We start from the raw sequence: 57263 nt of genomic DNA on the forward strand, positions 1-57263 counted from the left end.
TGTTCCGTAAACAGACTGTACCTTTCGAGCGTTTTCTCGTCGGCCTGTTCCGCCATTTTATTTTCCAGGGATCTGAGATTGTCCCGCAGATCAAGAATATCCTGACGTTCCGCCAGCATTTGTTCAAATACTGTACCGTGTTCTGCTGAGGATGCAGTCGTCTGCGGCAGATAACCGACAGTACCCTGCCAGTTGATATCTCCGCTTTCATGAGCAATCTCTCCCATGACAGCCCTTATCAGTGTTGTCTTACCTGCCCCATTGGCTCCGACCAGGCCGGCTTTTTGACCCTTTTCCAAACGCAGCGTTATATGATCCAGCAGAGTGCTCCCTGCTACTTCAATTTCAAGTCCATTGCAATAAAGTATGCTCATCCTTCTGTGAAATACTCCTCCTGGATTCTTTCTTCCTGCATTAAAAGTTATTCCTTCTTCAAAACAAATTTCATCTATTTCTGGCAGTTCGGACAGTACACCGTTGTCCTTCCGGCTACTTTGATTTTAGCCAATTGACCTCCGCAATATTTACACTCCTGACCGCTGCGTCCGTAAACCATCAGATTTTCCTGAAATGCACCCTTCTTGCCGTCTGCATCACGATAATCACGAAATGATGTTCCGCCAGCCGTGATTCCTTCCTGCAGAACCTCACAGATCGCATCGTAAAGCAGAATAATCTCCGACACCTTTAACGAAGCCGTATTTCTATCCGGCAAAATGCCCGCGCGGAACAGAGCCTCGTCCGCATAAATATTTCCGATACCGGCTACGACGGTCTGATCCAGCAGCGCAGCCTTGATCGTACTCTTTTTCCTGGCGAGACGCATCCCGAGCTGGTCAAATGTAAATGACTCGTCCAGCGGTTCCGGACCAAGTTTAGCCAAGCAGGCAGCCTTAAAGGCCATTTGAAAAGACACCAGTTGTATTCTGCCGAATTTACGGATATCGGAGTAATGAAGCTCCCCCTGATCGAGCCTAAACACAACATGCGTATGTTTATTTGGCTCGTGCTGCTCAGGATAATAGATCAAACGTCCGGTCATCCTGAAATGAATGATCATCGTAAGGCCGTGACTCAGGTTCATGAGCAGATACTTGCCGCGTCTGTCAAGGCTTTCAATCGTCCGGTTCCTGGCCAAAGCGCTGAAATCCTCATCCGCCAGAGAAACTGCTGCCGGAGGCCATCGGACTTCGACATCTTCAATTGTCTTTCCCAGAATCCTTGCAGCCAGGGACAGCCGGATACTTTCTACTTCGGGCAGTTCAGGCATCGGATCGACCTCCTAAAACAACAGCGCATCCACCTGATAAGGGACCATATCATACCAGTTGCTTCCGACTTTGCAGTCTACCAGCAATGGAACAGAAATCGGGAAAGCCTGCTCCATCTCTTTCTTGACAATTGCTGCGACCTTGGGAAGCGCTGACGGTTCGACCTGGACTACCAGTTCGTCGTGAACCTGAAGCAAAATTTCTGCCTGCAGGCCCTCAATCGCTTCCGCTACTTTGATCATCGCAATTTTCATAATATCAGCCGCGGTTCCCTGAATCGGGGTATTCTTGGCAATCCGTTCGCCAAACTGCCGCGTCATTCTGTTTGGATGAGACAATTCGGGGATTTTCCGCAGCCGGTTCAGCAGCGTACGAACCTCTCCCTTTTCTTTAGCTTCAGTGACAGCCTCCTCGAGATACCGGTGAACACCGTTGTATCTTTCAAAATACTGGCTGATATAGTATTTTGCTTCTTTTCTCGAAATGGTCAGATCGCGGGCCAGTCCAAAGTCCGTCAGACCATACATTAAACCAAAGTTAACCGCTTTGGCCTTGCGCCGCATATCTGAATTGACTTCGTTCAGCGCTACGCCAAACACCTCGGCAGCTGTACGCCTGTGCACGTCTTCCCCGACCAGGAAGGACTCACAAAGTATTGGATCTTTCGAATAATGCGCCAGAATTCTTAATTCGATCTGAGAATAATCCGCGGATAACAAAAGCCAGTCTTCCTGAGTTGCCTGGAAAACCTTCCTAAGTCTCCGGCCTTCTTCCAGACGGATTGGAATGTTTTGCAGATTCGGTTCGGTACTGGAAAGTCTGCCGGTAGCTGTAACCGTCTGCTGAAACGTGGTATGAATTTTGCCGTCACAGCACTGGGCCAGCAGGCCCTTGACATAGGTGGAATTCAGTTTGACCAGCTGCCGGTATTCCAGTAGTTTTTCCACGACAGCGTGCTCTGTCCGCAATTCTTCCAGCGTTTCTGCATCTGTTGAATAACCCGTTTTGGTTTTTTTGAGTGGCGGGAGCCCTAAACTCTCAAATAGAATCCTGCCAAGCTGCTGCGGCGAATTGATATTAAAGTTTTCACCGGCCAGATTGTAAATCTCACTTTCCAATCGGCCGATCTTAACCTCAAGTTCCTGACCATATTCCTGGAGTTTCGCCTTGTCCAGGGCAATTCCGGTCTTTTCCATCCTAGCCAATATGAGGCTTAAAGGCTCTTCAACCTCATGCAAGAGCTTTTCAAGATCGTCTTCCGCCAGTTTTTCCATATAGGAAGCGGCAAGTTTCCGCAGCAACGCAGCCTCACGGGCCGGCGTATTTGAAAACAGATCCGTCACATAATCCCCCAGCAATTCGGAAGCGCTATAATTGGACCGGTTCGGGTTTAACAGATAAGCGGCCAGGCTTAAATCCAAATCAACGCCGGCGAATGTCTTATTCTCATTCAGAAGCAGTGAATATACCCCCTTGCTGTCTGCCACCACTTTGCGGACACCGTCGTCAGCCAGGATTTCTTCCCAGAGACGCAGTACACTTGGAGCAGCAGCATACCGGTTTAGCGAATACGTATAATGTTCATCGCAGATCCCCATTTCAGTCCAGAGCCCCTGATGAATATTCCTGCCCTCAAAACGATAACTGAGTGCGAGGACCGGTTTCTGCTCAAGCCAGGTATTCAGCAGCTCCAGCCAGCCTTCTCCGTCCATGTTCTTTTCTTGCTGGATAGTATCAATGATCTCTGCCCCTGATGCTTTTTGCTTCTTGCCTTTTTCGATGATTTGCTCAGGACCCGTTACCGCAGCGAGGCTCTGTTCAAACAGCGACGCGACTTTATATAAGCTGTAGCCATGAAGGATCTTTTTGCAGGCATCTTTGTCCGGCTCCGCCCATCTTAAGTCGTCAAGAGAAAACGCAACCGGCACATCGTGAATCATTGCTGCGAGCTTTTTGCTTAAGAGTGCCTGATCAGCGTATTGATTCAGCAGTTCCTTTAATTTATTGCCTTTGACTTCATCCTTATTCTGCAGCACATTTTCGACGGACCCATATTCGTGAAGCAGTTTCAGTGCTGTCTTTTCCCCCACACCGGGAATCCCGGGGATGTTGTCCGAAACGTCCCCCATCAGGCCTTTCAGATCGATAATCTGAGCAGGCTTCAGCAGATATCTTTCTTCCAGCCGTTGTTCGTTGTAACATTCAACTTCCGAAATCCCTTTCATTGTCAGCAGCACAGAGCTATGCGGTGAAATCAGCTGAAGAGCGTCCCTGTCTCCGGTAAAGATTAAAACTTCTATTTGCTGGGCAATCGCCAGATCATTTACTGTCGCTATGATATCATCCGCTTCGTAACCTTCCAGTTCCAGGATCGGAACGGCCATCACCCGCAAAATTTCTTTAAGATAATTAAACTGCGGCCGCAAAGTCTCCGGTGTCTCTTTCCGGTGAGCTTTGTAGCCTGCAAACTGCTCGATGCGGACCGTTGCTTTCGTCTTGTCAAAAGCTACGACCCAATAATCTGGCTTCTGCTCTTTCTGTAGCCTGAACAGCATGGTTAAAAAACCGTGTACAGCATTCGTCGGAAGCCCTTCGTTGGAAGTAAGCGGCGGAAGCGCATAGAAAGCTCTATTTATAAGACTGTTACCGTCTAAGATCAGCATCCGGGGCATTGTAATACTCCTTTCAAGAACCGTTTCTTCAGAATCTCCCTCGGAATCATTCGTCAAAACAATTCCTTTGAATATACCTTTCTATATCATAACCTTTTCTAGAATCAAGTACAACAAGTACACAGCACAGAAAAATAAACGGCTGCATTACTGCAAGCCGTTTAATATCCGCTGATTTCAGTCATTCATACTTCTTTGTCCGCTGCATCATTGATTTCGATCCTTCATCTGCTTTTCTCTGAAAAGTATCGGAGATCTCCCGGATATTGGCATTGACCTCCGAGGGCAGACAGTTCCCGCCTCTCTAAGGCATCCTGTTATAGACAATAGGCTTAAAGGAAAGTTTTGACTTTTTCTTTTTTCTTCTATGGATTTAAGATCGTCAGAAGGCTCGCTCACATATTCAGTCTCAGGGTTGGATTCCAGTACAGTTATGCCATCTGCTTGGTCATGGTTCTGACTCTTCCCTATGAACCTTGCACCCTGTTCAATCTGAAGCCCTTTTGTTTTTATATCGCCATAGACTACGGCAGTTGAAGCTATTACCAATAAGTTCTCAGCTGTAATATTCCCATGTACTTCTCCCTGTATCCGGGCGTTTACAGCAAAAATTTCCGCTTCTACTTTTCCATGCGGACCCACAAGCAGATCTGCTTTTGTTTCAATTGTTCCTTCAAGCTCCCCATCAATTATCACATTGGTTCTGGAGTTTATTTTTCCTGTTATTTTGCATTCTTTGGCAACGTACACGTCATTATCTGTTTTTTTACCAAATTCGACAGCTTCCATCTTCTTTTCCTTTCACTCTTCCATTATTAAACATTATATTTAAATTTAGGATATGACAACGGACCCAAATATTATATAGGCCATTAGTCCTATTTTTATACAATAACTGCAAACAGTGATATATAAGTCCACAATAACTTAGAGTAATCAGCCGAAATATATAGGATCAGGCACATAGTGGAAATAGAAAGAGGACACAGCAAAAACTGCATCCTCTTTCTTATGTCAATTATCCTGTACGTTTATTCGGACCGCGAATCCTTTTCCCTGATTTCAACCCTGCGGATTTTGCCGCTGATGGTTTTGGGAAGCTCGGTCACAAACTCAATTACCCTCGGATATTTATAGGGTGCGGTTACCTTTTTGACATGATCCTGCAATTCCTTAATCATGTCTTCCGAAGGTTCGTAACCTTTGTTCAGTACGATCGTCGCCTTGACATTAAATCCTCTGATAGGATCCGGAACACCCGTTACCGCTGATTCCAGAACAGCAGGATGCTCTGCGAGCGCCGACTCGACTTCAAAAGGCCCGATGCGGTAACCGGATGATTTAATAATGTCGTCATTCCTGCCGATATACCACAAGAAACCAAGCTCATCACGGTAGGCCAGATCACCGGTATGATACAGGCCGTCATGCCAGGAACGCTGCGTATTCACTTCGTCCCGGTAATAGCCCATGAAAAGACCTTTCGTCTTGGTCGCGTAATCCGGAGCTTTGATGCAGATTTCCCCGGTCACACCAGGGTCAACCTCTTTGCCGTCTTCATCCGCAACAACCATCTGATAACCGGGTGTAGGCATCCCCATCGAACCGGGTCGCGGCTGCACCCATGGGTACAGGATTGAGCAGCAGACGGTTGTCTCCGACTGCCCAAAGCCTTCAAAGATACGCAATCCGGTAGCCTGCCGCCATTGATTGAACACTTCCGGATTTAAGGCCTCTCCTGCGGTGCAGCAGTGTTTCAGCGCCAACAAATTGTAGCTCTTGACATCTTCCCGCAGCATAAAGCGGTACATGGTCGGCGGTGCACAGAAAGTGGTTATCTGGTATTTCTCCAGTTTCTGCAAAATATCCGCACCGTTGAATGTATCAAAGTCATAAGTAAAAACCGCTGATTCACCTAACCACTGGCCATACATTTTGCCCCAGAGGGATTTCAGCCAGCCAGTGTCGGAAATTGTGAAATGAAGGCCGCCAGGCTCTACTCTGTGCCAAAAAATGCCCGTCATAATATGTCCTAAGGGATAAGCATGATCATGCGAGACCATCTTGGGATAGCCGGTCGTTCCGGAGGAAAAGGCCATAATCAGCATATCCGTGACTTTGGTCGCTTCTTCGCCGGTAGGGCGTTCCCATTTGTCAGACGCAGCTTCAATCCCGGCTTCAAAATCGAGCCAGCCCTCTCCTGCATCCTTATGTTTGGTCACCGCTTTCATCTGAACCGTTTTACATTCTGGAGCAGCCTCGTCAAAATGCCGGGTACAATCACCGTCTGCGGTAATCACGGCCATCTTGATACCTGCCGCCTGGCAGCGATAGATATAATCTTTAGCCGTCAGCAGGTTCGTTGCTTGAACGGCCACTGCGCCAATTTTATGCAGGGCCATCATCGCATACCAGAACAAATAGCTTCTTTTTAAAACCAGTAGGACAAGATCTCCTTTTTTAATGCCAAGTGACTTAAAATAATTCGCCGTCTTATCAGACCAGCGTTTCATTTCAGCAAACGTAATTCTTTTTTCTTCACCATTATTGCTTACCCAGAGCATCGCCAGCTGATCGGGTTTCTCCTCAGCCAGTTTATCAAGGACATCGTAGGCAAAGTTAAAATCATCCGGACAGGTCACCTTAAAATTCTTATATAAATCTTCCAGCGTGACATAGTCGTCCCGGTGTCTGCCAATATACTTCTCATACATGATCATGTGCGCGTCCTCCTTTATTTCATGACGATGGCCAGGAATTTTGCCGGAGCATCGCCATGGGCCTTCATCGCGTGGGGAACGGACGAATCGAAGTAAACGCTGTCACCCTCACCGAGTTCGTAAACCATCTCACCGATAAAAAAGTCCATGGATCCTGAAACCAGGTAATTGAATTCTTGCCCGTCATGGGAATGACGTTCCGGTATTGCATTGTTCGGTTCTACTGTCACCATAAACGGTTCAGCTTTCTTATTGCGGAAGGTGAAGGCCAGGTGCTTGTAATCGTAAGCTTTTCGGCGGTTGATCTCATACCCGCCGCCGGCTCTGACCACGCAACAGGTGGATAGCTTCGGTGACTCACCGCTGATGATATCCAGTACGTCAACCCCTAAAATACCTGCAACATTGTACAGAAAACTAAACGAAAAATCTTTTTCCCCTGTTTCATATTGAAGATAATCCGCAACCGGAACATCGAGTATCTCAGCAATCCTTTCCGGCGTGAAGCCCGTTGACTCGCGCAGCATCAATAAACGTGCGCCCATATCCTTTAGTTGATCAGTCAAGTTAATGGCACCTCCTTATAATTTTCCTGTTTTAAGTAAACTTGGCTGAAGCCAAGCCTTGGCTAAGGCTACAGCCTTAGCTGCACTTATGTATAGCAGAAAGCGTTTAGAACCTTCCTGCTATACTAAAATAATTGCCGAATCATACTACTATACTATAACACTATGTTTCAATAGTATTATAATACTATGCTGTAATACAATACGGCAATACTTTTACAAGACTTTTTTAAAATACTTAAGTCAAAACGCTACTACTTAAGTTAAGACGCTACGACTTTAGTTAAATTTATACCCGATTTCTATCGCTTTGATATTGGATGCCAGAAGATCTTTCTTCCTCTCCGGAATCGACTTGGATACTGCTTTATTCAGCATCTCCAAATCAAAAATGCCGGCTTCTTTGGCAATTTTCCCAACCATGACCATATTCGCGAGTCCTTTCAGACCAGCGTCTTCAGCCAGCTTCGTGGCCGGTATATAAAAGGTCTGAACATCGGGACGCTGTACCTGAATCGGGATCAGGGAGGAATCAATGATGATTGTCCCGTTTTTCTGGACATCACTTTCAAATTTTTCGAGGGACGGCTGGTTCATCGCAACCAACATCCCGGGATAGGTAATAATCGGTGATCCGATCGGTGTATCGCTAACAATCACGTTGATATTAGCTGTGCCGCCGCGCATTTCCGGCCCATAGGACGGAAGCCAGCTGACTTCCTTGCCCGTGAGCAGCCCGGCATAGACGAGAATTTTGCCGGCAAACAGCACACCCTGTCCGCCAAACCCTGCAATCATAAGTTCAAGTGTCGTGCTCATTAGAAAACCTCCTTATCCTTATAGACACCCAGCGGGTAGTAAGGAATCAGGTTCTCGCGCAGCCAGGTGAGCGCCTCAACAGGCTCAAGCCCCCAGTTGGTCGAGCAGGTCGACAGAACCTCGACAATCGTAAAGCCTTTCCCGGCGATTTGATATTCGAAAGCCTTTTTGATCGCCTTCTTGGCGTTGATCACATTTTTAACACTATCGACAGATACGCGCTCGGCGTAGGCCGTCCCGTCAATCGTGGAAAGCGTTTCGCAGACTTTCAGGGGGAAGCCTGCATACTTTGGATCTCTTCCGTAAGGAGAGGTCTGGGTGATCTGGCCAGGGATGGTCGTAGGGGCCATTTGTCCGCCGGTCATGCCGTAAATAGCATTGTTGACAAAGATAATGGTGATATTCTCACCTCGGGCCGCTGCATGAATGGTCTCAGCCGTCCCAATGGCCGCAAGGTCTCCATCACCCTGGTACGTAAAGACGATATTGGCCGGATTGGCGCGCTTAAGGCCTGTCGCAACTGCCGGAGCCCGGCCGTGCGCTGCCTGCGCCATATCACATTCAAAATAGTTATAAGCAAGTACAGCGCAGCCAACAGGGGCGACACCGACTGTTTTTCCGGTAAGATCAAGTTCGTCCAGAACTTCTGCAACCAGCCTGTGAATAATCCCATGGGTACAGCCGGGGCAATAGTGACTGGATACATCTGAAAGTGCTTTCGGTCTTTGAAAAACGATTTCCATAATTAACTCCTTTCCGCCTGCGCAGCGTTTTCTATGGCTTCCAAGACAGCTTCTGGAGTCGGAACCATCCCACCGGTACGGCTGCAGAGATGCACCGGGCGGCTGCAGCGGATGCTCAGCTCCACATCCTGAATCATTTGACCCATACTCATTTCGACCACCACAAAAGCCTTTGCTTTTTCCGCTGCGGTTTTCAGCTGGTTTTTCGGGAACGGCCATAAAGTAACCGGACGAATCAACCCTGCTTTTATGCCTTTTTTACGGGCTTCGTTAATCGCATTTCGGGCTATTCTGGCGCAGATACCATAAGCGACGATAATTACTTCCGCATCCTCGGTCAGGTAATTGTCCGTTCTGGCAATTTTCTCAACATCCGCGTATTTTTCAAAACGTTTCAAGTTAAGCATCTCGAGCTCTTCGGCTTCGAGATAAAGCGAATTAATGACATTTCTTTTTCTCTGACCTTTTGTTCCAGTCAGCGCCCAATCCTTGGTAACGTTTGACGCCGCTTCGCCACGGCTGATGTCCACAGGCTCCATCACCTGTCCGAGCATCCCGTCGCCTAAAATCATCGCGGTCATCCGGTACTGGTCAGCCAGTTCAAAAGCTTCTACCGTCAGGTCGAACATTTCCTGAACGTTATTCGGTGCGAGTACAATCATATGAAAGTCTCCGTGACCGGAAGACCGTGTTGCCTGGAAATAGTCGGACTGGGACGGACGGATTCCGCCAAGTCCAGGACCGCCACGCTGAATGTTGACCAGCACTGCAGGCAGATCGCTTCCTGCCATATAGGATAAGCCTTCGCTTTTCAGGGAAATTCCCGGGCTTGATGAAGATGTCATCGCACGGACTCCCGCTGAGGATGCTCCGTAAACCATGTTAATGGCTGCGATTTCACTTTCCGCCTGCAAATAGGTTCCCCCCATTTTCGGCATACGTTTGGCCATATACGCTGCAACCTCGGTCTGAGGCGTTATCGGATAACCGAAGAAATGACGGCATCCGGCCATAATCGCTGCTTCGGCAATTGCTTCGTTTCCCTTCATTAATACTTTTTCCGCCATTTGCTTTAATTCACCTCTTTTTCAATCTGAATACAAACATCGGGACACATAATCGCACAGAACCCACAGGCAGTGCACGCTTGCTGATCGGTCATTTCCGCAGAATGAAATCCTTTGCTGTTAAGGGTTTCGGGCGAAAGTCTAAGCAACTTCTTAGGACAAGCGTTTACACAAAGAGAGCAGCCTTTGCATCTGTCTGCCTCGATTGTTAGTTTCGTCACTTTTGCCATTCATACTCCTCCAAATCTATTGGAAATATATTTTGAATATTACTTGCCAGTTCCGCTGCCAGACTTCTCTGCACGGTTGTCATCACAACCGGCAGTCCCGTCCTTTCAGAGATTTGCTCTGCGTAAGGAAGCGAATTCATGACATCGGAGGCGGTAGTAGCATTACCCAGGTTGGAATTATTAATAATTCCGGAAAATTTGATTCGCGCTGCCGCTTCAATTTCGTATTTAATGCTAATCGTCGCTTCGGCATCGCGGCTCAAAGGCCGGTACATATTTACAACAATGTAAGCAGCAGCATCTGTACGGTGGAGCTGTTCGTAATAGCGGCCGAGAGCATAGGCGCCTCTGTCGTCTCCGCCAACGTCAATCACCGCATAGGCATCGCGTTCGTCAAATATCGCATTGATTTCTCCCGGAACAGCAGGAATATCAACATTCGAATTCGCATAATCCGAGGAGATCAGCTTAATCCCTGACCTTTTCAGCATCTGCGCGCTATCTTTCGTTCTGAAATAAGGGTTAACAATATCCAGATCGGCAATGGTGACTTTCTGATGACTTTTTTTCAGCCACAAGGCGTAGTTTACAGCAATACTCGTCTTGCCGCTGCCATAGTGACCGGCAAAAATGGTAACCCTTGCACTCTGCACACGAGACCTCCTAAAGTAAGAATTATAAGACAATTAAAATTAATAATACCACAAATTCACGTTTGATATCAACTTCAATACATATTTAATACTCAATTTCCAGCTTATTTAATGCTTGCATCGTTGTTTTTTTATAATCCGAATAACTCCTTTAATTTCAAAGCGATATCGGTGTCCATATAGGTCAGCATCGCAAGCTTTAGATCACTTTTTTTTCTTCCGCGGTAAGCTTGTTGTATTCTGCGATGACCCTGCCGGCTTGATCGCGATAAGGCGAGGAAGGATTTTGGATCAGATTATTGACAACCGTCATCATGGATCCGACAATTTGCTTTTCCTGCACTGTTTTTACATTTGCATAGACGGTCCCTAATTGGCTGTAAACAGTACGCAGCAGCACTTTTGTCGCTTCAGAATTAATTTGAGAACTGCTTCCGCTTTGACCGGCTGAATTCCCACCTCCGGCAGTACTTTCGCTGCTCGAAACCTTTTCGTCTTTCTTCACTACCTTATACCGACATCTATGTTAAGAATACCATAAGAACCATTTGATTACATCCATCGTCCCTCAATCCATCATTGTCCGATGAACAGCAAATACGGGTGTTTAGACTCAGATCCGAATCATAAACACCCGTATTCGTAAATTGTCGATTGCAAATTTGTTCTACCTTTTAGTATGTAACCGTTTTACACTGAAACAATGTAAAACCTGCCAATTTACTTGCAGTTTTCTAAATTCTTTATGGCAATAGAACTCAAAAAACTTAAAGTAATTGTGAGGGTTACGGAAAGGCACGTAATTACTTCTTTGGACCAAATAAATAAATGGAAAAGTATTCTTCTCCATCTTTTTCAATCCTATACATTACTTTTTTTTGTTTGGAAGGCATTTTCACAATATTAAAATTATTGGTGATAAAATACCCGAAACCGAGTTCGTTCATTGGGAAGTATAATATCCCGTTATCATCTTTAATCGGTTTAAACGTATCATAAGAGATTTGCTGGATTTTTACGCCATCCGGAGCCTGTTCTGAAAAGATAAGCTGGCAGTGTTGATACATCTCAAAGTCATGATACAGTTCAGCAAATTGATTTTCCATTTCAATCCCCCCTTTCCGGTTTTATTACTTCGCTATGAAGATTTCATTTCCTGCCCCAAAACTCAAAATTTGGCTAAAATCCTTGATTTTATACAGGTATATACAATTCATTATATATACGACTTGCAAAAAATAATAAGCTTCTTTCGACAATCCCCCTCATGGGATGCAGCCAAAACAAAACAACAGACCGAGAACAATCCTTGAACACTCCCTGGTCTAAATGTTAAAAATTTACTGAATTAAAATAAACTACCTGTGTATTTTATTCCTATATGCAGATACTACAGATAAATAAACAAAAAGGAGGAATATCTAATGGCTAAGTATAAATTGCCGGTTAACAAACAAAGCGTTGCCAGCGAGCTTAATGTTAACTTAGGTCCAGACACCTCCGCAAGACAAAATGGCTCTGTTGGAGGTAGCATGGTTAAGAAAACCTTTGAATACATTAACGGTCGTATCTAAATCATCCAGTCTTGGCAGCGAAAGCCCCGAAGGATCTTACTCCCTCGGGGCTTTGATGTTATATCTTTCGCCGTTCATAGGCCTTCTATATTTTAAGCGTTTACTTGGTGCCGAAGGCCGGGGTCGAACCGGCACATCCTCACAGATATCGGTTTTTGAGTGTGTTCAAGGCATTTTTACCAAGTTGTACAATGTTGTTTTGCCCTTGATAACGCTGTATTTCTTTAAAAGTCATTTGGCTGTTTATGGCTCTCTTTTTTTGCTTTTCTATAGAAATCTGTCCAAGAAATTTATTATTTTATCCATATCATTAACTATTTTTTAGCAATTTTCTTTCGTTTTGCTTTTTCATATACCTGTTCTCGCTTGCCAATAAAAAGCACTAATACTCTTACTTTTTCTTCCTGAATATCATAAATCGCCCGATACTGAACCCCATTATAAAAAAGTTTCATCCGGTATAATCCATGAAATTCACCAACCAGCATGTCACCATGAGTTCTTGGAGATTCCTCTAAAGTAGAAAGTTGCCTCAAAAAACGCTCTCGCATTTTACTGGGGCAACTTTTCAGGTACTTTTCTACATCCTTAACAAGTACGACTTCGTACATTTATTTTATCAAACTACGCAGAGAAACCATATTCCCCTCTTTTTGCGCATCTTTCTTTGCCTTGTGTATAGCTCTTGCAGTTTTTCTATCAAGGGACAAAGATAGTGATTCGCGTAGAATATCAAATCTTCCAGATTTTTTTGTCGTATTAAGAACTGCTGTTTTTGCACTCGCCACCTCTCTTCCCCTCCGTTCTAATCGATATTTCTTGTACATTTATTTTAACCTACTTTCCATATATATACAAGCAAATTAATTAAACTTTTCTTTAATACATTATTCTATTATGTATGATATATGTTAATTTATACAAATAGTAAAGGCTCATGAAATAAAATCTGAGCCTTTTAAATGTGTTTACTTTATTCTGACAAGAATATTCTTTCGTATGCTTAAATAAAACAAAAACGAACCCCATTAATTTTTAATCATGGGGTTCGTCAGTAATCTGAGCATGATTGATCATGCTCTTCCTATATATACTCTTACGATAGGTATCTTTTTACTGATTCTATCAGCTGTGTTTGATAGTTATAGATATCATCAACGTCCGATATTTGAATTCGAATCGGGTGTTTATTCTCATCAGGAATGTATAAATATTTCTGCTGTGCATTTAAGCCTAATCTACATATCCACTTTAGTTTATTATCATCCAATAGAATACCAAAATATGATTCGGTATCTCTAAAGAATATCCTTGATGAATTAACTGCCGGATTCAAAACACTTTTTACTGCATAATAATATTCTAACTCTTCTTGTGTTGTCTCTATTTTATTTTTTAATTCCTGATCCTTCTGTACAGTAGTTGCTGCCTCCTGTGGTTCTTGTTCAACCTTTTCTGAATCACCCATCGCAGCTTTTAGCCGATCATTAACTATCTCATTTAGAAATTGGTTGTATGATTTTTTTACTATTTCCTTAAATTTATCAACAGTTGCCTTTGTTCGTTTCCCCTCATATCAATTCATCAATAAAATCCATGATTTTCCTCCTATATACCTTGTTTTATACATTAACAAGAATCTTTTGCTAATTTAGCATATATTTTACAGTCATATACTAAAATCCTTCTTTTACACTGATTTTCCATCTAAATAGGGATGATCAAAAGTCCAAATAATAATGCAAAGAAGAGGATGAAATAATATCGCCCTCTTCTTGTGTTATCTGCCTAAAAAAATCTGTACAAATATAAATTTCAATACATTTGGGCAAAAAATAAAAAGGCCCAAAAGCCTTTAAATTTCATGGTGCCGAAGGCCGGGGTCGAACCGGCACATCCTCACAGATATCGGTTTTTGAGACCGACGCGTCTGCCAATTCCGCCACTTCGGCACGCCTTACTTTTGCTATTTTATAATATCAGCGTCAAAAACGCAAGTACATTGCCACTTTTTTTACGGCCATTTTCATATTATTTTTTACTCCGATAAAGACAACTTGGATTATGAACGCATAATACCGGTCAGGATCTCGTTGGCTTCCTCAGCCTCCGACTCCGGCACGAGTATTTCGACGCTTACGTCGACGGATTCTTGGGAACCTACTGCTTTTAGCTGGACTAAAATACCTTCGTCTGCAAATGCTTTTTGATATTTTTCAGCGACTGCTTTATTTGGTGCTATATAAATGACTGTCCACATATTCTATCCTCCAATAAGCATTTAGACCATCTTATTATACTTTTGAATCATTGCTTTCTCCACATTTGGCGGAACTAATCCTGAAACATCTCCTTTCAGACTTGCCGCCGATTTGATCGAGCTGGAACTGATGAACGAATACTCGCTTTTTGTCATTAAAAAGACGGTCTCGATGTCGGGAGCCAGCTTTTTATTCATCAAAGCCAGCTGAAATTCGTATTCGAAATCCGTCATGGCCCGCAAGCCTCTGATCAGCGCAACAGCTCCGCATTCACGCGCAAAATCCACAGTCAGACCGCCAAAAGACTTGACTTCAACATTTTTCATATCGCTGGTTTCGCATCTCAACAGTTCCTGCCTTTCTTCCAATGAAAAAAGCGTCTGTTTGTTACTTTCGGAAGCTACCGCCACAATGACACGGTCAAAAAGGTAAATAGCTCTATGCAGGATATCAAGGTGCCCATTGGTTACTGGATCGAATGTCCCCGGGTATATCGCAGTTCGCACAAAAAATCTCCTTCAGTTCAGAAAATATCTCAGCGTCATAAAATCTATTTATGGGATTCGCCCCAAAGTAACAATATCCTGCCTCTTCCAACAAATTTTTATTGCCATCTTACCTGATCATTTCCCAAAAGCGCAATAAGCGCCCTGTCAAGCTCTTCAGATGGCCTGACAAAATAATTTGGACTTATCTCAAAGGTCTTCTTATTATCCTGGCAAAAGAAATAGACAGGATGCGTTCCGCGAAATGCCCCAAGGATTGCCAGGATCTTATCGGTCAGTTCCGTATCCTGATTGCTTGGAATCTTCAGAAACAATTTATCCGGTTTGACGCTGCATTCCTCGATCGGCAGAACTTTTTCAGCAAATATTTTCTTTTCATCTTCATTCACATAATAACGACCGTGAACAACCACAATATGGTCGTTGTCCATCCTGACAACTTCCGGAAACAATCTGGGGAATACCAGAACCTCAATCGTTCCGGTCAGATCCTCCAGTAAGAAGGTAGCCATCATTTCCCCTTTTTTCGTTATTGTTTGCCGATAAGAATTTATTATCCCACCCAGAATGACCTTTTTTTCTTCCGCACTTTCGAGACAGGCCGCAATTTCTGAACTCGTGATTTTCCTTAATAGGTCATTCACGGAATAAAGCGGATGGGCTGTGAGATAAATACCGATATACTCCCTCTCCATCTTTAGGATCTCGCTCTCGCTGAATTCCGGTATTTCAGGCATACGCAACCCTTCATCGAGGTCCTGGTCGAGATCAAACAAAGACATCTGGCCGGATTCGTTGTCCTTTTGCCGGTTCTGGGCCAGCTCCAGGGCCTGATCCAGGACTTTCATAGCCTGAGCGCGGCTGCACAGTGACTGAAACGCGCCGGCCTTAATCAGACTTTCAAGGGTTCGTTTGTTTAGAACTTTAGCATCCATGCGTACAATAAAGTCATAAAACGACGCAAACGGGCCGTTAGCTCTTTCGGCGATGATCCTGTCAACCACCTGTGTCCCGACATTGCGGATCGCCTCGAGCCCGAAACGTATCGCTCCGTGTTCTATGGTAAAATCCCGGTAACTGTACTGGACATCGGGCGGCAGAATCTCAATGCCGCTGCTCCTGGCTTCCTGAATGTAAAAAGTGACTTTATCTGATGCGCCGATTACGGAACTCAGCAGCGCTGCAGTGTATTCGAGCGGATAATTCGCCTTCAGATACGCTGTCTGATATGAGATCATCGCATAAGCCGTGGCATGCCCCTTATTGAATCCGTACTCGGCAAATTTGGCCATCAGATCAAAAATCTCTTCAGCTTCCTTTTCACCTATACCCAGACGGAGCGCTCCCGGCACAATCCATTCACCGCCGCTGTCCTGCAGGCCGTAGATAAAATTCTGCTTTTCTTCGGCCATGATCTTCTTGTCTTTTTTTCCCATGGCCCTGCGCAGAAGATCTGCTCGTCCAAGAGAGTATCCGCCAAGATTCTGAGCTATCTGCATGACCTGTTCCTGGTAGACGATAATCCCGTAGGTCGGTCTTAAAATCTCTTCTATTTTTGAATGCAGGACTTTGATCAGCCCGCCATGCTTCCGGCGCACGAACTCCGGAATCTGTTCCATCGGACCGGGCCGGTACAGCGCGTTTACCGCAATAATATCTTCAAAACAATTGGGCTTCAAATCTTTTAAGATGGCCCGCATGCCACCGCTTTCCAGCTGAAATACACCTGTACTGTTCCCTTCGGAAAGCAGCTGATACGTCGCTTGGTCGTCGAGCGGCAAATGGTTCAGGTCAAGCCGGATATCGCGGGCCTGTTCAATATTTGCAAGCGCTTTGGTCAGGATCGTCAGGTTCCGCAGACCCAGGAAATCCATCTTCAGCAGTCCGATCTCCTCAACCGTTTTCATCGGAAACTGCGTCATCAAGAGCCCGTCGGAGGTTTTCTGAAGTGGAAGGTAACTGGTCAATTCGTCCCTGGCAATCACGACGCCGGCAGCATGCGTGGAAGCATGCCGCGGCATCCCCTCCAGGGACTTGGAAATCTCATACAACTTTTTGATTTCCTCTTCTTCCCTAACCATTTTCTGCAATTCAGGAGAAACGGCCAGCGCTCTTTCCAGCGTCATGCCCAATTCATACGGTACCGCTTTGGCGACTTTATCGACTTTGCTGAGCGGTATATTCAGGACTCTTCCGACATCCCTCAGCACGCCCTTGGCACCCATGGTACCAAACGTAATGATCTGGCAAACCTTCTCTTCCCCATACTTTTCTGTTACATATTTGATGACTTTTTCCCGGCCTTCCGGGTCAAAGTCGATATCAATATCCGGCATGGATATCCTTTCCGGATTTAAAAAACGTTCAAAAAGAAGATCATGGCGCAGTGGCTCCACGGAGGTGATGCCAAGCAAGTACGCAACCATACTCGCAGCTGCTGAACCACGCCCCGGACCGACTGCAACATCATGCTCCCGGGCATACCGGCAGAAATCGGACACAATCAAAAAATACCCGGAAAAACCAGTCTGGGTAATAATCCCAAGCTCATATTCCAGCCGCTCGCGCTGTTCCGGCGTTTCCTCCGGGTAGAATACCGGGAACGCCTTCCAGCATAATTCCCGCAGGTACTCGTCCAGGGTGCAGCCTTCCGGAACCTCGTAGACCGGCAGATAATGCTGGCCAAACGAAAAGCTGACGTTGCAGCGCTCCGCAATCTCATTCGTCTGGCGTAAAACCTCGGGCGTCTCCCCAAAAAGCAAATTCATCTCCTGCTTGCTTTTCAGATAATACTCCCTGCCCTCAAAGCTCATCCTGGAGCTGTCAGCCAGCGTCTTTCCGGTCTGGATGCACAGCAGGATATCCTGAACCGACGCATCTTCTTTCCGAATATAATGGACATCGTTGGTCGCAAGCAGCGGAATCCGCGTCTCCCGGTGCAGGTCCCAGAGGCCGGCGTTGACCTTTCTCTGATCGGTGATGCCATGATCCTGCAACTCCAGATAAAAGTGTTCCGGACCGAAAATATCAAGATACTCCATCGCGGCCGCTCTGGCTCTGGCCGGATTGTCCTGCATCAGGTACTCCGGGATCTCCCCGCCCAGACAGGCGCTCAATGCAATCAAACCTTTACTGTGCTGCTGTAAAAGCTCCTTGTCGGCCCTAGGTTTGTAATAAAAACCGTCCACGTTGGCCTGCGAAACAATTTTCACCAGGTTCTGATAGCCCTCGTTCGTTTCGGCAAGAAGAACCAGATGATAGTTCTTGTCATCTTTGCCGAGGACCCGTTCCGTTCTTTTTCCGGGAGCCATATAGATCTCACAGCCGATGATAGGCTTGATTCCCTGTTTGCCACAGGCTTTATAAAAATCCAGCACGCCGTACATCACGCCGTGATCAGTGATCGCAAGCGCCGGCATTTCCAGCTCAGCAGCAGAATGTACAAGGTCATTGATTCTGGCCGCGCCGTCCAGAAGACTGTATTCGGTATGAACATGAAGATGTGTGAACATAGCCTATCTTTTATCCCCCATCCGGGCTGTCATCATCCCTTTAGCCAGGACTCCGTTATCATTGAAAACTTCAATCTCAATATTGCAGTTCTTTTTTGTTACTAGCAACAGTCTGGCCGAAATGCTGACGACTGTTCCGGCCGGAACCGGATGGAATTGATAAAAGCTGAAATTTTCCGTGATCGCATCCAAGCGGTATTTTTTTCGGAGCGCAATGTAACCCGCCGTATTCATCAGGGTTACCAGAACACCGCAGCTGGCTGAACCAAATTCATTTACCATAAACTGCGTGATTTCGCCCCGAATGGTCAGGTATTCAGACTCTTCCACATAACCAAAGCCGCTTAAAACCAGATTATCCACGGTCTCGCCGAACTGAGGCTGCTTTTGGATCTGCTGAAAAGCCTCGAGTACATCCTGCAAGCTTATGATTCCGATCAACTTGCCGTTTTCAAGTACGGGCGCAATCTCCCAGCCCTCCCAGACCATTTTGCGGGAGATATGGGTAACCGGATCGTCTCTTCCGACGGTCAGCGGATTCCTGTTCATGACTTTGGTGATCTTGACCTCGACGCCTTCGCCGGCGACATCGACCGCGGTCACAGTGCCGAGCAGGTTGTGCTGGTTATCGATGACCGGGAAGCGGCTGTGTCCGGTCTTTTGCGAAAGCTTATACCAGTCTCCGATCGTAGCACTGTCTTCCAGAACCTTCGCATCCTTGACCATGATATCTTCAATGAGCAATAGTTCCTTGCCGATGAGCCTGTCAAAAAGCGCCCGGTTGATCATCGTCGTAACTACGAAGGTGTCATACGGGGAAATGATAATCACCGAATTCAGGCTCTTGGCCAGCGCCACGACCTCTTCCGTAGGTCCCGGGCCTCCGGAAATAAGCAAAGGAACATTATTTTTCAAGGCAAGGAGCTGGGCATCTGTCCTGTTGCCGACGATACAAAGCGCGCCTTCTTCCAGATAACGCGCTAAATCTTTCAGTTCCATCGCCGCAATAATAAACTTATTCGGACATTCCGTCAGCCTGTTCTCTCCGCAGATAACAAGCCCTTCCACGATTTGGGCTACTTCCTGAAGCGTAAGATCTTCAATCTGTTTTTCTTTGACCCCTTCAATCCGCAGCGTCCCAACCTTCGGGATCGAACGGACAAACCCTTTGTTCTCCGCTTCTTTAATTGCGCGGTAAGCAGTCCCTTCGCTGACATCAAGCTCTTTGGCAATAAACCGGACTGATACCTTGCTCCCTATGTCGAGATCCTCAATAAAATTAAGAATCTGCTGATGCTTTGTCTTTGTCAAATAAAAACGCCTCACCTGTTTTTTTCATTAATTATATCACATGGTGAGGCTTTGAACTAATTGTTGTTATATAGTAGTTTTTATTTATTAATCCGTTTTAATCTCTGAGACAACTTTCCGCCTATTTTCCCGGAAATTCTCGGAGACAGGGAATCCCAGCCCTCGTTTTGGACCTGCTGGATGATGCCAAGTTCCGAAGCAATCTCCATTTTCATTTCCTCAATGAAGTCTGGTCTCTTCTTCCTGTTATCCTTTTTTTCGTATTGCCTGTGTTTTTCTTGGTGATGTTTTCTCTCATGCTTTAACACTCCTGTTCAGAGTATGGAGACTGCGGCCAGTGAACCGTCCCGGTTAGGGCATTCGGGGGTTTTCAGCCCATGGTTGTTTTCCAGACGGCAGACGCCGTCCACAGCATAAATGCATTCTTTCGCGCAATCTTTGGTTCTCATTCTGTTTTCATCTCCTTACAGTCTATTTTTGCCCTGAAAAGCAAAAAATATCCTGTAAGGGTTACAGGATTTTCTATAAAACACATCTATTTGTCTAATCTTATGATCAATATCGGTTTTTATATCATAAATTTTCTTTGTCTTCCAGCTTTCTTGATATGATTTAGCACTGCATTAATGTCCTTTTGATTCTATAACTTCATATACTGTCCCGGCTCAAGAATCATTCCCTTGCTCTCCGGTGCTTTTCTGCTTAGCAGCGCGAGAAAGGCCTTGGCATCCTGCTGTTCTTCCTCAAATGTATTGTAATGCATCGGAACCACGACTTTGGCCTGGAGCATCTGAGCTGCTTCGGCCGCATCTTCCGGCCCCATCACAAAATTATCCCCGATTGGCAGCATAGCCAGATCGATTTCTGTCAGGCTGCCAATAAGCTTCATATCCCCGAACAAACCGGTATCCCCGGCATGGTAAAGCCGCTTGCCTTCGAGCTGAAGCAGAAAACCGCAGGCCAAACCACCATACAGACAGGTTCCGTCAGCCTGCTCGATCCCGGAACCATGAATGGCCTGAGTCAGCTTTACAGTTCCAAATGGAAAGACGTGCTTGCCTCCGATATGCATCGGATGAATCCTCACCCCAAAGGTCTCCGCATACCGGCATAGTTCAAAATTAGAGATCAGGACTGCCCCGGTCAGCCTGGCCAGTTCGACTGCGTCTCCCAAATGATCGCTATGACCATGCGTGACCAGAATTGCATCGAGCGCTTTAAAATCAGCCGGTTTGACCTTTGCTTTCGGATTCTTCCGCAAATATGGATCTATCATCAGCCGACCTGCGTCAGACTGGATTTCAAAACAGGCATGTCCGTGAAAGATAATATTCATACTTTATTCCTCATTTTGATCTTTTCTTCTTGATTCTGCTCTTCTGGATTCTGCGTTTCTGCCTGACTCTGCTCTTCCGTTTTTTGCTGCATTCCCGCGTCATCCTTCTCCACGTCCTTCTTATCTTCCATGTCTGCAGAAACCGGTCTTGTCACCGTGTACCAGTTATGCAGGCGGAACTTTCTGAACATAATCCGCAAAATAATGCCGAGGTCAATGACCACCAGAATCGCCGCGATGTACCAGTGTCCATAGGCGGAGAAAATTGCCGCCAGCCCGAAACAAAGGCTGATTCCATATAGAACAAACACTGCCTGGCGCTGGTTCAGGCCAGTATCGAGCAACCGGTGATGAAGGTGTCCCCTATCTGCCCGGACGATCGAATGTCCTTTCCACTTCCTCCGGATGATCGCAAACAGCATGTCCATCAAAGGCATGCCGAGCACCAGCAACGGGAAAACCAAACCGAGTACTGTAGCGGTTTTCAGCAAACCCCAAATGGAGACTGATCCGATCATATAGCCGAGAAACATGCTCCCGGAATCACCCATAATGATTTTAGCAGGATTAAAGTTATAGAACAAAAAGCCCAGCGTTACGCCGCTCAGGGCCAGCATCAGAAGATCGGCCCCCGGATAGGCTGAACGGATGGTTGCGGACCAGAATAATGTGATCGCCGCAATAAAGCAAATACCCGAAGCGAGGCCATCCATACCGTCGGATATATTCACAGCATTGACCAAACCGACAATCCATAGCACGGCAAAGATATTGCCGATCAAGCCTAGTTGGACGACTCCATATAGAGGCAGTGTAATATGCGGGACTGCCATACCAAAAAAGATCAGAATCACCGCGGCTAGGATCTGCCAGAGCAGTTTGACCAGAGGCCTCATTCCTTTTACATCATCATAGATGCCGACCACAAAAATAATTGTGCTGCCGAGGAAAAGTCCGATCAGCATTTTATTCACGGCTACCATCAGAAAAACAGCCAGCCAAAAAGCCAGATAAATCGCAGCACCGCCGAGACGCGGAATCGGGGTCTTATGTATTCTCCGCTCGCCCGGATAATCCATCACACCCCATTCTCTGGCCAGGATAATGGAGATGGGTGTTAAAATCAAAGCAAATAGGACTGCCAGTAAAAATGTTGATAAATAAGAAAGCATACTACCTCCGGATATGGTGAGTTAAATGGCATCGCGACATTAGGCCATCCGTAACCTTGTCGCTCCTTGCCATCCATGGCAACGCGACATTAGGCCATCCGTGGCCGTCACACCTGGCCTGGGAAGCCCCATTGACGCAGAACCTCATACGCAATCACCGCGACTGAATTGGACAGATTTAAGGACCTCGCATCCTTTCTCATCGGCAGGCGGATCTGCCGGTCCGGATAGCGCTGTAGAATTTCCGGTGCCAGCCCCTTCGTTTCCCGTCCAAAAAGCAGATAGCAGCGGTCTGGAAACTCCACATCTGTATAAAACTTAGACGCTTTGGTCGTGGCCAGAAAAAACTGACCTTCAGCGTTCTGGGTTTCGAAATCGTTAAAATTTTCATAAACATGTACCTTTAAGAGATGCCAGTAATCGAGTCCTGCCCTTTTTAAATGCTTATCGTCAATACTGAAGCCGAGCGGCTTCACTAAATGCAAGTCAGCCTGAACCGCTGCGCACAATCTGGCAATATTTCCAGTATTGGGAGGTATCTCGGGTTCAACTAGTACAATGTTTAACCTGCTGTCCGTCATCATCATTTTCTCCAAAAACTGCTCTTAAATCCAATTAAATAAACACAACAGCTATATTATAACCCGAAAACAACGAAAAATGAACGTTGAAATATTCACACCGCAAAAAATCTACCCATATCCTTAAAAAAATCTGCTATATTATGTATACTTTTTTGTTATACTGGATGAATCAGGCTCATTCTGTTATATTATAAAGTTGGATCATAAATTAAATAAAGGGGTAAGAAATATGAAACAAAATTTAACACAAAAAATATTATCCGCCCATCTCATCTCCGGTGAACTTGGGGCCGGAGGAGAAATCGGCATCAAGATAGATCAGACTTTAACTCAGGATGCCACAGGAACCATGGCTTATCTTCAGTTTGAAGCCGTTGGCATTCCAAGAGTCAAAACAGAATTATCCGTCAGCTACATCGATCACAACACCCTGCAGACCGGTTTTGAAAATGCTGACGACCACGCCTTTCTCCAAAGCTGCGCTTCCCGCTTTGGTGTTTATTTTTCGCGTCCCGGCAACGGGATCTGCCACCAGGTCCATCTGGAGCGTTTCGGAAAACCTGGTAAAACCCTGTTAGGTTCGGACAGTCACACCCCTACCGGCGGCGGAATCGGCATGCTGGCCATGGGTGCCGGCGGCCTCGATGTTGCTGTAGCCATGGGCGGCGGCGAATTCTATCTGCCTGACCCGAAAGTCGTCAAAATCAATCTAACCGGGAAATTAGCTCCTTGGGTGTCCGCCAAAGATGTCATTCTGGAAGTCCTGCGCCGCCTGTCCGTCAAAGGCGGTGTCGGCAAGATCTTTGAATATGCCGGTTCTGGCGTCTCTACGTTAAGTGTCCCCGAAAGAGCTACCATCACCAACATGGGTGCCGAGCTCGGTGCAACGACCTCCGTCTTCCCGAGCGATGAACAGACCCGGATCTTTCTGAAAGCCCAGGGCCGCGAAAACGACTGGATTCCGCTTGAAGCTGACGCCGATGCGGTATACGATGAGGAAATCTGCATCGACCTTTCTGCCTTGGAACCGCTTGCAGCTCAGCCGCATATGCCTGACAACGTCGTCGCTGTAAGCTCGTTAAAGAATATCAAAGTCAACCAGGTAGCGATCGGCAGCTGTACGAATTCTTCCTACCGCGATCTGATGACCGCCGCCGCCATCTTAAAAGGCAAAGTGGTCGATCCGAGCGTCAGCCTGGTGATCGCTCCGGGCTCCCGTCAAGTTCTGACTATGCTGGCCAATAACGGCGCGCTGACCGCTCTTCTTGATTCCGGAGCCAGAATATTGGAATCCGCCTGCGGGCCCTGCATCGGCATGGGACAGTCCCCTTCTTCCGGCGCCGTCTCCTTAAGGACCTTTAACCGCAACTTTGAAGGACGCAGCGGAACTGCGGACGCTGGCGTGTATCTGGTCAGCCCGGAAGTCGCTGCTGCCAGTGCGCTGACAGGTTACTTTACCGATCCCCGCACGCTGGGCCCCACTGTTGAAATCCCGATGCCGGAAAATTTCCGGGTCGATGATTCACTGATTATTCCTCCCGGTTCTCCGGACACCGCCATCGTGCGCGGCCCAAATATTAAAGCACTGCCGATTGCTCCGAAGCTTACGCCGGATCTGGAACTTCCCGTCGTAATCAAGCTGAATGACAATATTACCACAGACGATATCATGCCTGCAGGCGCCAAAATACTGCCGCTCAGATCCAATATTCCTGCTCTTTCCGAATATGTTTATAGCAAGATTGATGCCGGATTCTCTGCTAGAGCCAGACAGCTTGGTCAAAGCATTATTGTGGCCGGACAGAACTACGGTCAGGGCTCCAGCCGCGAACATGCCGCATTGGTTCCGATGTACCTCGGCGTCAGAGTTGTCCTGGCCAAGAGCTTTGCCCGGATTCATAAAGCTAATTTAATTAATTTTGGCATCCTGCCGCTTACTTTTGTCAATGAGAGTGACTATGACCTGATTAAGGACGACAGCAAGCTTATCTTTACAAATCTGACTGAAGCCCTATCAAACTCCGTAGAATTTGATATCTTGTTAAGCGGAAGAAATGCTTCCATCAGGGTCAGCCATAACCTGACTGAACGCCAGATTGGAATCATCCTAGCCGGAGGCTTACTGAACTATACCAAAGAAGCCGGCAAATAAGTTTTTGAAAAGCTGTCCTGCTTGTGGAGCTCTGAATCCTTGAATGGCCAAAAGATGCTGCTCAGGAAGAGAAAGCAGGGGGAAAATTAGCCATGACACTGTGATCTTATTACTTATTACATGCGATAGAAAGCCCGAAGGCCAAGGAATCATAACTCCTTGAACTTCGGGTTTTTATCTGGATCCAATACTCTTTCTTGATACTCTTCTTGTTTAAATACTAATCTTGTTCAAATAAAAGATATATTGTCCGGTTTGGGATCGAAAAGATCGCTGACGGCTTTAGCAAATGTAAGATAAAGCTTCTTAAAATCATCATCCACCGGAGGATGCATAAAGCTTTGCACGAGATTACGGTAATACCATTCCTGCTTCTCTCTGCCCCGGTTAAACCGCGTCCAAAGCTTCTCGCCTTCTTTTTGATAGTCTTCCAGCATCGTCAGAACATTATGCAGCTTGTCGGCGCAGGCTACGGCCTTGATCACCGGTATCGCCGTTTTCAGGTATTCAATGGTATGTTCTTTGCGTTCTTCCCACGGCAGCGATTTATCCGGTTCTGAACACCCTTCTACGATCAGGGCAACCTTGTTGCCAAATTTATTGCGGAGATATTCCAGATTAATGATGGTATCCTCAACGGTATCATGCAGGATGCCAGCAACAACAATGTCTTCCGCACATCCTTCTTTCTGCAGGATCATCCCAACTGCATACGGGTGTGTAATATAGGGCGTATTGGTCCCTTTCCTGAACTGACTCTTATGGGCATTTGCTGCGATGTCTATTGCGGCGAATACTTTGTTCATTCTTCCTCCTAAAGGTTAACCCCAAAATAATCAACTATCAATTTAACGCTTTTTCGAAATCCTGTCCAGTCAAGAATGTAGGATTTCCTGTTTTTTTACCATTATCCCAACAACGATTAGACAACGATCAGACAACTACTCAAACACATCACGGGCCAGTATATCAATTTCCGCTTTCAGTCTGGCTGTTTGATTCTGATCAAGCTGCCATTTACCATCATTAAATACGACGACATCGCCTTCCTTAATCTCCGCAGGAAGATCAGTGAGGTTAATATTCTTTCTGTTGTTGCCGTCAAACTCCACCACGGCGACGCTGCCTTCGAAACGATCAATAACACCGTTCATTTTGATGCCACCTTTTTGGATAATCAAACCCATTAGTCTCATTATTTTGATGTAATCGCCAGCGTATGAAATGTCACTTCTGATCCGTCGGATACCGCAACAATCGTCCCATCCAGGTCTGTCCTGAATACCTTGACGCCCCTATTCTTCAGCTTATCCAGTGTTTCCTGTGCAGGATGATCATAATCATTTTCTTTCCCGACGCAAATCATTGCATATTCGGGGTCTACCAGATCCAGAAAGGGCTCGGATGTCGCATCGCCGCTGCCATGATGCCCAACTTTTAGGACTGTCGACTTCAGAGCATACATGCTCACATTCCGCAGCATTTCTGACTCTGACACTTCTCCGGCATCACCGGTGAATAAAAAAGAAGTGCTGCCGAATGCTATCCTGATCACAGCGCTGTAATTGTTCAGATCTTCATAATCTGAACCGTTCGGAGCGAGTACAACGGCAGTCATACCGTCCCCTAAGTCCAGATTAGCACCTGTTTTCGCCGATGTTATTTTGAGGCCTTTATTTTTCACCGCGCTAAGTACATCCTTGAACGTTTTAGTCGTATGGGTTTTGCCCGGCATGATAACTTGCCCGATTTTAAAGGTATCGATTACGGCATCAAGACCCCCGATATGGTCCTCATGAGGATGGGTGCCAACGACAATATCCAGTTTACTTATTTTTTGTTTTTCTATGTACGAGGTAACCGTTTCTGCATCTTCATTATTCCCTGCATCGATCAGCATGGTTTTTCCCGAAGGGGTTTTGATTAGAATACAATCCGCCTGCCCGACATCAATGAAATGGACTTGAAGGGTGCCTGAGACTGAAGCAATATCCGCACCTGAGCCGGTATTGGAGGAATCCGGATTTGACGGCAGCGTACCTTTTTGATCTTCGACCACAGTCGCTGTCTGCCGCAACTGATCCGTAAAAGCCGGTGAGCTGCCGTTCAGTGAGCTGTAACCAAGTAAAACTAGCACGGTTAGACAAAGAATCGTTAGAAGTAATCTTTTTTGCTTTTTCATTGAGCTCCCTTTTCATACAATGATGATCGTTTCACATTTCTTTTTCATATTTTGATCTGTAATAGATACCTGAGAATATTACAAATAAATATGAAATAACCAATATGATAATCGCCATCAAATCAATCTGCATTAAACCAAATGCCAGGATTATCGCGCCATATACATAGATCATTTTATCATAAGCCTTAGCTTTGGCCTTATTGGTAATTGTTAGATTTCTTTCATCATTTTGCTCAATTTCTATTTTCCTAACCTCATCCGGATAATTTTTCAGCGCCATACTGCTAATGATTTTTCCTAAATGGTGACCAAATAGTCCGCATCCAATACCAACACAGACGTATGGCAAGACTTGCATACTTCTTTGTGGTTCATGAATGGCCTTTATCAAAACGAACCCTATTACAATTAATAATATTCCTAAAATGGAAAAGCCAATTGCTTTCATATTCTTTGTCATATTTATTCTTCCCCCTCATAAATAAATATTTCTTCAACATTCATCCCAAAGAAGCGTGCAATTTTGAATGCTAAGATGATGGATGGATTATACCGTCCATTTTCAAGTGAACCTATGGTTTGTCGAGATACTTCCAAAGCCGCGGCAAGCTCTTCCTGCTTTATTCCTCGCTGCCTGCGTATTTCTTCTAATCTGTTATTCATAGACTCACTCCTAACGCTTATGGAAAGTTTACTTTCCATATATATAACATATTCTAGATAGAATGTAAAGTTAACTTTCCATAAAAATAACAGGTGCTCTAAACCTGTTAAAAATTAATACATGGGATAATATAGTCAATTTGACCCCGGGTAATGACCTAATGCCCTTCCGCTAACACCTTTTGGGCTTTACCCTTATGGCAATTAGGCTCTTTACATCATCAAGGACTAACTTGTCATCTACTTTGATCATTAACCAACGTCCGCCACAGGAAAAAGCTGTTTTGAGATACAGGCCTTGCACGAATGGCGTAAATGTACCCAACGCCATTTCTGTCTCTTCTTCCTCTTTGGCTCCAACTACGACTAGCGTAATAAAATACCCCTCCATCGGATAAAGCGTACATAACGATTTACTGCCCTTTTGATATTTAACATTCCAGCCTGGCTGGGCGGAACATTTGCTATAAGTCGTTTTTGGCTTCACCTGGTAGGCTTTTTCAATATAGGAAAGCAGCTCCGACCAAAGCGGTTCACCTTTACCAATAAATTGCTTAATATCTTCAAAAGATGGTTCGTGATTTACATTAAACAGATCACACCACTGCATTGGCAGTCCCTCCTGTAACTCTGACAGAAATCAGATATGGACAAATTTCCCCTCTTGGTCTGCTTCCATAACTTCGTGTATTGTCCGAAGTGCAACTTCTATGATTTGTCTCGTGGAATACAGCTATATTTTAACATATCTTACAAAAAAGAGGTAAGAAAATTAGAAAAATCATTAGGATGAGGTTGTTATCTGCTGTCTTCTTATGCTATTATAATCTAATAATATCAATTCAGAAGCGCAGAAAGGAGTTTTCGAGAATGTTGTCCGAAGATGATCGGCGCCTCCTTCATATCCTGTCCCAGGACTGTCGTCTGACTGCGGAAGACTTAGCGGTTCAGACTGGCCTGACAGCGGATTATATTAAAAAGAAGATCAAGCAGTGGGAAGATGATAAGGTCATTGCCAAATACGGTGTACTGATCAATTACGACCAGCTGGAAGAAGACAGGGTTACTGCATTAATCGATGTCAAAGTCCTGCCCCAGCGCGGCAATGGCTACGATAAAATTGCCCAGCGGTTCCAAAAATTCAGTGAGATCAAATCAGTCTATCTGATGTCGGGAGATTTTGACCTGTGTTTAATTATCGAAGGCCATAATATGCATGAAATCGCCCAGTTTGTTTCCGATAAACTATCCCCGCTGGATGTGATTCAGTCAACTTCGACTCGCTTTATTCTGCGCAGGTATAAGCAGGATGGCATAGAATTTCACGGAGAGGAAGAGAGACCGCAGCGTCTCATGATAACGCCATGAAGCAATACTTATCACCACTGGCTTTAAATCTGAAGCCATCAGGAATACGAAAGTTTTTTGACCTGGCCGCCACCGTGGAAGGCGTAATCTCCCTCGGTGTCGGAGAGCCGGATTTTGCGACTCCCTGGGTCATGACAGAAGCCGCTATTTTTTCTCTTGAACAGGGTCAGACTATGTATACCAGCAACGCGGGTCTGGTCGAGCTTCGCAGAGAATTATCCAAATATATGGCCAAACATCAAGGCTTAAATTATAATGCTGATCAGGAAATCCTTATCACCGTCGGCGCCAGCGAGGCGATTGATCTGGCGATGCGCGCTTTGATCGTGCCGGGCGACGGTGTGCTGATTCCGGATCCTTCCTTTGTGGCTTATGCCGCCTGTGCGGAAATCAGCGGCGCAGAGGTTCATTATGTTACAACAAGCGCAGAACACGATTTTCGTCTGCAGGTTGAAGACCTTCAGATGGCTTATACACCAAACTGCAAGATTTTGGTTCTGTCTTATCCAAATAACCCCACCGGCGCAGTCATGACCAGAGAAGAGCTGCTGCCGATTGCCCGGTTTGCGTCTGAAAACGATCTGATCATCATTTCCGATGAGATTTATTCGGACCTTAACTACGGCGGAGAACATACACCCTTTGCAACTTTACCGTACATGTGGAACCGCACGCTTCATGTCAGCGGCTTCTCGAAGGCCTATGCGATGACAGGCTGGCGGATCGGCTATGTTGCCGGCCATCCTGACCTGATCCAGGCCATGCTGAAAATCCATCAGTACACAATTATGTGCGCCCCGATTATGGCGCAGATTGCTGCTCTGGAAGGACTGAAATCCGGAGAAACGGCCAAACAGGAAATGGTGATGGAATATGACCGCCGCCGCCGAATTATGGTCCACGGTCTCAGAGAAATGGGCCTTACCTGCTTTGAACCCTTAGGCGCTTTCTATGTCTTCCCCGACATCACAGCTACCGGATTAAACTCCGAAGAATTTGCTGAACAGCTGCTGAAGGAAGAAAAAGTCGCCGTCGTTCCGGGTACGGCTTTCGGCCCGGCCGGCGAAGGACATGTCCGCTGTTCCTATGCGTATTCAACGCAGCAGCTGCAGGAAGCCTTAACAAGAATGGCCCGGTTTGTTAAGAAAAGAATAAGTTGAACCAGAGTGACATTACCTATTTGATTCGCTGATCGAAGAAACCTTACACGTGTAAGGTTTCTTTTCAATCTCAGCCTCTGTTTAAAAATTCGGCTGTTTTAAGATTAATTACACTAGTGTAGTCAAATCCCAAAAACGGCAATTTTTAATCGTATCCTCAGACACGGCCTTAATGATATCCTTTTGGTGACACTCAGACTATTCTGCCAATTCTCTGACAATCCGCCTCCATGGTTTACGTTAACCTCCCCTTGTTGTGCACTGGTACCCCATTTGTTAGACAGCATGGTATACTGAAAACAAATGGGGTGCAGTCCACTTACACCATTACGGAGGCTTACAAAATCTGATATAGTCTTGTCTCACTGTATATCATTTAAAGTAATTATTTGATATTTATTTTATTTACAAAAACAGCCACCCCTAAAGGAGTATTATTTCCCTGCAAAAAGAAACCTTACACGTGTAAGGTTTCTTAGAATCCGGGAATTATCTCATACCGAAGAATCACAGCGGAAGGCTTGACGGCACCCTTACTTCGTCTTTCTGAAATAAGCATATGTCATCGGCTCACCGCTGCCACGGACTTCGGCTGCTGTGACTCTGCCCAAAAACAAGGTATGCGTGCCGGTATCCATCGAATTCGCGACTTCTGCCTCCACGGTGGTCAGCACTTCATCAAGCAGCAAAATGCCGGACGATCCGCGGTGCGCTTTGATTCCGTCAAATTTATCGAACTCCCTGCCTGACCTGTAGCCAAATCTTCTAACGAGGTCATGTCCGTTCTGGTCCAGAACGGATATGCCGAACTTGCCGCTTTGCATGATCAGTTCATGCGTGAAGTTTTTCTTATTAATACCAATCGCAATCTGCACGGGATCGGAAGTAATCTGGAAACAGGTATTGGCTGCCTGCCCGTTGTCTTTGCCGTTAGCGGCCGCCGTAATAATAAACAAACCGTAGGAAATGGACTGTACCGCTTTAACAATCTTCTCCTCGGGACTTAATCCGGTCTGAGCAGGACTCGTCATGGCAGCTTCGGCATTCTTGACGGAATCGTCCTTGCTGTTTTCGTCCTGCTTCGGTTCCTCCTCCACCCTGACAAAGTTGCTGGAATCGACACCGCAGACCGGACAGGCTTCCGGAGGATTATCTCCTTCATGTATGTAGCCGCAAACAACACAGCGCCATTTCATATCTCCACGCTCCCTTTTGTAACAATAATTTATTTATAATCATTATAACTTGCTTTTACAGATTTTTAAACTCCCAATATACTTTTTTTAGAAAAGCATGATTTAATTCCGGCTTCATCTCTTCCATGGCTCTTTTGCGGACAAGATCCTTAAAGGTTCCGAGACTCGAGCCGCTTAATCCCTGCTGCATCGCATACTGCCGGAATAGTTTCCAGTCAAGCTGCATCAGGTTTTCTTTCTGCCACAAAGCCACCGCAATCAATTCGGCAAAAATTCTTTCAAAAATATTGTTCTGAGTAGTGGTATGAAGTTTTCCGGCCTGATAATCTGCTTTCCATAAAATCAAGAAATCATGGATGTTCTTTAATTCAAAGTTTCTGCCGTCCCAACAGACTTTCCAAACGAGCTCCGCCACTCTGTTCTTGAAAGGCCGCTTGGCAATTTCTCCTCTGAACTCCGGCATGAATACGAGTGTTGCCTGCATATGATTCTCAACAAGTTTTATAAGGTTCTGTTCCTGTTTTTTGCCGATCCCGTCAAAAAACATTGAAAATGTATAGCGTTTAAGGACATCGGCCAGAAGCCTGGCGCTTGCCGCTTCATGTGTCAGGAAATGTCGTTTGCCGTTTTCGACGTAGATAAGACCAAAATTAGCCGGTTCACCGTCTATGACCTTTTTAAACTGCACAATTTCCGGGTATTGGTCCAGTCTTGCTCCAAGGATCCGAATCTTTTTTCCAATTAAAGACTTCAGCTTATATTCCAGTTCCCGGGGTCCTCTTGTCCCAACGATTTTAAATCCCTCAAGCAAGTAGTTCTGGTCGGCAAACTTTAGCGTCCCGGATACATGGCATTCCCGGCTAGCTACTTCCCACTTGCCGGAATCATGAAACAGGCCTGCCAGACGCAGATAAAGATCTTCAGGGGTATTCCGAAATACGGCCATGGTATGTTCCCAGACATCCAGGGAATGGTACTGATTCTGTTCAAGACCCTTCAGCCTGGCCAACTCAGGTAAATACATATCCCAGTAGCCGATTCTGTCCAACATCCGCACGGCCTTTTCAGCCTCGGCCAAAACAAGAATCCCGGCAAGTTCCGCCGTAATTCTTTCCCGGGATGTGCTGCTCAGAAAAGAAAGATGGTCCGTTGCCTGCTCCCAGGTATCGGGATCGATTTCCAACGAGAACTTCACCGCGAATTTGACCATCCTTAAAATACGGACAGGATCTTCCCGGAACCGTTCATCAGGCTTACCGCAGGCTCTAAGAATTTTGGCTTCCAGATCCTTTCTGCCTTCCATCGGGTCATAAAGTTCCCCCGACACCGGATCCTGATAAATCGCATTAATGGTAAAGTCCCGGCGCTGGGCATCTTTCTCTAGTTCTTCGGCCTGCACGACATCCACTTTGGAACCTTCCGTAAAAATGCTGGCTGTCGAGAAATGCCTGCCAATGATCTGAACGGAGAAGCCTTGCTCACGGAGGATATCTTGGACTTCTTCAGGGCTCAGCCCGCACACCAAATCCATGTCCGGAGACTCCAGTCCCAGGACTTGGTTACGTACCGCTCCTCCTACGATCCAGATGCGGGTATGGCGGGACAATCGTTCGATAACATTTTTCTGGAAGTCATTCATAGGACTCCTCCGGATCTCTTTTATGCCCGTTTCTCGCGCTTCAATATTCTAAGCTCCTACTTAGTTAAGCGTTCTATATTCAAGCACGTGTTTTTTTAATACCCTGCCCTATAGTCTACAATATTGATCATTTGACCGGAGTCAGGATATTTGGCCAGATTTGTCTGAAACACTTCCCACATGCGTTCAGAGGTTTGAACCGTCCTACCGCCGATATGCGGCGTAAGGAAGACATTATCCAGTTCCCAGAATGGGCTGTCTTCCGGCAGCGGCTCTTTCCTGAATACGTCAAGCGCCGCCGCGGCTATCTTTTTACTTTTAAGTGCTTCGATCAGGGCATCCTCGTCAACGACTTGTCCTCTGGCCACATTGATGAATAATGCTCTGTCCTTCATCTGATGGATAAAGTCTGCATTGACAAGTTCCTTCGTTTCCGGTGTCAGCGGCAGGACGACAACGACAACATCACTGACCGCCAGAATCCCGGGCATTTCCTCCAGAGGCACGATCTTTTCAAAAGCCTGGTCCTGACCGCCATGAAGTGATACGCCATAAACCGTCATCCCAAAAGCCCCGCACCGCTTGGCAATCTCTTTGCCAATGGTACCTGCCCCCACGATGCAGACCGATTTGCCGTACATTTCGGAAATCTTCGGTTTTGCGCTGAATATCTTCTGTTCCTGCTGTGATACAAATGTATTGCCCTGTCTTAAGAGCATCAGGATACTCCAGATGACGTGCTCGGCCATCTGGATCTTATGGGCGCCTTTGACATTCGTCAGCATGACGCCCCTCGAAACAAGCCTGTTCAGAGGCAGCATATCGACCCCTGCGCTTAAGGTTTGAATCCATTTGAGATTCGGATACAGATTAATGGTATCCTCTTTGATATCCCAGCCATACGTAAGCAGTACATCCGCTTCCGGGTCTGGCTCTGTAAAGTCCCTCACCTGAACGATCTGAGCACCCGGTCGAATTGCCAGCAATCTTTCCAAAAGATCATCCGATATTTTTATACTGCTCAGGATCTTCATTACTTTTCTCTCCTCTTGCTCCTGTTGTATGGTTGGTTCGTATTTTGTAATGGGAGTCTGGGGGCCACAATTCCGCTTTCGGCAAATAGCACCCTCCATGGCGAGTCGCTCTTTGCCATCCATGGCATCGCGACATTAGGCCATCCGTGGCCGTCAAACTGCCGCGCTCCGCATCCATGCTCCGCTTGACGCCGGAACTTGTGGCACCCAGACTTAATATGGGGTCAGGATTGTATGAAATTACTTGAGTAAAGAATTTAAGAATGTTGTACTCGATACGTTATCTGAGGTTTTCAGGATTCAGGACCTGCAGCTCCGCTGGCATAAACCTGCCGTCTTTCCTGATCAGTTCCCCGTCAAAATAGACCTCTCCGCCGCCGTATTCCGGTCTCTGGATGCATACCAGATCCCAATGGACTGCGGACTGGTTGCCATTGTCGCATTCGTCATAGGCCGAACCTGGGGTGAAATGAAAACTTCCGTCGATCTTCTCATCAAACAATGTATCTTTCATCGCCTTCTGAATGTACGGGTTAAAGCCGAACGAAAACTCACCGATATACCTCGCACCTTCATCGGTATCGAGAATTTTATTAATTCTTTCGGTATCGTTGGCTGAAGCCTTGATAATTTTGCCGTCTTTGAATTCCAGTACGATGGATTCATACGTAAATCCCTGATAAACAGCCGGGGTGTTATAGGTGATGATGCCGTTGACCGAATCTCGGACCGGCGCTGTGAAAAGCTCACCGTCAGGAATATTCATCTTGCCGTCGCACTTGATCGCTGGCAGCCCCTTGATTGAAAAAGAAAGATCCGTTCCAGGCCCTGCGATCCTTACCATGTTGGTCTTTTCCATCCGTTCTTTCAGCGGATCCATCGCTCTGGACATTTTGGAATAATCCAGATTGCAGACTTTAAAGTAAAAATCTTCAAAAGCTTCCGTGCTCATCTCAGCAAGCTGCGCCATCGACGGATTCGGATAGCGAAGTACACACCAGCGGGTATGCTTGACTCTTTGCTCGGAATGGAGTGGTTTCGAGTAATGGCTCATGTAGATTTGCATTTTATCCGCAGGGACATCGGCCAGCTCGTTAATATTTTCTCCCGAGCGTATTCCGATATAAGCCTGCATGTCCTTCATTCTGGCGACTTCCCACTTTGCTTGGCTTTGAGCCTGTTCGACTGAAAGCCCTTTTAATATTTCACGCTGCAGGGTATGATGCGTAATATTAAGAAAAGGCTGCGCGCCGGCTTCATAAGCCTCTCTGACCAGCGCCCGGGCTAAAGGAATTTCCAGCCCCGATAGCTCAATCAGGATATGTTCGCCTTCCTTTAACTCAATGGAATAATGGATTAAATTTTTGGCCAATACGTCTATTCTCTGATCATTCATGCTGTAGTTACCTCTTTTCTGCTTGTTCGTTTTGCCTGACCCATATTGGTTAATTTTTACTATAGTTATTATAATATATTTTTTATTTCTTTACGCAACATCTTGCTAAACTATTCTATTAAATCATAATATATGTCTATCAGATAATGCTTATTCTATTAGGAGAAGAACATGAATGCAAATAAATTATTCACATACACTTTAACGCCCGAAGATGACGGCAGGAAATACCAGGACATACTTCTAAGGCGCTTCCATTTTTCCCGTAAGGTGCTGCAAAAGCTGAAAGTCGGCGAAAATGTCTGGATTGACGGCAAATTCACCTATCTGACTGCCCGCGGCAAAACAGGACAGACCCTTGTCGTGAATATCCTGGAAGAAGAGCCGGCAACGGTCTCCGGAGAAACGCTGCCTATTGAGATTCTCTTTGAAGACGAAATCTTCCTCGCGGTCAACAAGCCGCCCGGCCAGGTCATCCACCCCAACTCGAGGTATCGGACCGGAACGCTCGCCAATGCGGTGGTCGGTTACTGGGAAAGCAAAGGTGAAACCAGGCCTTTCCGGCCAGTCTCGCGGATCGATCGCAATACGTCCGGCGTTGTGCTGATCGCCAAATCCCGCTATGCCCACCAGCAGTTGGCCGCCCTTTCTATCAGAAACAAAGTTGAAAAGAAATATCTCGGTATTGTGGAAGGGAATTTCCCTTTGGAACAGGGTGAATGGCCCCTCCCGATACGGCTTAAGTCGGGCAGCAAGATTGTCCGGGAAGTTCATCCGGACGGACAGTCGGCGCTGACGCTGTTTCGAACGCTGCAGCATTACCCGGGCTATACCCTGATGGAATTCACCCTGGTCACCGGTCGGACGCACCAGATCAGAGTGCATGCCCAGGCCGCCGGCCATCCCCTTTTGGGAGATGATTTGTATAGCGGCAGTATGAAATATATGCAAAGGCAAGCCCTGCACTGTTATAGCTATGGTTTCACGCATCCCTTAAATATGCAGCCTCTTCAAATCCAGGCTCCGGTGCCAGCGGATATCGCTATGCTTATCCAAAGTAAAAAATAATACCGCTCCTTGCCATTTGGCAGCGCGGTATTCGTTCCCGAATCAAAAGAACAGCTAAATCTGATGATTTATTTCGTACAATTTTCAGAATTTTTTTGTGTGATTTCCGACTTCCGCTGTAACGTCTGAAGTATGTCTTCCTGTCTTTTTTCAATTACATCTAAACGTTTCAGTACTTCCTCAATCAGGATCTCCGATTTCAGGTTAACCTCATAATCATGCTCTGCTCTTAGTCGGTCCCTATTCTCCTGCCTGTTTTGACTCATCATAATAACCGGCGCTTGCATTGCAGCGATACAGGATAGCACAAGATTTAACAGAATAAAAGGGTACTGGTCAAATGCATGACCGAATAGAAGTATGGTATTTAGCACGATCCAGGATAAAAGGACGGAAATAAAGATAATGATAAAGGTCCAGCTGCCTGCGAAGTCTGCAAGCTTATCCGCCAGCCTTTCACCAAAAGAAAGACCTCCCTCATGTACTTCAAAGGTATTTTTTGAATGACGGGCTTCGGCAAGTTCCTCAATGGTTTTATTTTCAATGTTTTCCACGAATTCACCCTCTTCAAGTTCACTGTAAATCTTCTTTTCCTATCATAATCAATTTCTAAAGCCAAAACAAGTTTTTATGATCGAAGCCATTGCTAAAAAAGTCATTGCTAAAATTCACACTCAAATTATAATGATAATATTAAGTGAGAAAGGAACTGGATACCATGAATGCAGATGAAATCAAGCAAGGATTACGCCAACACGGCTACATAGCCGATGACAGTACCGCCATGATCCTGCAATATTCCTTGCTGCTAAATAAACCCTTGTTAATTGAAGGTCCGGCCGGAGCCGGAAAAACTGAGCTTGCCAAGGCCTGGTGCCAGTACCTCAATCGAGAATTGATCCGCCTCCAGTGCTATGAAGGCATCGATGAAGGCAAAGCTCTTTATGAATGGGACTACCAGAAACAGCTTCTCTATATTCAGACCAAAGGACCGGGAACCAACGCGTGGTCTGATACGAGTGAGAATATTTATACAAATGAGTTTTTGCTGAAAAGGCCTCTGTTGAAGGCCATAACAGGCGAAACCCCTTCCGTTTTGTTGATCGATGAAATCGATAAAAGCGACGAGGAATTTGAAAGCTTTCTGCTGGAGATTCTGTCGGACTGGCAAATTTCAATACCGGAGATTGGAACGATTTCCGCTGTGAGCATCCCTTCCGTCCTGCTGACCAGCAACAGCACGCGAAACTTAAGCCAGGCGCTAAGAAGAAGATGTCTGTACCTTCATCTTGATTACCCGAACGAGCAGAGAGAACTTGAGATTCTTCAGATCCACTTCCCGAATCTAAAGGAGAGCCTTGGCAAACAGGCGGTTACTTTCATCCGCAAATTGCGGCTCGAGAAGCTCAAAAAACACCCCAGCATCAGCGAAGTGATCGATTGGGTCAACATCCTGGAACAGCTGCAGGTCGAAGAACTAACGGCGGAAGTCGCTTCCAGCGCGCTGAACATCCTTTTCAAATACCAGGATGACTGCCAGCATGTCCTGGAAAAAGTGAACCAAAAGGATTGGTTTGATGGAATACTTCATTCTTAAAATTGCCGGACTGCTCAGAAAATCCGGCATTAACGTAAATTCACGCGAAATATCTGACTGCATCCGGCTGCTGAAAATGCTCGATCTTGATAAAATGGATAAATATACTTTTTATCACCTCATTAATACGACGCTGATCAAATCTCCTTGGGGCCCTGATTATGCTTTATGGCTGATCGAGTTATATTTTGGCCCTGATTTGGAAATGTCGTCGGACCATCTGGGCATTCTAAAAAGCCGGGGCCGCTTTTCCCAGGAAGAAGGCCACGGAGGAAGTGCCGGCAAAACTGTCCCGCTAGAGCTCTTGATTGAGGCCGTGCTGAACAATGAAATCGATCTGATTTATGCTGTCCTGCAGGGCTTGAACCTGAATCTTGAACTCAGCATCGAGGATCGCGAAAAAGGCCTGGCTGCTTTCCGGACCCAGAGCGGTTGGAATGAAGCAGCCAGCCATATTGAAAAGGCTTACCAACAGAATGAACTATCTGAAGCGGAATACCTGGCGGCACGGGCAGCCCTTGAAGAATGGAACCATTTACTCAAAGATGAAATTGAACGCCAGCTGGCTAGAAATATGAGTTCGGAGCATTTGATCCAGGAAATGAAAAAACGAAATCCACGAACGGTTTCGTTTCTGGACTGCGACGACGCGCAGATCACTCAAATGTCGCAGGAAATCCAGAAGATAGGCCGAAAACTGGCCGTCCGCAAAGGAAGGCGCCGCAAAGTAGGTCCAAGCGGCACTATCAATCTGAACCGTAGCATCAAACATTCCCTGAAAACCTGCGGAATCCCGCTGAACCTGATAAAAATGCAGCGAAAACAATCGAAACCCGACCTCTGGCTGCTCTGTGACATGTCCAATTCCGTTAGCAAATTTATTTACTTCATGCTGATGTTTGTCTTCGCGACGCAGCAGCGCTATGCCAACGTCCGTTCATTTCTGTTCGTTGATCAGCTCGTGGAAGCGACAGATTATTTCCAGGAGCAGGACTGGACAGGCTCACTTAGCAATTTGCGCAAAGTTAGCGGCTATAACCGCACAGGCTACTCCCATTATGGTAATGTGCTGCTGCAGTTTGCCGACCGCTATCTGCCTTTCCTGCCGAAGAAAACCACGGTGCTGATTTTAGGAGATGGCAAAAACAACCGGAACAGGCTGGACGGCAGCGACGTCCTGGCCCAGATCAAAGAAAAAGCCGCAGCCTTGTACTGGCTGAATCCCCTAAGCAAGGACCAGTGGGACAAGGGCGACTGTCTGATGGGGAAATACCAGGAGTATTGTACCGGTGCATTTTCTGTAGCGAATATTGAAGAGCTGGAACAATTTCTGAACTCTCTTTAGGTTAAGACAACCGCGAAATGAAAGGGACGAATCTTTATCCCCATTATTTAATTGAGGGAATAAAAAATTCGTCCCTTTGTATTAGCTTATCCTCTCGCTATACCGCAAAGTCTACGTGCTGGACCGCCCCTGCTTCTCCGTTCTCTTTTAGAAATATGCCAGTTTCCTTGATCTGAGCGTCTAAATGATTATCCGTATCTTTCAGTGAAAATAGCGAATCGACATTGCCTAAATAGATTGCGCCAATTCCAACCTGACTTAAGGCCAGTAGCTGGTCGTTGCCGGTGGCATCCTTAATCCAAAGGCTAAGTTCTTTGTAGATGGAATCGTTTTCATCGATCCAGCCGTTTTGATCGTTATCATATTCGGCTAACTCCCCGAAACCATCTCCGCTTGTCGGTCCAAAGAGCTCGCTGCCGTCATTGATGACTCCATCGCTGTTCTCATCCAAAGCAAGGAACCCACTGCCTTCAGCCAGGAAAGACATTGTATCCTGCGTTCCGTCGGCATTAAGGTCAAAATCCGTTTTAAATCCTGACAGGCTTGCGCCGCCTGCACCGTAATTAATCACTAACGGATCGATCAAAGCATCTCCAGCTTTGATATCGATACGCTGATAGGCTGTATACTCGCGGCTTGTAGCGATATTCAGCTTAAATTTTATTTCACTGCCATCTTCGGTAAGAATTGTGCCCTGGGCTGAAAAGTTCATGGATTCTTTTTCTGTATAGGACTCTTCATAGTGATAATTAACGCCCCAGCCAACCTTCTGACTGCCGTTCCCATTATTGTTGCCGTCATTCTTTGCTGCCATTAGGTGACCAAAATCACTGTTACCCGGACCTGAAAGAGTTAGTTTGTCCGGTACGTCAATCGTTACCTTTTTCCCGGACAGTTTGGAAAGGAATTTTTCTAACAGGGAGATAATTTCTTTCTCCCTAGGGCTGAGTTCAAAAAATTCATCTTCCGACTCAGCAGTTGTTTCTGAGCTGCTCACTGCGGGATTCTCCTGTAATTTAGCCAAAGCGTCACCCGAAAGTGTCAGCGAATCCGCAGTTGGCTCTGTTTCATCGTTTGCATCCGTGCCCTGTCCGTCAACCCAGGCTTTCAGCCTTTCATTGACGGTCTTTTGCTGTTCCAGCTTGTAGTCCGAATAAAGATCAACAGCTGAACTTAAAACCTTCATCTTCATCCCTCCATGGATATTAGACTTCCTTATTATTATCGTAAAGATTTTTAGTTTTCTTAAGACCCATGAAGACATTTCTTTGCTTGGAATCAAAAAAAGATGCAATCATACATCTTTTTAAAATCACGTAGCATTCGACTGGGAAGTCCGGCATTCAGACTTTCCTAAAATATTAATTATCTCCTGCCGCAATCTCCCGAAGCCCGGTCTCGAGGATCTCCATCTCACCGATCTCATTATCTCCGGCAACCCCGAGCTCTTTGAATTTCCTGGCGGTCACGAGTACCCGGTTTTCATAGGAGCCAACGGCCCGATTGTAAGCCTGAGTGGCCTGAGCGAGTCCTTTGCGGATGTCCAACAAATGCTCGGTCAAAACGCTGATCCTGTCATAGAGCTGTTTACCGAGCTCGCTGATATGGCGGGCATTTTCGTTGATCTGTTCCTGGCTCCAGCCGTAAGCCACGGCTTTAAGCAGCGCAATCAGCGTTGTCGGGGTCGCCAGGATGACCCTTTGCCCGGCGCCGTATTCGATGAGTTCCGGATCTGACTGCAGCGCGGCACTGAAAAAGGTTTCACCCGGCAGAAACATGACAACAAATTCCGGCGTAAAATCGAACTGGTTCCAGTAAGACTTCGCGGCAAGTTTGGTAATATGATTTTTGACCTGCCGGGCATGGCCCGACAACTTTGTTCTCTTCTGGTCTTCATCGAGTGCTTCCACAGCTTCGAGATAATCCGCGAGCGGAGCCTTGGAATCGACGACGATCGTTTTATTCCCCGGAAGCCTAATAATCATATCCGGGCGCTGCCTACCGGACTCCCCGCTGACTTCCTCCTGCTGGTAAAAATCACAGTACTCCACCATGCCGGCCAGTTCTACAACCCGCTGCAGCTGGATTTCTCCCCAGCGTCCTCTGACAGTCGGCGATTTCAAAGCAGAAGTCAGCTTCAAGGTCTCCCGCTGTAGCTTTTCCTGCCCGAACGCCATATTTTCGACTTGCTTAAGCAGCCCTTCATAAGCCCCTGCTCTTTTTTGTTCCAGTTCGTTAATCTTCAGATCAACTTTGTCGAGCGACTCCCGCAAAGGCTTTACGAGTTCATCGATAGAAGTCTGCCTTTTTTCCAGATCAGCCGAAGCCTGGACCTGGGTCTTCTCAAGCACAACTTTTGCCAATTCGAGAAAGGACTGATTGTTATTCTTAAGCGCTTCAGCGGATAAGGCCTTGAAGCCGTTACTGAGCTCCTCCCTTGCATGACTGAGAAGCGTTAATTTCTCTTCATACGCTGTCTGCTCCATCTCAAGCCGGGTACGCAGTTCAGAAATGACAGCGGAATTTTGCATTCTTCTTTCATATTCCTGATTCAGTTCCGCATGCAGCCTTTCATTCTCCTGTTCAAGCGTCCGGGCTTTTTCCAGTAGTCCTCTGGCTTGGCCTCCACGGATACTGAATCCTGTCCCAAATCCGAGAATGATCCCGACCATGACTGCGCTGATGACATAAAGGAAGACTGGATCCATCGGGCATCCCTCGCATATCCATATTATTGGCGTTATCGTTTTTGCGGTTTGATCCTACTTCAAATAATCTTCAGGCAATTTGGTCAGGGGTCCCATACTGTCTAAAGGCCAGTACCTGATCCAGACCCTTCCCAATATCTTCTCCTTGGGCAAGGCGCCCCAACGATGGCTATCGTAACTGGCAGGACGGTTATCCCCCATCATGAAATAGGAATCCTCCGGCACGTTTTCAGGCCCATATTCATAATCAGCGGGATATTCGACATAAGGCTCATCTAGAACCTTGTCATTAATATAGACTTTTCCATTTTTGACTTCAAGCTTTTCTCCGGGCAAGCCGATGACTCTTTTGACGAGGTCCTCATCCTTCATCATAGACTCGGGAGCTTCAAAAACAATAACATCTCCGCGCTTGATATCACCGCATTTATAAAAGAACCGATCCACGATTAAACGATCCTGAAGCTGAATCGTAGGCAGCATCGAGCCGGTCGGGACGATTCGGGTATCAATCAAATAATTTCGGATCACCAAAGAGAGAACAAAAGCAATTGCAACGATGACGACCCATTCAAACAACGATTTCATAAAACCCTTCAACACAAATCACCTTCCACATTTCTTCAATATCTCCAATTTCAAAGGTTAGCCCAAACCTAAGTTACTTTCTCTATTAATCTATATATTCCTGCCTATTACTAACTGAAAAAAACAAAATGCCCCCAATGGAAAAGGATAACAAAAACCATAATGAAAAGCAAGACTCGAACAAAAGCTTTATCCCATCACGCTATACACATGTTTTCTAGGATCAAAAATTCATTTTTTTATTGATAAAGAAACTAATACCAGTTACTCAGCCTATTTAAGTTCCTTAATAAAATCCTAGTAAAACTCCAAACGTATATGCCCCTAACATTTTAGCAGTTATTATCCTTTTTTCCATATAGTACCATTTCTCAGTCGTGTCTCATATAGTGTAAGGACACTAGAGAATAACTTATTTAACTTACACGTTAATGGCTCTAAATAAAATTAGATCAGTTGGCCTATAAAGTTCTTATGATATTCTTATGAGCTATATTCTCTAGCTGTTTATTCTTTATGAGGAAAGGGGGCATTCAAAAAATGGCTTATGATGGAGTAGTTGGGGGCGCAGCAGGAGGTCTCGGTGGTTGTGGTTGTGGTATTGCAATCGTTGTTGTAATTATTCTTCTGTTAATCGCTTTGGGTATTGTTTTCTAATTTAAATCAATTTTGAAAGGAGGAGAATATTATGTTTAGATACGGCGGTGGATGTTGTTGCAGACCTATGGCACCTGTAGCTCCGGTTGCTCCCGTAGCTCCTATTTATGGTGGAGCTGGAGTCGGGATCATTGCCATTGCAATATTAATTTTAATTGCTTTAGGAGTTATCTTCTAAATTCTAAAAAATTTTAATAAAATAAGAAAAGTGGGGTTTGAATGAGGCCACTGAAAAACACTTTGTTTTTCGCTTAAACCACACAACCAAAAAACCAGAAGATGAGATATATTGACTCATTCTCCTGGTTTTTCAATTCTTATATGTAATGGCTTAGTTTATCACTCTCTTTTTAACCCATTAAAGTTATAATTCTTTTTAAATTAACAGCAAATATTGTGGTCGCCGCTTGTAGCTGCATACCAAATATGCCTGAAGCAGATGCAACACCATACCCATGTCTATGTTTTAGCTCGCTGTTTTTTGCCTCAATTTTGTAACGTTCCTTTGACTTTTCTTTGAAATATTCGCTATCCTGAAATATGGCCTGTTCTTCATGCGTGTGGTGTTTTATCGTTACAGAATATGTTTTGGTTTTTGCCCCGTCTTTATAGCAGCCTGCTTTATAGGGGCAGATTTTGCATTTTTCCACGTCGAATAAGTAGGATTCTACCGTTCCTGTACCGTCTTTAGCATGTTTTTTAGGCCGGGTGCTTGTCTTTTTAAAGCTCATATGTCCAGCCTGACAAACATACATCTGACAATCTTTATTAAATTCAAATATATTGGGATTTATTCGGTTCGATTGTTGATGTGTCACTGTTTTACTCAGCTTAGAAACCAGATTGATGTTATTTTCTTTCGTATATACGATGTTATCTTTTTCGGAATAGGCTGCATCACCAATGATATCTGTAACTTCAATTCCTGCTTGTTCACTTTTTTCTACCAGGGCCTGAAGTTGTTTCCCGTCATGTTTTTCTCCTGATGTAACAACTGCGGCAGTTATGATCCGTTCTTCCGTCATGGCTAGATGAGTTTTATATCCGAAAAAGGCTGTATCCGCTGTTTTATGACCCATTTTGGCATCGGCATCCTTTGACATTAAGGCTAATTGTTCATGGTCATCCTCAACCACTTCTTTTAGCATATTTAGTTTTTCTCTTACAGCAGGGTAACCGGAAATGTGTTCTGCGTTTTCAATGACCGTTATTAGTTTTTGGCAATACGCTAGTTCATCTTCCAGTAAGCCATTATTAACTTTTGCCGGGAATTGCTCTTTCATCTTATCATCTATGGCATAGACGGCTTTGCGTAGCCTCTTAGAACATTCTATTAAATGCTCCCGAGGTGATTTTTGATTGTATCTTGCCTGGGTATGGGTAGAATCTACTATGATGGCTTTGCTTTTTATAATACCTTTTTCCAAAGCGATTCCAACTGTTTTTTGGATCAATAGATCCAGCAGGTTTGTATCTTTGAGCCGTAGCTTTCTGAACTTGGTCAGTGAACTGGGGTCAATGACTTCTTCTTCCGGTGTCATATCAAGAAAATATTTAAATGACATATCGTATTTTGATCGCTCCACCACATCAACATCTGATATGTCGAAAATGCTTTTTAGTAAAAGGTATTTGAACATCCGAACTGGATCTATTGCACCTCGTCCATTATTTTGACAATAGACATTAACCAACTCGTCGTAGATAAAATTAAAATCCACTAATTCGTTCATCTGTCGCAATAAATTATCTTTGGGTATGATCAAATCGTATATGCCCATATAGGGACTTAAGGCCAGGCTTGTTTGTTTCTTTATCATATGATTACCTGCGCTGAAGTTTTTTCTCTATTTAATTGTATCAAAAAAGAGCTGGAATTACTTCTTTCTTCGTAATTCCAGCTCTTTTGCTTTTGAGGTTCAGGTACCACTTTTTCAGTGGCCTCGTTTTGAATGCCCTTCTTTTCTTTGGTTATAGCAAAACTACCTCCATATGCACCGTAAGTTCCATTAAGTTTCACGGTTAATTCATTATATGTTTATGGCTAAGGGAATTAACCTCTTAGCCCCTTTATAAGAAATTTTACCAATAGTAGTTACGAGACCATAACCTTCCAAGCGCAAATCCAGCAAATAATGGAAAGAAAAACATTTTTTAACACTCCTTTCTAAGCCGTTGGTAATATATGTAATGCATTATATGCTTAATTCACTTATTCGGTCTATAAAAAGATATAACTAACATTAAGCTAAATCATCTTTTCAGTACAAAATAGTCACTCAGGGGGATTTAATTATAACTAATGGTTTCAGAAAAACGAACAATTGCGTATTTTACGCTTTTGTGTTGACAAAGCATAGAACCATCAAATATAATGTAATCTGTCGATGCGGCCGTGGCGGAACTGGCAGACGCGCTAGTTTCAGGTACTAGTGGGCTTACGCTCGTGGAGGTTCAAGTCCTCTCGGCCGCACCAAAATTCGTCTAAAAACCCGCTATTCATGAGGGCACTAAAAAGGCGGTGTTGCAAAACTACAAATGTAGTGGGGCAATACCGCCTTCTCCAATAGTTAAATAAGTAGCCAGCAAAATCGTTATAGGTTTTAGCTGGCTTTTTTCATAACTGGATAGTCATAGGTATGACTAATAAGGCTCAAGAAGGCAGGGTGATGCAATGTCTACCCGCTTTCGGCAAGTTGCGCCCTCCGTGGCGCAAAAAGCCGCGCTGCGCAATCCATGCTCCGCTTATGCTGGTTAGACATTGCATCGCCTAATCTTTGGTCTTTGTAATCGATATGTCTTTGGAAGTAAGCAGTCTATCCCGCTAGTATCAAGCCGTCTTTAGCCGGTGAAGCGGTTTCCCAATGCGCTCATTCTGTATTTTAGCATGAAGCTTGTTGAAGTTATATCCAAAGCACAACAGCATAAACTCATTTTTCACACTTACTTTGCCGCGTGTTAAGAAACGATTGAAGTTGTAATCGTTCTTCAAGACCCCGAAGGCGCCTTCCGCCTGAATAGACCGATTTACCCTAAGTAAGATACTTTTTCGGATGTAATATTCTCATAGGATACCTGGCGTTTCTCGATGAATTTCTTGGAAACCTGCATCCGTCGGTTTCCTTTGGACTTTGTACACTTCTCTCTCTTGAGACAGCCTTGGCAGTCCTCGCATTCATATACCGTTATTTCAGACCGATAACCGGTTGCTGACATTCTATTTGTGATTCCTGCAGGTTTAAGTTGCTTGCCGTTACTGCAGGTGTATTCGTCTTTTTCGGCATTGTAATCCATGTTTTCTCGTTTGCTGATATCATTTTTAAAACTTCTTTTCTTCCATTGCTCATACGTTTGCGGCTTGATGTAACAGGCCTGTCTTTGCTTCTCCAGATACAGATAGTTTTCTTCACTTTCATAGCCGGAGTCGGCAATGATGTTCTTGTACCGGTATTTTAAGCGGCCCTCCATCTCTTTTAAAAAGGGGATCAGCGTGTTTAAGTCGTTTCTGTCTTGAAAAATATTCATGCCCGTTATGTATTCGCCTTCGACTCCAATCTGAACATTGTAAGCCGGCTTTAGCTGGGCATTGCGCATATGGTCGTCTTTCATATGCATGAAGGTGGCATCCGTGTCTGTCTTGGAGTAGCTATTTCTGCCATTAAACAGAGCATTATGTTTATCGTATTCTGCCTGACGTAAGGAAAATTCTTTGATTTGTTCGGTATATCGCTGCAATTCTGTCTTCCGTTTGCCAATGCCATAAACAAATTCGATGTTTTCTTCTTTTTGCTTCTCCTCTAAATACATGACTATTCCCGCCAGATCACGGCACAGGCTATCTTTGTTGACGCTGAAATTTGTATGGTAGGTTTCATTAATTTTCTCCAGGCAACCTTGTATCTTAGTAAACATTTTGCTTTCATTTTTGCTCACTGCCTTCTTCCAAACGAAGGTATAACGATTGGCACTCGCTTCAATTTTTGTCCCGTCGATGAACAGATTTTCGAAGGCTACTTCGCCGATCTGATGCAGATAGATGACCATTTGATAAAATAATCCGTCGATGGCATCGACGAGATAGTCTTTTCGAAACCGGGCAATGGTCGAATGATCCGGGGTCGGATTTCCCCCCAAGAGCCACATGAAATTAATATCTCTTCGGCAGGCTTTCTCAATATTTCTGCTCGAATAGATATTGTTCATGTAAGCATAAGTCAGCACCTTGAATAGGATTTTTGGTTCGACTGCAGGTTTTCTTCCGGTAGAAGAGTATGCCTGATAGAGCTCTTTGTAGTTTAATCCCTCCAGTATGTGGCTGAGCAGTCGAACGGAGTCATCCTCCGGTATTAATACCTCAAAATTAAATGGTAAAACTAATTGATACCCATCATGATATTCTGTATAATTTTTGTTGTGTAATTTATTTAGTTGCATAACTAAATTATACAGTATTTGCGGGCTCTTTGAGCCCGCTTTTGCTATTTCTCACGCAATAAAAGTAGGGCTATTGCCCACGAACGGTTACGTTCGTTGTGCAACAGCCCCTTTTGATTTGCCAAAAATAAATATCCATTTATAAAAAGATTATAACTCTTTATTTCCCTTTTTCCCTTTTTCGTTATTAGAACCAATTCCTTTCAATGCTTTAACAAACCATGGAGTTGGTACCTTATTAATTTTTGCTGCATATCCGATGACTCTTGTAACATAGATCATCCCTACCCAAAAGACAATCAAATAATGAACATTGGATACGACTTTGGCAGGGAAATATTCAATACTACTTAGCCCGGAAGTCAAGTTGACAAAGTAATTATGGGCAATAACGCCAACCATAATTGCGGCTAAGTTTACACAAAAAGCACATAGTTTGGCCTGTAAGCTATGATCTTTCTCCTTCCCTTCTTTAACTGCTCCAGGTATTAAGCTTATTAATGCGTCAAAAACGGCAAGTCCAATAAACCCACCAATAATACTAAAAATAGGAATACCAGTCCAAGCCGCAAAAGCAGAACCTAGAGCCGCTAGAGAGGCAATTAAGCCGACATGCTGCGTATAAGAACTTTTAATCTCTTCAGCGAAAGATTCAATTGGAGAACAAGCAAGCCATCCCATAATAGCACCACCAATCCTTGATAGAACACTATTATGTTTATTCAATGACTTTGGTTCTTTATACCCTGACCTTATTTCAAAACTTTTTTCATCCGTAAAAATCACTGTATATTCGGCAAATAAAACCTCATGTTTTTCATAAACATCAACATTCGACCCATTAATTCCTGCGCTAAAGGTGAATTCTATATTATTTGGTGAAGTGAAGCTTTTTATAGCAGATATAAAATCCGAATGATTACTCTCAGGGGAAGCTTTAGCTTTTGATATTTTATTAAAGTCTACATCCATTGTGAGCGTATTCATTCTTTTTCTCCCTTTCCCATCGTTATTAATATTCGATATTCGTTGAGTTTCTTCCTCCCTTTACTGACAACAAACTTGTATGATCCGAGTGATTTTATGAGTATCTCGTTAAATACGATCTTTACCGAGATATCTTTTGTTCCTTTTGGTATTTCAATTTTTAACGGCAGTTTGGTGACATACTCATCTTTATCATCTTTTACTGTCATTTCAAGTATGATGTCACCCTCATTTTCTTCAGCGTCTTCCGACTCAAAAACTTGAACCCCAACGACAATATTAAGGGATATTTTTTCAAACAAAGCTTTGATTGTTTTTGTGAAAAGAATGTTTTTGTAAGTTAAGGATTCATTTTCATTAATGACATCTTCACACGCCATAATATATGGAACGTTTACTCTAGCCATACGATGTATCCACCTTAAACTATAGAATATTTTACATATCTTACATAATAAAGGAATTAATTAAGTTTGTCATTAATTTTCCAGTAAAATGTAAAATCTTTTTCCGCTTATCATCTAAAAAAATAACCCGACCAGAGCCGGGCTAAAAATGGGATAGAAAAATGAAACGAAAAAGTTTACATCGTTACTATACAAACGATTACCGGTTCAACTGACCACATTTTCGGGAAACCCTGCCAGAAACTGTTCCAGATTGCGCACAGCCAGATCCATCAGCCGGATTCTTGCCTCCAGCGAGGCCCAGGAAATATGCGGTGTAATGATACAGTTTTTGGCCTGAAGCAGCGGATTATCCACTTGAATCGGTTCTGTCGACACAACATCCAACGCGGCTCCGGCAACCTTTCCGCTGTTCAGGGCCTCGGCTAAATCTTCCTCAACGATTAAAGGTCCTCTTGCATTGTTTACGATCATCACACCGGGTTTCATTTTAGCAATAGTCTGCTTGTTGATGATTCCTTTGGTATTTTCAAACAACGGGCAGTGCAGCATAATTGCGTCGGATTCAGCAAGTAGTGTATCCATATCGGCATATTTCATATCAGGACTTTCCAAGGACGGATCGGGATTACTGTCAACAGCCAGGATCCTCATCCCCAAAGCCTGAGCTATTCTTCCAGTTGCCTGGCCAATTCTGCCGTGACCGATGATTCCCATGGTCTTTCCCGCCAGTTCTATGAGTGGGTAGTTCCAGTAACACCAGTCCGGATTGCCGGACCATTCTCCTCTCCGAACCGATTCGCTGTGCGGCCAGACATGGCAGCACATTTCAAGTAGCAGCGCAATTGCCATCTGAGCGACAAAATTCGTCCCGTAGGCCGGAATATTCGTTACGACAATTCCTCTTTCTTTGGCTGCCTCAACATCGACAATATTATAGCCCGTTGCGAGAACCCCGATAAATTTTAAATCAGGTGCGTTTTCCAGCACTGTTCTGGATAAAGGTGTTTTATTGGTAAAGATAATCTCCGCCCTGTCGATCCTTTCCATGATCAAATCTTCATTGCCGGCATGATAGGCGGTGCGGTCATAGACGGTAAGCTCCCCAAGCCTTTCCAGCCCGCTCCATGATATATCTCCGGGATTAAGCGTATATCCATCCAAAACGACGATCTTCATAGTGTCCTCCCTATACGATTTTGAGCGTTAATGATCTTTTGCGTATGACCCTCCATGCTGGAATGATCGTCCAGCCAGGTACAGACGCAGGATCCTTTCAGCAGCCCTCTCCAGCAGCGCTTCCGCATTCAGGATTGCGTCTGCCAGGCTAACAGGTCCTTCCGTAATGCTAAATACACCGGAATAACCATGTTTGTAAAGCTGTTGGGCATCTTCCGTCAGCCCGCCGGACAAACAGACGACTGGGACTTGATGTTTTACAGCTTTTTCAGCTACGGCCAGCGGCACTTTGCCGAAGAGCGTCTGGTAATCGGTCAAACCCTCACCTGTTATGACTAAATCCGCATCGGTCAGAACTTTGTCCATATCTGCCGCCCTCATTATGAGCTGCGCACCGGGTTGCAGATCCGCCTTCAAAAAAGCAATCAGAGCCGCTCCAACGCCTCCTGCAGCTCCGGCACCGGGTATATCCCGCACCTGAAGGCCGGTGCTTTTCTGAATGATTTCAGCATAATGCCGGAGATTCTTGTCCAATAGGGCAACCATCTTCGGTGTTGCTCCTTTTTGCGGGCCATAGACTGCCGAGGCCCCCTGCGGTCCGCATAGCGGATTGGTCACGTCACATGCAGCCATTATTTCCATATCGTTCAGTCTGGGGTCAAAGCCAGAAAAATCTATATCCGTTATTTCAGTCAGATAGCCGCCTCCAAAACGGATTTCCTGACCATGCCGGTCCAGGAGTCTTACCCCTAAGGCCGTGGCCATTCCGGCTCCTCCGTCATTCGTGCCGCTCCCGCCGATACCCAGAATTAACTTTTTAGCTCCAGTGTCCAAGGCATGCTTTATTAGCTCTCCAACACCATAGGATGTCGTCAGCAGAGGGTTTCTAAGCTTTGCAGGAATTAAATTTAAGCCTGCCGCCGCTGCCAGTTCAATCACAGCTGTTGTTCGGTCTTCTAACAAGCCAAAAAAAGCATCCGTCGTTTCACCCAGAGGCCCTTTTACCCTGGCAGGTATGATCTCACCACCCAAAGCCGCAATTATCGCCTCTACGGTGCCTTCGCCGCCATCAGCCATCGGGATCAATTTTACAGCAATATCCCGTTCAACGTTCCGAATGCCTCTTTCGATTGCCCTGGCAGCGCTTAGCGCGTTCATACTGCCTTTATAAGAGTCAGGTGCGACAACAATTTTCATGATACCCTCCCAAAAAATTCAAGCAAGAAATCCGTCATTCCCTACTTAAAGTTTTCAGCTGCTTCCAAAGGACTGTTTGCGAGAATATCCTCCACTTCCTCGAATCCTTCGGGGAAAGCATAATTGTAACGCGCAGGAAGCGCCAGTACATATCTGGAATTTCGGCCGAGCTCGCTTGGCGGCATTGGTGCCGCACCAACACTGAATTTTTCATTCAGTAAGTCTGTCCATTGATCCAGTGTAAATATCATAATCGGAATATCCTGACGAGGCTGCTCCGAAGTCCATAGTGGATGACGAATCCGAATGAGCTGACCCATTTCAATCACTTGACCGCTTTGCGGACCATCCACAGCAATACCTTCCCATTGCTCAGTTACAATTGAGTAGCCCTTCCAACTGTCCGGCAACGTAAAATCAAAGCCATACACCGTGTTCTGATAGATCACCGGATTATTGTCTTCGTTTGCCTCGTTTGATCCGTTTGAGCCGTTCGTCTGACCTGTCTGGTTTGTTTCCTGATTCGTACCATTCATTTGATCGTTGTTTGCACAGCCAGCCGTCAAAATTCCCAGTCCTAAAGTCAAAATTATTAAATAGAAACCAAACCGTTTCATAGCTACCCCTCCCCTTCCGGAATCAGCTTTATCATAGCATTATTTTATTCCCTGATACAATATCAGACGAGGATGAAATATACGAATCACCTTTAACTCGTTAACGCTTATTGTCAATGTCTGCATTTTTTAATTTTGAATTATTCTTACGATGACACAAGATTCCATTGTGAAAATATATATGGAGTACAAGTTCTTCATGCAGACAAGCCCCAATTAACTGTCAATTAGTCTGCGTGGCACAGTTCCACGATAAGCGGAGCAAGGATTGCGTAGCGCGGCCTTTTGCGTCAAGGAGGACGCAACGGCCGAAAGTGGTATTGTGGCACGCAGACAAGCCCAAAAGGCTTTTAGCACGCCTTAAGCACTTAAGCAATTAAGCAGTATAAGCCCACAAAAAATGAGGGCACATTACGTACCCTCACAGAATCTGCAAACCTAAATCTATAGAATCAAGAAGCTGGATTCTACAAAACAAAGAACGCCACAGCAATAATCAAATATACTGCTAGCAGCTGAACCCCTTCCATCCAGTTTGATTCGCCATCTGTCGCTACCCTGTTGGCAATCAAAACCGAAAAGACAAGGGCTACAAGTTCAAATTCATTAAAAACAATACTCATCGGTGTAAACAGCAAACTCAGGAAAATCAATACAGGCGTAACAAACAAGATGATCTGCAGGCTTGACCCGATTGCAATCTCAACAGCGACATCCATTTTATTTTTCAGTGCCATGACAATCGCCGTGCTGTGTTCAGCAGCATTACCAATGATCGGAATAAGGATAATACCGACGAAAAATTCGCTTAGCCCGATCGCTTCCGACATTGGCTCAACAGCACTGACCAGGAACTCACTCTCCAGTCCGATCAGCACAGTGGCTCCGACCAAAACGGCAATTGCTTTTTTGATGGACCACTTTGGAGAGCTTTCCTGGGAGTGGTCGACCGAATAAATATCTTTGTGCGTGTAAAAAGAAAAGACTAAGCTCAAAATGTAGATGAGAATCATGATGACTGCGACAATGACACTGAGTCCCTCATAACGCGTACTCAGGAGTGCCGGATCCAGCGTATGCATGAAAATAGCCGGAATCGTTAAACCAATAACTGCAAATAACAGCATGCTGGCACTGTTGTCAATAACCTTTTGGTTAAAATGCTGGGACTTGTATTTGATTCCGCCCAAGAGCATGCTGGCACCCAGCACGAGTAAAATATTACCGATGACCGATCCGGCAATGGATGCTTTGACAACCTCAAAAAGACCTGCTTTTAACGCAAAGAAAGAAATAATCAGTTCTGTTGCATTGCCAAACGTTGCATTCAGAAACCCACCTATCTTGGGCCCTGAATAGAAGGAAATTTCCTCTGTCGCTTCGCCCATCAGCGCAGCCAAAGGGATAATGGCCAGTGCTGTCAAGACAAACATCAGGGTTGGTTCCCAGTGCAGAAATTCACCTACAAAAGTGATCGGTACAAATATGAGCATGTAACGTAAAATCTTCACTTTTTTCGTTCCTTTCGAATATGCTAGAATATTATAGTCCCTCCGGGCTGCAGTTCCGCGAATATAAGTTCCAGCCGGTTTTGATTGTACAAGACCCAAAGCGCTAACTGCCATTATATACAAAATGAGATACATTTTCAATTCTTAAACAAAAGTAGTATCAGACAAAGATTCTGAATGTCCCCGCTACCATCAGCATTATAGCTTTAGCGGGTTTCCCCCAGGTACTGATCGTCTCTAAAATCCGCTGCAGGAAACACGACTGTTGATCTTGAATTATTCATTACAATTATATTACATAAAAAGTATCTGAATAATCAAAAAAACACCCAAAATCAGGAGGAACATGCCATGTTGGTTGTTGCACTTAATGGGAGCCCAAAACCCAATGGAAATACGGCTCAAAGTCTTAAAATCGTTCTTCAGGAATTAGAAAAGGAGGGCATTCAGACCGAACTGCTGCAATTAGGCGGAAAACCGATTTTCGGCTGTAAGGTCTGCGGAAAATGCGCTCAAAGCGCAGACAGGAGCTGCCCGGGCCATGACGACGAATTGAATCCGATTCTACAAAGAGTCTTTGAAGCTGACGGCATTCTGATCGGTTCCCCAAGCTATTTCAGCAATATGACCCCCGAAGTCAAAGCCTTTATTGACCGCTGCGGCATCGTTAACGGGGCCAATGGCCGTTTATTGACCAGAAAAGTTGGTGCCACCGTTGTGGCTGCCCGGAGAGCCGGTACAAATTTCGTTTTTTCTTCGATCAATCTATTCTTTGGCATCACCGAAATGATCACCGTAGGTTCCAGCTACTGGAATATGACACTTGCCCATAAACCTGGGAATGTCCAGCAGGATGAGGAAGGCATCCGGACATTTCAGACACTTGGCAAAAATATGGCCTGGCTTCTAAAGAAGATCAATCAGGAATAGTCATAAACAACAATGTTATTGCAGTTTCTCAGATGCTTCTATCCGATCTGCCTGAGATTCCAATACCAATGGCCGGTCTTTTAGGATTTATTCCCAAGGCCAGAAAGCGCAGACCAGGTATCCGCGAAGCAAATTCAAACCACAGCCAAGGGAATAATATTCCGATAATAAGAAAACGCCAAGGACTAATCGTAATAAAACCACCTATCACTGAATTCACAAACAAATGAAGAAACATGATTGCCATCGAGCTTTGGCCCAGGGAACTTAATACCCTTCTGCAAAACGTCCAATTGGCGAGCATCCTGCTTAGGCCGGAGATCAACAGAATTGCAGCCATCGGCACAAGGATGTTCGTACCGAAAAAGTAATACTGACGGTGCTTAAAGTCCAGACCAAACCTCAGGTAATCCTGAAAATAGGCGTATAAGAACAGGACAAGAAAGACTGCTGATAATAAAAGAATGATTTTGTTTAGCTGGGTATTTACCAGCCATTTTTTTGTTTAAAAAGGAAACCCAGCGCATAGAAAACGATTCCAAAAAAGGCTACATCCATATTCCAGGGAACAAAGAAATCTTGGTGAAAGCGTGACTCCCAGAAGGCAAAAACAAAACATGCTGCGATCACCAGCACGACAAGCCACCTTGGACGAATCTTCCGGATGACGAAGTCAAAGAATATCTGGACAAAGAATAAGCAGGTCACAAACCAGAAGGCTCCGTAAGCGCCTTCCAGCTTGCTTCCGCCCAGAACCAAAGCTGTCCAGTTGATATTGGCCGATTGGCCTTTAAGCGCACTTAAAACGGCCAGGAATACCGTAATCAGAACTATATAGAATACATAAGGGACCAGGAGCTGTTTTGACCGCCGGACGAGATATTGCAATGGTGTCCCAGCCCCGGCAGATCGATACAGATAGCCGCTGATAAAGAAAAACAAAGGCATATGAAAGAAGAACATCAAAAAAGAATACGGATGACCGGCATGTCCCCAGACGACGCTCAGTATTCCGATTCCTTTCATCACATCCAGCCAAATGATCCGGTTATCATTTTCTTCCGCGGTAATTCCCTGCACTGTCATCAAATCATCCTTCAGCTGAATATCGTCCCTTGTCACCGGATATGTAACTGGGACTAACAACAGTACTAGTCTATCACAGTCCTAAACGATGAACCAGCATTTTATTAAAGGCTACCATGTCCGCATTTTTAAGAAAGTACATATCCGACAACAATGCTTATTACAGCGGCTTTATAAACATTTGGGTCCAGTGAATATTGCCTTCACTATCCTTTGCAGCTCCAACACCTATTTCCAGATAGGACGGGCTTAGGATATTACTGCGATGGCCGGCAGAATTCATCCAGCTGTTCATGACTTCCTGCGGTGTTTGCTGACCATAAGCGATATTCTCCGCCGCAGCTGAAAATCTGATGCCAAAAGACTCCATCATTTTAAAAGGAGACCCGTAGGTCGGAGACTCGTGGGCAAAGTATCCTTTGTCGATCATATCTTGTGATTTGTATCTTGCGACCCTGCATACTTCCCAATTTTGTTTCAGCTGCTGCAATCCTTTTTTAGACCGTTCTACATTGACAAGCCGGATTACTTCCGTCTCCAGGGCTTTAATGCTGTCAACATTCGGGATAAAAACCTTCTGTCCGGGGTAGATCAGTCTCAGATTTTGGATTTGCGGGTTGGCCTGGGCTAATTCGCTTAATCCAATTTCATACCGTACTGCAATTTTCCACATACTGTCTCCGGCCTGAACGCTATACTGGGTCGATTGAGCAAAAACTTGTCCAGGGCCACACAACAAAAATAACGACCCTAGAACAGGAATGATAACATTCCGATTGACTATATTTTTTTTCATCAAATTTACCTCCTTCATTGTCCTACAGTTATTTTGAACAACTTTCCCATCTTGCATTCAGGCTGCAGCAGGCCTATAATTTTGCCAGTAAGACTTATTCCCCAGAAATATGTTTTAGCATCATGATTGGGAGGTTGAAACGATGTCCAAAGAAAAGATCTTGATTCATGCCTGCTGCGCCACCTGTGCAGGTTATGTCCTGGAGCAGCTTTCTGCGGATTTTACTCCGGTCATCTACTATTGCAATCCTAACATTCATCCGGAGGAAGAATACGTGCTCCGGAGTAGTGAACTGCAGAAATATGCCGCTGCCCAAAACATATCTTTTTTTGAGGATCCTTATGACCCCCGGCAGTGGCTGGCACA

The 57263-nt window shown here is 45.1% G+C and carries 59 protein-coding genes, 2 tRNA genes and 1 pseudogene (2 of these 62 cut by a window edge); 11 read left to right on the top strand and 51 right to left on the bottom strand.

Going from position 1 to position 57263, the window contains the following annotated elements; all coding sequences use genetic code 11:
* The 13 genes from DEHRE_RS08595 to DEHRE_RS08655 form a co-directional block, all read right to left on the bottom strand.
* Window positions 1–374: the start of an ABC-F family ATP-binding cassette domain-containing protein gene (locus tag DEHRE_RS08595; protein WP_019226460.1), read on the bottom strand. Its footprint begins 1501 nt before the window's first position; the window shows 374 of its 1875 coding nt (coding positions 1–374); the start codon lies at window positions 372–374; its stop codon lies beyond the left edge, outside the window.
* A 74-nt stretch (window positions 375–448) separates the two neighbouring features.
* Window positions 449–1270, bottom strand: a complete 822-nt coding sequence (gene mutM / locus DEHRE_RS08600; protein ID WP_019226461.1) for a DNA-formamidopyrimidine glycosylase — start codon at window positions 1268–1270, stop codon at window positions 449–451.
* A gap of 12 nt (window positions 1271–1282) precedes the next feature.
* Complete coding sequence (gene polA / locus DEHRE_RS08605) at window positions 1283–3943, bottom strand: DNA polymerase I (RefSeq protein ID WP_025205817.1); 2661 nt, start codon at window positions 3941–3943, stop codon at window positions 1283–1285.
* 207 nt (window positions 3944–4150) lie between these two features.
* The gene (locus DEHRE_RS08610; protein WP_242836919.1) at window positions 4151–4732 is read right to left on the bottom strand and encodes a bactofilin family protein; all 582 of its coding nucleotides are present in this window, start codon (window positions 4730–4732) and stop codon (window positions 4151–4153) included.
* Window positions 4733–4974: 242 nt separating this feature from the next.
* Window positions 4975–6663 (bottom strand): AMP-binding protein, encoded by a 1689-nt coding sequence (locus DEHRE_RS08615; RefSeq protein WP_019226464.1) that lies wholly within the window; start codon window positions 6661–6663, stop codon window positions 4975–4977.
* 14 nt (window positions 6664–6677) lie between these two features.
* A complete protein-coding gene (locus DEHRE_RS08620) occupies window positions 6678–7229 on the bottom strand; it encodes a helix-turn-helix domain-containing protein (RefSeq protein ID WP_019226465.1) in 552 nt (183 codons plus the stop codon).
* Between the two features lie 279 nt (window positions 7230–7508).
* Complete coding sequence (locus tag DEHRE_RS08625) at window positions 7509–8048, bottom strand: 2-oxoacid:ferredoxin oxidoreductase subunit gamma family protein (RefSeq protein ID WP_019226466.1); 540 nt, start codon at window positions 8046–8048, stop codon at window positions 7509–7511.
* Window positions 8048–8791 carry a thiamine pyrophosphate-dependent enzyme gene (locus tag DEHRE_RS08630; protein ID WP_019226467.1) on the bottom strand — a complete coding sequence of 248 codons (744 nt, stop codon included), beginning with the start codon at window positions 8789–8791 and terminating at the stop codon, window positions 8048–8050. Before DEHRE_RS08630 ends, DEHRE_RS08625 begins: the two co-directional genes overlap by 1 nt.
* A 2-nt stretch (window positions 8792–8793) precedes the next feature.
* On the bottom strand, window positions 8794–9858 hold the full coding sequence (vorB, locus tag DEHRE_RS08635) for a 3-methyl-2-oxobutanoate dehydrogenase subunit VorB (RefSeq protein ID WP_019226468.1): 1065 nt from the start codon (window positions 9856–9858) through the stop codon (window positions 8794–8796).
* Between the two features lie 5 nt (window positions 9859–9863).
* Complete coding sequence (locus DEHRE_RS08640; protein ID WP_019226469.1) at window positions 9864–10088, bottom strand: 4Fe-4S dicluster domain-containing protein; 225 nt, start codon at window positions 10086–10088, stop codon at window positions 9864–9866.
* Entirely contained in the window at window positions 10076–10741 is a 666-nt protein-coding gene (locus DEHRE_RS08645; RefSeq protein ID WP_019226470.1) for a hypothetical protein, read from the bottom strand. Before DEHRE_RS08645 ends, DEHRE_RS08640 begins: the two co-directional genes overlap by 13 nt.
* A 199-nt stretch (window positions 10742–10940) precedes the next feature.
* On the bottom strand, window positions 10941–11246 hold the full coding sequence (locus DEHRE_RS08650; RefSeq protein ID WP_019226471.1) for a hypothetical protein: 306 nt from the start codon (window positions 11244–11246) through the stop codon (window positions 10941–10943).
* A gap of 298 nt (window positions 11247–11544) precedes the next feature.
* A complete protein-coding gene (locus DEHRE_RS08655) occupies window positions 11545–11847 on the bottom strand; it encodes a hypothetical protein (RefSeq protein ID WP_019226472.1) in 303 nt (100 codons plus the stop codon).
* 318 nt (window positions 11848–12165) lie between these two features.
* Here DEHRE_RS08655 and DEHRE_RS08660 point away from each other — a divergent pair, with 318 nt between their 5' ends.
* Window positions 12166–12315, top strand: a complete 150-nt coding sequence (locus tag DEHRE_RS08660) for a small, acid-soluble spore protein, alpha/beta type (RefSeq protein WP_019226473.1) — start codon at window positions 12166–12168, stop codon at window positions 12313–12315.
* Between the two features lie 314 nt (window positions 12316–12629).
* Here the strand turns inward: DEHRE_RS08660 and DEHRE_RS08665 are convergent, their stop codons facing one another.
* The 13 genes from DEHRE_RS08665 to DEHRE_RS08715 all read right to left on the bottom strand — a co-directional run bounded on the left by DEHRE_RS08665 (window position 12630) and on the right by DEHRE_RS08715 (window position 22997).
* Window positions 12630–12926, bottom strand: coding sequence for a type II toxin-antitoxin system RelE family toxin (locus DEHRE_RS08665; protein ID WP_019226474.1), 297 nt, complete (start codon window positions 12924–12926; stop codon window positions 12630–12632).
* The gene (locus DEHRE_RS14805; RefSeq protein WP_019226475.1) at window positions 12927–13103 is read right to left on the bottom strand and encodes a hypothetical protein; all 177 of its coding nucleotides are present in this window, start codon (window positions 13101–13103) and stop codon (window positions 12927–12929) included. It lies immediately after the preceding gene.
* 308 nt (window positions 13104–13411) lie between these two features.
* A complete protein-coding gene (locus tag DEHRE_RS08670; RefSeq protein ID WP_019226476.1) occupies window positions 13412–13783 on the bottom strand; it encodes a hypothetical protein in 372 nt (123 codons plus the stop codon).
* A 397-nt stretch (window positions 13784–14180) separates the two neighbouring features.
* Window positions 14181–14267: transfer RNA gene (locus tag DEHRE_RS08675), tRNA-Leu, on the bottom strand.
* Between the two features lie 110 nt (window positions 14268–14377).
* Window positions 14378–14575, bottom strand: coding sequence for a putative signal transducing protein (locus DEHRE_RS08680; protein ID WP_019226477.1), 198 nt, complete (start codon window positions 14573–14575; stop codon window positions 14378–14380).
* Window positions 14576–14596: 21 nt separating this feature from the next.
* Window positions 14597–15082: a pantetheine-phosphate adenylyltransferase gene (coaD, locus tag DEHRE_RS08685; RefSeq protein ID WP_019226478.1), complete on the bottom strand. Its 486-nt coding sequence runs from the start codon at window positions 15080–15082 to the stop codon at window positions 14597–14599.
* Between the two features lie 98 nt (window positions 15083–15180).
* A complete protein-coding gene (locus DEHRE_RS08690; protein WP_019226479.1) occupies window positions 15181–18594 on the bottom strand; it encodes a DNA polymerase III subunit alpha in 3414 nt (1137 codons plus the stop codon).
* Window positions 18595–18597: 3 nt separating this feature from the next.
* A complete protein-coding gene (locus DEHRE_RS08695; protein WP_019226480.1) occupies window positions 18598–19905 on the bottom strand; it encodes a DRTGG domain-containing protein in 1308 nt (435 codons plus the stop codon).
* A gap of 80 nt (window positions 19906–19985) precedes the next feature.
* Entirely contained in the window at window positions 19986–20120 is a 135-nt protein-coding gene (locus DEHRE_RS15310) for an alpha/beta-type small acid-soluble spore protein (protein WP_025205820.1), read from the bottom strand.
* Window positions 20121–20219: 99 nt separating this feature from the next.
* Window positions 20220–20354 carry a hypothetical protein gene (locus tag DEHRE_RS15080; RefSeq protein ID WP_015042999.1) on the bottom strand — a complete coding sequence of 45 codons (135 nt, stop codon included), beginning with the start codon at window positions 20352–20354 and terminating at the stop codon, window positions 20220–20222.
* A 191-nt stretch (window positions 20355–20545) separates the two neighbouring features.
* A complete protein-coding gene (locus DEHRE_RS08705; RefSeq protein WP_019226482.1) occupies window positions 20546–21241 on the bottom strand; it encodes a metal-dependent hydrolase in 696 nt (231 codons plus the stop codon).
* A complete protein-coding gene (locus DEHRE_RS08710; RefSeq protein ID WP_019226483.1) occupies window positions 21238–22413 on the bottom strand; it encodes a glycosyltransferase family 4 protein in 1176 nt (391 codons plus the stop codon). Before DEHRE_RS08710 ends, DEHRE_RS08705 begins: the two co-directional genes overlap by 4 nt.
* A 107-nt stretch (window positions 22414–22520) precedes the next feature.
* Complete coding sequence (locus DEHRE_RS08715) at window positions 22521–22997, bottom strand: tRNA (cytidine(34)-2'-O)-methyltransferase (protein ID WP_019226484.1); 477 nt, start codon at window positions 22995–22997, stop codon at window positions 22521–22523.
* A gap of 229 nt (window positions 22998–23226) precedes the next feature.
* Here DEHRE_RS08715 and DEHRE_RS08720 point away from each other — a divergent pair, with 229 nt between their 5' ends.
* Window positions 23227–25149, top strand: a complete 1923-nt coding sequence (locus DEHRE_RS08720) for an aconitate hydratase (protein WP_019226485.1) — start codon at window positions 23227–23229, stop codon at window positions 25147–25149.
* A gap of 230 nt (window positions 25150–25379) precedes the next feature.
* Here the strand turns inward: DEHRE_RS08720 and DEHRE_RS08725 are convergent, their stop codons facing one another.
* The 6 genes from DEHRE_RS08725 to DEHRE_RS08750 all read right to left on the bottom strand — a co-directional run bounded on the left by DEHRE_RS08725 (window position 25380) and on the right by DEHRE_RS08750 (window position 28607).
* Window positions 25380–25955 carry an HD domain-containing protein gene (locus DEHRE_RS08725; RefSeq protein ID WP_019226486.1) on the bottom strand — a complete coding sequence of 192 codons (576 nt, stop codon included), beginning with the start codon at window positions 25953–25955 and terminating at the stop codon, window positions 25380–25382.
* 135 nt (window positions 25956–26090) lie between these two features.
* Window positions 26091–26303, bottom strand: coding sequence for a DUF3006 domain-containing protein (locus DEHRE_RS08730; protein WP_019226487.1), 213 nt, complete (start codon window positions 26301–26303; stop codon window positions 26091–26093).
* Between the two features lie 41 nt (window positions 26304–26344).
* Complete coding sequence (locus DEHRE_RS08735) at window positions 26345–27331, bottom strand: ComEC/Rec2 family competence protein (protein WP_019226488.1); 987 nt, start codon at window positions 27329–27331, stop codon at window positions 26345–26347.
* A 31-nt stretch (window positions 27332–27362) separates the two neighbouring features.
* A complete protein-coding gene (locus tag DEHRE_RS08740; protein WP_019226489.1) occupies window positions 27363–27794 on the bottom strand; it encodes a hypothetical protein in 432 nt (143 codons plus the stop codon).
* A 2-nt stretch (window positions 27795–27796) separates the two neighbouring features.
* The gene (locus DEHRE_RS08745) at window positions 27797–27997 is read right to left on the bottom strand and encodes a helix-turn-helix transcriptional regulator (RefSeq protein WP_019226490.1); all 201 of its coding nucleotides are present in this window, start codon (window positions 27995–27997) and stop codon (window positions 27797–27799) included.
* A 172-nt stretch (window positions 27998–28169) separates the two neighbouring features.
* Window positions 28170–28607, bottom strand: coding sequence for a DUF3788 domain-containing protein (locus tag DEHRE_RS08750; protein WP_019226491.1), 438 nt, complete (start codon window positions 28605–28607; stop codon window positions 28170–28172).
* 260 nt (window positions 28608–28867) lie between these two features.
* Here DEHRE_RS08750 and DEHRE_RS08755 point away from each other — a divergent pair, with 260 nt between their 5' ends.
* Window positions 28868–29365, top strand: coding sequence for an Lrp/AsnC family transcriptional regulator (locus DEHRE_RS08755; RefSeq protein WP_019226492.1), 498 nt, complete (start codon window positions 28868–28870; stop codon window positions 29363–29365).
* The gene (locus DEHRE_RS08760; protein ID WP_019226493.1) at window positions 29362–30525 is read left to right on the top strand and encodes an aminotransferase class I/II-fold pyridoxal phosphate-dependent enzyme; all 1164 of its coding nucleotides are present in this window, start codon (window positions 29362–29364) and stop codon (window positions 30523–30525) included. Before DEHRE_RS08755 ends, DEHRE_RS08760 begins: the two co-directional genes overlap by 4 nt.
* A 533-nt stretch (window positions 30526–31058) precedes the next feature.
* Here the strand turns inward: DEHRE_RS08760 and DEHRE_RS08765 are convergent.
* From DEHRE_RS08765 to DEHRE_RS08780, 4 genes are all read right to left on the bottom strand, one after another.
* Window positions 31059–31721 carry a flavin reductase gene (locus DEHRE_RS08765; RefSeq protein ID WP_019226494.1) on the bottom strand — a complete coding sequence of 221 codons (663 nt, stop codon included), beginning with the start codon at window positions 31719–31721 and terminating at the stop codon, window positions 31059–31061.
* Window positions 31722–31776: 55 nt separating this feature from the next.
* Complete coding sequence (locus DEHRE_RS08770) at window positions 31777–33360, bottom strand: tRNA nucleotidyltransferase/poly(A) polymerase-related protein (protein ID WP_019226495.1); 1584 nt, start codon at window positions 33358–33360, stop codon at window positions 31777–31779.
* Window positions 33361–33455: 95 nt separating this feature from the next.
* The gene (locus DEHRE_RS08775; protein ID WP_025205821.1) at window positions 33456–34394 is read right to left on the bottom strand and encodes a D-2-hydroxyacid dehydrogenase; all 939 of its coding nucleotides are present in this window, start codon (window positions 34392–34394) and stop codon (window positions 33456–33458) included.
* 280 nt (window positions 34395–34674) lie between these two features.
* Window positions 34675–35790: an aminopeptidase gene (locus DEHRE_RS08780; protein WP_019226497.1), complete on the bottom strand. Its 1116-nt coding sequence runs from the start codon at window positions 35788–35790 to the stop codon at window positions 34675–34677.
* Between the two features lie 171 nt (window positions 35791–35961).
* On the opposite strand from DEHRE_RS08780, the gene DEHRE_RS08785 reads away from it, so the two are divergent.
* The gene (locus tag DEHRE_RS08785) at window positions 35962–36858 is read left to right on the top strand and encodes an RluA family pseudouridine synthase (RefSeq protein ID WP_019226498.1); all 897 of its coding nucleotides are present in this window, start codon (window positions 35962–35964) and stop codon (window positions 36856–36858) included.
* A 68-nt stretch (window positions 36859–36926) separates the two neighbouring features.
* On the opposite strand, the gene DEHRE_RS08790 is transcribed toward DEHRE_RS08785, so the two are convergent.
* A complete protein-coding gene (locus tag DEHRE_RS08790; protein WP_019226499.1) occupies window positions 36927–37412 on the bottom strand; it encodes a DUF1003 domain-containing protein in 486 nt (161 codons plus the stop codon).
* A gap of 164 nt (window positions 37413–37576) precedes the next feature.
* On the opposite strand from DEHRE_RS08790, the gene DEHRE_RS08795 reads away from it, so the two are divergent.
* Both DEHRE_RS08795 and DEHRE_RS08800 read left to right on the top strand, forming a co-directional pair.
* Complete coding sequence (locus DEHRE_RS08795) at window positions 37577–38455, top strand: AAA family ATPase (protein ID WP_019226500.1); 879 nt, start codon at window positions 37577–37579, stop codon at window positions 38453–38455.
* A complete protein-coding gene (locus DEHRE_RS08800; protein ID WP_019226501.1) occupies window positions 38436–39800 on the top strand; it encodes a VWA domain-containing protein in 1365 nt (454 codons plus the stop codon). Before DEHRE_RS08795 ends, DEHRE_RS08800 begins: the two co-directional genes overlap by 20 nt.
* A 97-nt stretch (window positions 39801–39897) precedes the next feature.
* On the opposite strand, the gene DEHRE_RS08805 is transcribed toward DEHRE_RS08800, so the two are convergent.
* From DEHRE_RS08805 to lepB, 3 genes are all read right to left on the bottom strand, one after another.
* Window positions 39898–40986 (bottom strand): hypothetical protein, encoded by a 1089-nt coding sequence (locus tag DEHRE_RS08805; RefSeq protein WP_019226502.1) that lies wholly within the window; start codon window positions 40984–40986, stop codon window positions 39898–39900.
* Between the two features lie 175 nt (window positions 40987–41161).
* On the bottom strand, window positions 41162–42508 hold the full coding sequence (locus DEHRE_RS08810) for a DNA recombination protein RmuC (protein WP_019226504.1): 1347 nt from the start codon (window positions 42506–42508) through the stop codon (window positions 41162–41164).
* Window positions 42509–42562: 54 nt separating this feature from the next.
* Window positions 42563–43096 (bottom strand): signal peptidase I, encoded by a 534-nt coding sequence (gene lepB / locus DEHRE_RS08815; protein WP_423779588.1) that lies wholly within the window; start codon window positions 43094–43096, stop codon window positions 42563–42565.
* 688 nt (window positions 43097–43784) lie between these two features.
* Here lepB and DEHRE_RS15000 point away from each other — a divergent pair.
* Window positions 43785–43931: a hypothetical protein gene (locus DEHRE_RS15000; protein WP_019226506.1), complete on the top strand. Its 147-nt coding sequence runs from the start codon at window positions 43785–43787 to the stop codon at window positions 43929–43931.
* 172 nt (window positions 43932–44103) lie between these two features.
* On the opposite strand, the gene DEHRE_RS08820 is transcribed toward DEHRE_RS15000, so the two are convergent.
* Complete coding sequence (locus DEHRE_RS08820) at window positions 44104–45573, bottom strand: IS1182 family transposase (protein ID WP_025205295.1); 1470 nt, start codon at window positions 45571–45573, stop codon at window positions 44104–44106.
* A 569-nt stretch (window positions 45574–46142) separates the two neighbouring features.
* On the opposite strand from DEHRE_RS08820, the gene DEHRE_RS08830 reads away from it, so the two are divergent.
* Window positions 46143–46229, top strand: a tRNA-Leu gene (locus DEHRE_RS08830).
* A gap of 354 nt (window positions 46230–46583) precedes the next feature.
* Here the strand turns inward: DEHRE_RS08830 and DEHRE_RS08835 are convergent.
* From DEHRE_RS08835 to cax, 7 genes and pseudogenes are all read right to left on the bottom strand, one after another.
* A pseudogene (locus DEHRE_RS08835) lies at window positions 46584–48187 on the bottom strand (IS1182 family transposase).
* Window positions 48188–48337: 150 nt separating this feature from the next.
* Window positions 48338–49174: a hypothetical protein gene (locus tag DEHRE_RS08840; RefSeq protein ID WP_019226374.1), complete on the bottom strand. Its 837-nt coding sequence runs from the start codon at window positions 49172–49174 to the stop codon at window positions 48338–48340.
* Window positions 49171–49581, bottom strand: a complete 411-nt coding sequence (locus DEHRE_RS08845) for a hypothetical protein (RefSeq protein WP_019226373.1) — start codon at window positions 49579–49581, stop codon at window positions 49171–49173. The genes DEHRE_RS08840 and DEHRE_RS08845 overlap by 4 nt, the downstream gene beginning before the upstream one ends.
* 207 nt (window positions 49582–49788) lie before the next feature.
* The gene (locus DEHRE_RS08850; RefSeq protein ID WP_019226372.1) at window positions 49789–50760 is read right to left on the bottom strand and encodes a D-2-hydroxyacid dehydrogenase; all 972 of its coding nucleotides are present in this window, start codon (window positions 50758–50760) and stop codon (window positions 49789–49791) included.
* A 27-nt stretch (window positions 50761–50787) separates the two neighbouring features.
* Complete coding sequence (locus tag DEHRE_RS08855) at window positions 50788–51957, bottom strand: glycerate kinase (protein WP_019226371.1); 1170 nt, start codon at window positions 51955–51957, stop codon at window positions 50788–50790.
* Between the two features lie 41 nt (window positions 51958–51998).
* Window positions 51999–52574 carry a hypothetical protein gene (locus tag DEHRE_RS08860; protein ID WP_019226370.1) on the bottom strand — a complete coding sequence of 192 codons (576 nt, stop codon included), beginning with the start codon at window positions 52572–52574 and terminating at the stop codon, window positions 51999–52001.
* Between the two features lie 467 nt (window positions 52575–53041).
* On the bottom strand, window positions 53042–54199 hold the full coding sequence (cax, locus tag DEHRE_RS08865) for a calcium/proton exchanger (protein ID WP_282432026.1): 1158 nt from the start codon (window positions 54197–54199) through the stop codon (window positions 53042–53044).
* Window positions 54200–54436: 237 nt separating this feature from the next.
* On the opposite strand from cax, the gene DEHRE_RS08870 reads away from it, so the two are divergent.
* Window positions 54437–55015: a flavodoxin family protein gene (locus DEHRE_RS08870; RefSeq protein WP_019226368.1), complete on the top strand. Its 579-nt coding sequence runs from the start codon at window positions 54437–54439 to the stop codon at window positions 55013–55015.
* Between the two features lie 28 nt (window positions 55016–55043).
* On the opposite strand, the gene DEHRE_RS15315 is transcribed toward DEHRE_RS08870, so the two are convergent.
* The 3 genes from DEHRE_RS15315 to safA form a co-directional block, all read right to left on the bottom strand.
* On the bottom strand, window positions 55044–55355 hold the full coding sequence (locus DEHRE_RS15315) for a hypothetical protein (RefSeq protein ID WP_242836923.1): 312 nt from the start codon (window positions 55353–55355) through the stop codon (window positions 55044–55046).
* Between the two features lie 146 nt (window positions 55356–55501).
* Window positions 55502–56137, bottom strand: coding sequence for an acyltransferase family protein (locus DEHRE_RS15320; RefSeq protein WP_242836924.1), 636 nt, complete (start codon window positions 56135–56137; stop codon window positions 55502–55504).
* Window positions 56138–56261: 124 nt separating this feature from the next.
* Entirely contained in the window at window positions 56262–56897 is a 636-nt protein-coding gene (gene safA, locus DEHRE_RS08880; RefSeq protein ID WP_019226366.1) for a SafA/ExsA family spore coat assembly protein, read from the bottom strand.
* Window positions 56898–57039: 142 nt separating this feature from the next.
* On the opposite strand from safA, the gene DEHRE_RS08885 reads away from it, so the two are divergent.
* Window positions 57040–57263, top strand: the 5' portion of a protein-coding gene (locus DEHRE_RS08885; protein WP_019226365.1) for an epoxyqueuosine reductase QueH. It continues 313 nt past the right edge of the window; 224 of the gene's 537 nt are visible here — the first part of the coding sequence; the start codon lies at window positions 57040–57042; the stop codon falls past the right edge of the window.

Origin of the sequence: Dehalobacter restrictus DSM 9455, assembly GCF_000512895.1 — a bacterium.
Classification (GTDB): domain Bacteria; phylum Bacillota; class Desulfitobacteriia; order Desulfitobacteriales; family Syntrophobotulaceae; genus Dehalobacter; species Dehalobacter restrictus.

Excerpts from the sequence above, each read along its gene's own strand:
- DEHRE_RS15080 (WP_015042999.1), bottom strand. The coding sequence starts at position 20,354 with ATGAGAACCAAAGATTGCGCGAAAGAATGCATTTATGCTGTGGACGGC.
- DEHRE_RS08640 (WP_019226469.1), bottom strand. The coding sequence starts at position 10,088 with ATGGCAAAAGTGACGAAACTAACAATCGAGGCAGACAGATGCAAAGGC.
- DEHRE_RS08665 (WP_019226474.1), bottom strand. The coding sequence starts at position 12,926 with ATGTACGAAGTCGTACTTGTTAAGGATGTAGAAAAGTACCTGAAAAGT.
- DEHRE_RS08750 (WP_019226491.1), bottom strand. The coding sequence starts at position 28,607 with ATGCAGTGGTGTGATCTGTTTAATGTAAATCACGAACCATCTTTTGAA.
- DEHRE_RS08770 (WP_019226495.1), bottom strand. The coding sequence starts at position 33,360 with ATGAATGACTTCCAGAAAAATGTTATCGAACGATTGTCCCGCCATACC.
- DEHRE_RS15310 (WP_025205820.1), bottom strand. The coding sequence starts at position 20,120 with ATGAAAATGGAGATTGCTTCGGAACTTGGCATCATCCAGCAGGTCCAA.
- DEHRE_RS08615 (WP_019226464.1), bottom strand. The coding sequence starts at position 6,663 with ATGATCATGTATGAGAAGTATATTGGCAGACACCGGGACGACTATGTC.
- DEHRE_RS08655 (WP_019226472.1), bottom strand. The coding sequence starts at position 11,847 with ATGGAAAATCAATTTGCTGAACTGTATCATGACTTTGAGATGTATCAA.
- DEHRE_RS08785 (WP_019226498.1), top strand. The coding sequence starts at position 35,962 with ATGAATGCAAATAAATTATTCACATACACTTTAACGCCCGAAGATGAC.
- DEHRE_RS08795 (WP_019226500.1), top strand. The coding sequence starts at position 37,577 with ATGAATGCAGATGAAATCAAGCAAGGATTACGCCAACACGGCTACATA.
- DEHRE_RS08710 (WP_019226483.1), bottom strand. The coding sequence starts at position 22,413 with ATGCTTTCTTATTTATCAACATTTTTACTGGCAGTCCTATTTGCTTTG.
- DEHRE_RS08720 (WP_019226485.1), top strand. The coding sequence starts at position 23,227 with ATGAAACAAAATTTAACACAAAAAATATTATCCGCCCATCTCATCTCC.
- mutM (WP_019226461.1), bottom strand. The coding sequence starts at position 1,270 with ATGCCTGAACTGCCCGAAGTAGAAAGTATCCGGCTGTCCCTGGCTGCA.
- DEHRE_RS08840 (WP_019226374.1), bottom strand. The coding sequence starts at position 49,174 with ATGAATACGCTCACAATGGATGTAGACTTTAATAAAATATCAAAAGCT.
- DEHRE_RS08860 (WP_019226370.1), bottom strand. The coding sequence starts at position 52,574 with ATGAAACGGTTTGGTTTCTATTTAATAATTTTGACTTTAGGACTGGGA.
- DEHRE_RS08690 (WP_019226479.1), bottom strand. The coding sequence starts at position 18,594 with ATGTTCACACATCTTCATGTTCATACCGAATACAGTCTTCTGGACGGC.
- DEHRE_RS08735 (WP_019226488.1), bottom strand. The coding sequence starts at position 27,331 with ATGAAAAAGCAAAAAAGATTACTTCTAACGATTCTTTGTCTAACCGTG.
- DEHRE_RS08715 (WP_019226484.1), bottom strand. The coding sequence starts at position 22,997 with ATGATGACGGACAGCAGGTTAAACATTGTACTAGTTGAACCCGAGATA.
- DEHRE_RS08610 (WP_242836919.1), bottom strand. The coding sequence starts at position 4,732 with ATGGAAGCTGTCGAATTTGGTAAAAAAACAGATAATGACGTGTACGTT.
- DEHRE_RS08755 (WP_019226492.1), top strand. The coding sequence starts at position 28,868 with ATGTTGTCCGAAGATGATCGGCGCCTCCTTCATATCCTGTCCCAGGAC.
- DEHRE_RS08625 (WP_019226466.1), bottom strand. The coding sequence starts at position 8,048 with ATGAGCACGACACTTGAACTTATGATTGCAGGGTTTGGCGGACAGGGT.
- DEHRE_RS08660 (WP_019226473.1), top strand. The coding sequence starts at position 12,166 with ATGGCTAAGTATAAATTGCCGGTTAACAAACAAAGCGTTGCCAGCGAG.
- DEHRE_RS15315 (WP_242836923.1), bottom strand. The coding sequence starts at position 55,355 with ATGGCTGCAATTCTGTTGATCTCCGGCCTAAGCAGGATGCTCGCCAAT.
- safA (WP_019226366.1), bottom strand. The coding sequence starts at position 56,897 with ATGAAAAAAAATATAGTCAATCGGAATGTTATCATTCCTGTTCTAGGG.
- DEHRE_RS15000 (WP_019226506.1), top strand. The coding sequence starts at position 43,785 with ATGTTTAGATACGGCGGTGGATGTTGTTGCAGACCTATGGCACCTGTA.
- DEHRE_RS08870 (WP_019226368.1), top strand. The coding sequence starts at position 54,437 with ATGTTGGTTGTTGCACTTAATGGGAGCCCAAAACCCAATGGAAATACG.
- DEHRE_RS08680 (WP_019226477.1), bottom strand. The coding sequence starts at position 14,575 with ATGTGGACAGTCATTTATATAGCACCAAATAAAGCAGTCGCTGAAAAA.
- DEHRE_RS08800 (WP_019226501.1), top strand. The coding sequence starts at position 38,436 with ATGGAATACTTCATTCTTAAAATTGCCGGACTGCTCAGAAAATCCGGC.
- cax (WP_282432026.1), bottom strand. The coding sequence starts at position 54,199 with ATGGCAGTTAGCGCTTTGGGTCTTGTACAATCAAAACCGGCTGGAACT.
- polA (WP_025205817.1), bottom strand. The coding sequence starts at position 3,943 with ATGCCCCGGATGCTGATCTTAGACGGTAACAGTCTTATAAATAGAGCT.
- DEHRE_RS08820 (WP_025205295.1), bottom strand. The coding sequence starts at position 45,573 with ATGATAAAGAAACAAACAAGCCTGGCCTTAAGTCCCTATATGGGCATA.
- DEHRE_RS08745 (WP_019226490.1), bottom strand. The coding sequence starts at position 27,997 with ATGAATAACAGATTAGAAGAAATACGCAGGCAGCGAGGAATAAAGCAG.
- DEHRE_RS08805 (WP_019226502.1), bottom strand. The coding sequence starts at position 40,986 with ATGAAGGTTTTAAGTTCAGCTGTTGATCTTTATTCGGACTACAAGCTG.
- DEHRE_RS08705 (WP_019226482.1), bottom strand. The coding sequence starts at position 21,241 with ATGAATATTATCTTTCACGGACATGCCTGTTTTGAAATCCAGTCTGAC.
- DEHRE_RS08730 (WP_019226487.1), bottom strand. The coding sequence starts at position 26,303 with ATGAACGGTGTTATTGATCGTTTCGAAGGCAGCGTCGCCGTGGTGGAG.
- DEHRE_RS08780 (WP_019226497.1), bottom strand. The coding sequence starts at position 35,790 with ATGAATGATCAGAGAATAGACGTATTGGCCAAAAATTTAATCCATTAT.
- DEHRE_RS08855 (WP_019226371.1), bottom strand. The coding sequence starts at position 51,957 with ATGAAAATTGTTGTCGCACCTGACTCTTATAAAGGCAGTATGAACGCG.
- DEHRE_RS08845 (WP_019226373.1), bottom strand. The coding sequence starts at position 49,581 with ATGGCTAGAGTAAACGTTCCATATATTATGGCGTGTGAAGATGTCATT.
- vorB (WP_019226468.1), bottom strand. The coding sequence starts at position 9,858 with ATGGCGGAAAAAGTATTAATGAAGGGAAACGAAGCAATTGCCGAAGCA.
- DEHRE_RS08775 (WP_025205821.1), bottom strand. The coding sequence starts at position 34,394 with ATGAAGATCCTGAGCAGTATAAAAATATCGGATGATCTTTTGGAAAGA.
- DEHRE_RS08740 (WP_019226489.1), bottom strand. The coding sequence starts at position 27,794 with ATGACAAAGAATATGAAAGCAATTGGCTTTTCCATTTTAGGAATATTA.
- lepB (WP_423779588.1), bottom strand. The coding sequence starts at position 43,096 with ATGAAATCGTTGTTTGAATGGGTCGTCATCGTTGCAATTGCTTTTGTT.
- DEHRE_RS08725 (WP_019226486.1), bottom strand. The coding sequence starts at position 25,955 with ATGAACAAAGTATTCGCCGCAATAGACATCGCAGCAAATGCCCATAAG.
- DEHRE_RS08850 (WP_019226372.1), bottom strand. The coding sequence starts at position 50,760 with ATGAAGATCGTCGTTTTGGATGGATATACGCTTAATCCCGGAGATATA.
- DEHRE_RS08760 (WP_019226493.1), top strand. The coding sequence starts at position 29,362 with ATGAAGCAATACTTATCACCACTGGCTTTAAATCTGAAGCCATCAGGA.
- DEHRE_RS08670 (WP_019226476.1), bottom strand. The coding sequence starts at position 13,783 with ATGGGTGATTCAGAAAAGGTTGAACAAGAACCACAGGAGGCAGCAACT.
- DEHRE_RS08765 (WP_019226494.1), bottom strand. The coding sequence starts at position 31,721 with ATGAAATGGCGCTGTGTTGTTTGCGGCTACATACATGAAGGAGATAAT.
- DEHRE_RS08810 (WP_019226504.1), bottom strand. The coding sequence starts at position 42,508 with ATGGATCCAGTCTTCCTTTATGTCATCAGCGCAGTCATGGTCGGGATC.
- DEHRE_RS08630 (WP_019226467.1), bottom strand. The coding sequence starts at position 8,791 with ATGGAAATCGTTTTTCAAAGACCGAAAGCACTTTCAGATGTATCCAGT.